Source organism: Nocardioides dilutus (genome assembly GCF_054779555.1).
In genome coordinates, this window is sequence record NZ_BAAGYA010000002.1 from 97,575 (window position 1) to 152,608 (window position 55,034).

The 55,034-nt window shown below is 71.4% G+C and carries 61 protein-coding genes and 2 tRNA genes (1 of these 63 only partly in view); 40 read left to right on the top strand and 23 right to left on the bottom strand.

Features of this window, described 5'->3' with window-relative positions; all coding sequences use genetic code 11:
• Positions 1-223: 223 nt before the first annotated feature.
• A tRNA-Arg gene (locus ACYVC6_RS09945) sits at positions 224-299 on the bottom strand.
• A gap of 227 nt (positions 300-526) precedes the next feature.
• Here ACYVC6_RS09945 and ACYVC6_RS09950 point away from each other — a divergent pair.
• Positions 527-1,852, top strand: coding sequence for an LCP family protein (locus tag ACYVC6_RS09950; protein WP_460713523.1), 1,326 nt, complete (start codon positions 527-529; stop codon positions 1,850-1,852).
• Positions 1,845-2,051: a hypothetical protein gene (locus ACYVC6_RS09955; RefSeq protein WP_460713525.1), complete on the top strand. Its 207-nt coding sequence runs from the start codon at positions 1,845-1,847 to the stop codon at positions 2,049-2,051. Before ACYVC6_RS09950 ends, ACYVC6_RS09955 begins: the two co-directional genes overlap by 8 nt.
• A gap of 6 nt (positions 2,052-2,057) precedes the next feature.
• On the opposite strand, the gene ACYVC6_RS09960 is transcribed toward ACYVC6_RS09955, so the two are convergent.
• The 3 genes from ACYVC6_RS09960 to ACYVC6_RS09970 are packed head-to-tail and all read right to left on the bottom strand — an operon-like array spanning position 2,058 to position 3,483.
• Entirely contained in the window at positions 2,058-2,423 is a 366-nt protein-coding gene (locus ACYVC6_RS09960; protein WP_460713527.1) for an MscL family protein, read from the bottom strand.
• Between the two features lie 40 nt (positions 2,424-2,463).
• Positions 2,464-3,111: an SAF domain-containing protein gene (locus tag ACYVC6_RS09965; protein WP_460713529.1), complete on the bottom strand. Its 648-nt coding sequence runs from the start codon at positions 3,109-3,111 to the stop codon at positions 2,464-2,466.
• Positions 3,112-3,162: 51 nt separating this feature from the next.
• Entirely contained in the window at positions 3,163-3,483 is a 321-nt protein-coding gene (locus ACYVC6_RS09970; protein WP_460713531.1) for an FmdB family zinc ribbon protein, read from the bottom strand.
• An 87-nt stretch (positions 3,484-3,570) separates the two neighbouring features.
• On the opposite strand from ACYVC6_RS09970, the gene ACYVC6_RS09975 reads away from it, so the two are divergent.
• Complete coding sequence (locus tag ACYVC6_RS09975; RefSeq protein ID WP_460713533.1) at positions 3,571-6,213, top strand: penicillin acylase family protein; 2,643 nt, start codon at positions 3,571-3,573, stop codon at positions 6,211-6,213.
• Here the strand turns inward: ACYVC6_RS09975 and ACYVC6_RS09980 are convergent.
• Positions 6,210-6,800, bottom strand: a complete 591-nt coding sequence (locus ACYVC6_RS09980; protein ID WP_460713535.1) for a 5-formyltetrahydrofolate cyclo-ligase — start codon at positions 6,798-6,800, stop codon at positions 6,210-6,212. The two genes, ACYVC6_RS09975 and ACYVC6_RS09980, sit on opposite strands and share 4 nt — an antisense overlap.
• A 23-nt stretch (positions 6,801-6,823) precedes the next feature.
• Between ACYVC6_RS09980 and ACYVC6_RS09985 the strand changes: the two genes are divergently transcribed.
• From ACYVC6_RS09985 to ACYVC6_RS10035, 11 genes are all read left to right on the top strand, one after another.
• Complete coding sequence (locus ACYVC6_RS09985; RefSeq protein WP_460713537.1) at positions 6,824-8,212, top strand: UTP--glucose-1-phosphate uridylyltransferase; 1,389 nt, start codon at positions 6,824-6,826, stop codon at positions 8,210-8,212.
• A gap of 7 nt (positions 8,213-8,219) precedes the next feature.
• On the top strand, positions 8,220-9,443 hold the full coding sequence (glp, locus tag ACYVC6_RS09990) for a molybdotransferase-like divisome protein Glp (RefSeq protein WP_460713539.1): 1,224 nt from the start codon (positions 8,220-8,222) through the stop codon (positions 9,441-9,443).
• A complete protein-coding gene (gene moaC / locus ACYVC6_RS09995) occupies positions 9,440-9,925 on the top strand; it encodes a cyclic pyranopterin monophosphate synthase MoaC (RefSeq protein WP_460713541.1) in 486 nt (161 codons plus the stop codon). Before glp ends, moaC begins: the two co-directional genes overlap by 4 nt.
• Complete coding sequence (locus tag ACYVC6_RS10000) at positions 9,922-10,401, top strand: MogA/MoaB family molybdenum cofactor biosynthesis protein (RefSeq protein WP_460713543.1); 480 nt, start codon at positions 9,922-9,924, stop codon at positions 10,399-10,401. Before moaC ends, ACYVC6_RS10000 begins: the two co-directional genes overlap by 4 nt.
• Before the next feature lie 10 nt (positions 10,402-10,411).
• The gene (locus ACYVC6_RS10005) at positions 10,412-11,023 is read left to right on the top strand and encodes a GNAT family N-acetyltransferase (RefSeq protein ID WP_460713545.1); all 612 of its coding nucleotides are present in this window, start codon (positions 10,412-10,414) and stop codon (positions 11,021-11,023) included.
• Between the two features lie 173 nt (positions 11,024-11,196).
• On the top strand, positions 11,197-12,045 hold the full coding sequence (sepX, locus tag ACYVC6_RS10010) for a divisome protein SepX/GlpR (protein ID WP_460713547.1): 849 nt from the start codon (positions 11,197-11,199) through the stop codon (positions 12,043-12,045).
• 72 nt (positions 12,046-12,117) lie between these two features.
• Positions 12,118-12,193: transfer RNA gene (locus ACYVC6_RS10015), tRNA-Ala, on the top strand.
• A gap of 114 nt (positions 12,194-12,307) precedes the next feature.
• On the top strand, positions 12,308-13,306 hold the full coding sequence (locus tag ACYVC6_RS10020) for an FKBP-type peptidyl-prolyl cis-trans isomerase (RefSeq protein WP_460713549.1): 999 nt from the start codon (positions 12,308-12,310) through the stop codon (positions 13,304-13,306).
• 100 nt (positions 13,307-13,406) lie between these two features.
• Entirely contained in the window at positions 13,407-14,948 is a 1,542-nt protein-coding gene (locus ACYVC6_RS10025; protein ID WP_460713551.1) for a WS/DGAT domain-containing protein, read from the top strand.
• A gap of 271 nt (positions 14,949-15,219) precedes the next feature.
• The gene (locus ACYVC6_RS10030) at positions 15,220-17,304 is read left to right on the top strand and encodes a DEAD/DEAH box helicase (protein ID WP_460713553.1); all 2,085 of its coding nucleotides are present in this window, start codon (positions 15,220-15,222) and stop codon (positions 17,302-17,304) included.
• 96 nt (positions 17,305-17,400) lie between these two features.
• A complete protein-coding gene (locus ACYVC6_RS10035) occupies positions 17,401-18,243 on the top strand; it encodes an alpha/beta fold hydrolase (RefSeq protein ID WP_460713555.1) in 843 nt (280 codons plus the stop codon).
• A 6-nt stretch (positions 18,244-18,249) separates the two neighbouring features.
• On the opposite strand, the gene ACYVC6_RS10040 is transcribed toward ACYVC6_RS10035, so the two are convergent.
• Both ACYVC6_RS10040 and ACYVC6_RS10045 read right to left on the bottom strand, forming a co-directional pair.
• Positions 18,250-19,905, bottom strand: coding sequence for a dolichyl-phosphate-mannose--protein mannosyltransferase (locus tag ACYVC6_RS10040; protein ID WP_460713557.1), 1,656 nt, complete (start codon positions 19,903-19,905; stop codon positions 18,250-18,252).
• Between the two features lie 102 nt (positions 19,906-20,007).
• Complete coding sequence (locus ACYVC6_RS10045) at positions 20,008-20,202, bottom strand: GIY-YIG nuclease family protein (RefSeq protein ID WP_460713559.1); 195 nt, start codon at positions 20,200-20,202, stop codon at positions 20,008-20,010.
• Positions 20,203-20,413: 211 nt separating this feature from the next.
• On the opposite strand from ACYVC6_RS10045, the gene rsmI reads away from it, so the two are divergent.
• From rsmI to ACYVC6_RS10080, 7 genes are all read left to right on the top strand, one after another.
• On the top strand, positions 20,414-21,259 hold the full coding sequence (rsmI, locus tag ACYVC6_RS10050) for a 16S rRNA (cytidine(1402)-2'-O)-methyltransferase (RefSeq protein WP_460713561.1): 846 nt from the start codon (positions 20,414-20,416) through the stop codon (positions 21,257-21,259).
• Complete coding sequence (locus ACYVC6_RS10055) at positions 21,256-22,086, top strand: alpha/beta fold hydrolase (protein ID WP_460713563.1); 831 nt, start codon at positions 21,256-21,258, stop codon at positions 22,084-22,086. Before rsmI ends, ACYVC6_RS10055 begins: the two co-directional genes overlap by 4 nt.
• A gap of 8 nt (positions 22,087-22,094) precedes the next feature.
• Positions 22,095-22,937: a TatD family hydrolase gene (locus ACYVC6_RS10060; RefSeq protein ID WP_460713565.1), complete on the top strand. Its 843-nt coding sequence runs from the start codon at positions 22,095-22,097 to the stop codon at positions 22,935-22,937.
• A 90-nt stretch (positions 22,938-23,027) separates the two neighbouring features.
• Positions 23,028-24,161, top strand: a complete 1,134-nt coding sequence (locus ACYVC6_RS10065; RefSeq protein ID WP_460713566.1) for a ubiquitin-like domain-containing protein — start codon at positions 23,028-23,030, stop codon at positions 24,159-24,161.
• 29 nt (positions 24,162-24,190) lie between these two features.
• Positions 24,191-25,039, top strand: coding sequence for a 16S rRNA (adenine(1518)-N(6)/adenine(1519)-N(6))-dimethyltransferase RsmA (gene rsmA, locus ACYVC6_RS10070; protein WP_460713568.1), 849 nt, complete (start codon positions 24,191-24,193; stop codon positions 25,037-25,039).
• Positions 25,040-25,046: 7 nt separating this feature from the next.
• Complete coding sequence (locus tag ACYVC6_RS10075) at positions 25,047-25,952, top strand: 4-(cytidine 5'-diphospho)-2-C-methyl-D-erythritol kinase (RefSeq protein WP_460713570.1); 906 nt, start codon at positions 25,047-25,049, stop codon at positions 25,950-25,952.
• 12 nt (positions 25,953-25,964) lie between these two features.
• Positions 25,965-27,812 (top strand): ABC-F family ATP-binding cassette domain-containing protein, encoded by a 1,848-nt coding sequence (locus ACYVC6_RS10080; RefSeq protein WP_460713572.1) that lies wholly within the window; start codon positions 25,965-25,967, stop codon positions 27,810-27,812.
• 29 nt (positions 27,813-27,841) lie between these two features.
• Here ACYVC6_RS10080 and ACYVC6_RS10085 read toward each other — a convergent pair whose 3' ends face one another.
• Positions 27,842-28,333: a MarR family winged helix-turn-helix transcriptional regulator gene (locus ACYVC6_RS10085; protein ID WP_460713574.1), complete on the bottom strand. Its 492-nt coding sequence runs from the start codon at positions 28,331-28,333 to the stop codon at positions 27,842-27,844.
• Between the two features lie 65 nt (positions 28,334-28,398).
• Between ACYVC6_RS10085 and ACYVC6_RS10090 the strand changes: the two genes are divergently transcribed.
• The 3 genes from ACYVC6_RS10090 to ACYVC6_RS10100 all read left to right on the top strand — a co-directional run bounded on the left by ACYVC6_RS10090 (position 28,399) and on the right by ACYVC6_RS10100 (position 30,138).
• Complete coding sequence (locus ACYVC6_RS10090; RefSeq protein WP_460713576.1) at positions 28,399-29,181, top strand: trans-aconitate 2-methyltransferase; 783 nt, start codon at positions 28,399-28,401, stop codon at positions 29,179-29,181.
• Between the two features lie 89 nt (positions 29,182-29,270).
• The gene (locus ACYVC6_RS10095; RefSeq protein ID WP_460713578.1) at positions 29,271-29,528 is read left to right on the top strand and encodes a metal-sensitive transcriptional regulator; all 258 of its coding nucleotides are present in this window, start codon (positions 29,271-29,273) and stop codon (positions 29,526-29,528) included.
• A gap of 130 nt (positions 29,529-29,658) precedes the next feature.
• The gene (locus ACYVC6_RS10100) at positions 29,659-30,138 is read left to right on the top strand and encodes a hotdog fold domain-containing protein (RefSeq protein WP_460713580.1); all 480 of its coding nucleotides are present in this window, start codon (positions 29,659-29,661) and stop codon (positions 30,136-30,138) included.
• Here ACYVC6_RS10100 and ACYVC6_RS10105 read toward each other — a convergent pair.
• The 4 genes from ACYVC6_RS10105 to ACYVC6_RS10120 all read right to left on the bottom strand — a co-directional run bounded on the left by ACYVC6_RS10105 (position 30,135) and on the right by ACYVC6_RS10120 (position 33,459).
• Complete coding sequence (locus ACYVC6_RS10105; RefSeq protein ID WP_460713582.1) at positions 30,135-31,046, bottom strand: amino acid ABC transporter permease; 912 nt, start codon at positions 31,044-31,046, stop codon at positions 30,135-30,137. The genes ACYVC6_RS10100 and ACYVC6_RS10105 overlap by 4 nt on opposite strands.
• On the bottom strand, positions 31,043-31,693 hold the full coding sequence (locus ACYVC6_RS10110) for an amino acid ABC transporter permease (protein WP_460713584.1): 651 nt from the start codon (positions 31,691-31,693) through the stop codon (positions 31,043-31,045). The genes ACYVC6_RS10105 and ACYVC6_RS10110 overlap by 4 nt, the downstream gene beginning before the upstream one ends.
• A 66-nt stretch (positions 31,694-31,759) precedes the next feature.
• On the bottom strand, positions 31,760-32,638 hold the full coding sequence (locus tag ACYVC6_RS10115; RefSeq protein WP_460713586.1) for a glutamate ABC transporter substrate-binding protein: 879 nt from the start codon (positions 32,636-32,638) through the stop codon (positions 31,760-31,762).
• Between the two features lie 44 nt (positions 32,639-32,682).
• Complete coding sequence (locus tag ACYVC6_RS10120) at positions 32,683-33,459, bottom strand: amino acid ABC transporter ATP-binding protein (protein WP_460713588.1); 777 nt, start codon at positions 33,457-33,459, stop codon at positions 32,683-32,685.
• Positions 33,460-33,631: 172 nt separating this feature from the next.
• Here ACYVC6_RS10120 and ACYVC6_RS10125 point away from each other — a divergent pair, with 172 nt between their 5' ends.
• Genes ACYVC6_RS10125 through miaB form a run of 3 tightly spaced genes read left to right on the top strand, consistent with a single transcriptional unit; the run spans position 33,632 to position 36,782 of the window.
• Positions 33,632-34,132 carry a SigE family RNA polymerase sigma factor gene (locus ACYVC6_RS10125; RefSeq protein ID WP_460713590.1) on the top strand — a complete coding sequence of 167 codons (501 nt, stop codon included), beginning with the start codon at positions 33,632-33,634 and terminating at the stop codon, positions 34,130-34,132.
• Positions 34,129-35,232, top strand: a complete 1,104-nt coding sequence (locus ACYVC6_RS10130) for a hypothetical protein (RefSeq protein ID WP_460713592.1) — start codon at positions 34,129-34,131, stop codon at positions 35,230-35,232. Before ACYVC6_RS10125 ends, ACYVC6_RS10130 begins: the two co-directional genes overlap by 4 nt.
• A 59-nt stretch (positions 35,233-35,291) precedes the next feature.
• A complete protein-coding gene (gene miaB / locus ACYVC6_RS10135) occupies positions 35,292-36,782 on the top strand; it encodes a tRNA (N6-isopentenyl adenosine(37)-C2)-methylthiotransferase MiaB (protein WP_460713594.1) in 1,491 nt (496 codons plus the stop codon).
• Positions 36,783-36,795: 13 nt separating this feature from the next.
• On the opposite strand, the gene ACYVC6_RS10140 is transcribed toward miaB, so the two are convergent.
• Positions 36,796-36,981 (bottom strand): hypothetical protein, encoded by a 186-nt coding sequence (locus tag ACYVC6_RS10140; RefSeq protein WP_460713596.1) that lies wholly within the window; start codon positions 36,979-36,981, stop codon positions 36,796-36,798.
• A 57-nt stretch (positions 36,982-37,038) separates the two neighbouring features.
• Entirely contained in the window at positions 37,039-37,620 is a 582-nt protein-coding gene (locus ACYVC6_RS10145) for an RNA polymerase sigma factor (protein ID WP_460713598.1), read from the bottom strand.
• A gap of 333 nt (positions 37,621-37,953) precedes the next feature.
• Between ACYVC6_RS10145 and ACYVC6_RS10150 the strand changes: the two genes are divergently transcribed.
• A complete protein-coding gene (locus ACYVC6_RS10150) occupies positions 37,954-39,138 on the top strand; it encodes an ATP-binding protein (RefSeq protein ID WP_460713600.1) in 1,185 nt (394 codons plus the stop codon).
• A gap of 1 nt (position 39,139) precedes the next feature.
• On the opposite strand, the gene ACYVC6_RS10155 is transcribed toward ACYVC6_RS10150, so the two are convergent.
• The 4 genes from ACYVC6_RS10155 to ACYVC6_RS10170 are packed head-to-tail and all read right to left on the bottom strand — an operon-like array spanning position 39,140 to position 40,348.
• On the bottom strand, positions 39,140-39,382 hold the full coding sequence (locus tag ACYVC6_RS10155; RefSeq protein WP_460713602.1) for a hypothetical protein: 243 nt from the start codon (positions 39,380-39,382) through the stop codon (positions 39,140-39,142).
• A 19-nt stretch (positions 39,383-39,401) separates the two neighbouring features.
• Positions 39,402-39,665 (bottom strand): hypothetical protein, encoded by a 264-nt coding sequence (locus tag ACYVC6_RS10160; protein ID WP_460713604.1) that lies wholly within the window; start codon positions 39,663-39,665, stop codon positions 39,402-39,404.
• Positions 39,658-40,128, bottom strand: a complete 471-nt coding sequence (locus ACYVC6_RS10165; RefSeq protein ID WP_460713606.1) for an NUDIX hydrolase — start codon at positions 40,126-40,128, stop codon at positions 39,658-39,660. Before ACYVC6_RS10165 ends, ACYVC6_RS10160 begins: the two co-directional genes overlap by 8 nt.
• Before the next feature lie 16 nt (positions 40,129-40,144).
• Positions 40,145-40,348 (bottom strand): antitoxin, encoded by a 204-nt coding sequence (locus tag ACYVC6_RS10170; RefSeq protein ID WP_460713608.1) that lies wholly within the window; start codon positions 40,346-40,348, stop codon positions 40,145-40,147.
• A gap of 102 nt (positions 40,349-40,450) precedes the next feature.
• Here ACYVC6_RS10170 and miaA point away from each other — a divergent pair, with 102 nt between their 5' ends.
• From miaA to ACYVC6_RS10205, 7 genes are read left to right on the top strand one after another with little or no spacing between them, the layout of a single operon-like run.
• Positions 40,451-41,365, top strand: coding sequence for a tRNA (adenosine(37)-N6)-dimethylallyltransferase MiaA (miaA, locus tag ACYVC6_RS10175; RefSeq protein WP_460713610.1), 915 nt, complete (start codon positions 40,451-40,453; stop codon positions 41,363-41,365).
• A 48-nt stretch (positions 41,366-41,413) separates the two neighbouring features.
• On the top strand, positions 41,414-42,346 hold the full coding sequence (locus tag ACYVC6_RS10180) for a helix-turn-helix domain-containing protein (protein WP_460713612.1): 933 nt from the start codon (positions 41,414-41,416) through the stop codon (positions 42,344-42,346).
• On the top strand, positions 42,343-42,882 hold the full coding sequence (locus ACYVC6_RS10185; RefSeq protein WP_460713614.1) for a dihydrofolate reductase family protein: 540 nt from the start codon (positions 42,343-42,345) through the stop codon (positions 42,880-42,882). Before ACYVC6_RS10180 ends, ACYVC6_RS10185 begins: the two co-directional genes overlap by 4 nt.
• A gap of 19 nt (positions 42,883-42,901) precedes the next feature.
• The gene (locus tag ACYVC6_RS10190; RefSeq protein ID WP_460713616.1) at positions 42,902-43,711 is read left to right on the top strand and encodes an SDR family NAD(P)-dependent oxidoreductase; all 810 of its coding nucleotides are present in this window, start codon (positions 42,902-42,904) and stop codon (positions 43,709-43,711) included.
• 16 nt (positions 43,712-43,727) lie between these two features.
• Entirely contained in the window at positions 43,728-44,372 is a 645-nt protein-coding gene (locus ACYVC6_RS10195) for a pyridoxamine 5'-phosphate oxidase family protein (RefSeq protein WP_460713618.1), read from the top strand.
• A complete protein-coding gene (gene dapF / locus ACYVC6_RS10200; protein ID WP_460713620.1) occupies positions 44,369-45,214 on the top strand; it encodes a diaminopimelate epimerase in 846 nt (281 codons plus the stop codon). Before ACYVC6_RS10195 ends, dapF begins: the two co-directional genes overlap by 4 nt.
• A gap of 33 nt (positions 45,215-45,247) precedes the next feature.
• Positions 45,248-46,024: an SDR family NAD(P)-dependent oxidoreductase gene (locus ACYVC6_RS10205; protein WP_460713622.1), complete on the top strand. Its 777-nt coding sequence runs from the start codon at positions 45,248-45,250 to the stop codon at positions 46,022-46,024.
• Between the two features lie 31 nt (positions 46,025-46,055).
• On the opposite strand, the gene ACYVC6_RS10210 is transcribed toward ACYVC6_RS10205, so the two are convergent.
• The 5 genes from ACYVC6_RS10210 to ACYVC6_RS10230 all read right to left on the bottom strand — a co-directional run bounded on the left by ACYVC6_RS10210 (position 46,056) and on the right by ACYVC6_RS10230 (position 49,978).
• Positions 46,056-47,036 carry a hypothetical protein gene (locus tag ACYVC6_RS10210; RefSeq protein ID WP_460713624.1) on the bottom strand — a complete coding sequence of 327 codons (981 nt, stop codon included), beginning with the start codon at positions 47,034-47,036 and terminating at the stop codon, positions 46,056-46,058.
• A 139-nt stretch (positions 47,037-47,175) separates the two neighbouring features.
• The gene (locus ACYVC6_RS10215; protein WP_460713626.1) at positions 47,176-47,817 is read right to left on the bottom strand and encodes a VWA domain-containing protein; all 642 of its coding nucleotides are present in this window, start codon (positions 47,815-47,817) and stop codon (positions 47,176-47,178) included.
• A gap of 40 nt (positions 47,818-47,857) precedes the next feature.
• The gene (locus ACYVC6_RS10220) at positions 47,858-48,238 is read right to left on the bottom strand and encodes a hypothetical protein (RefSeq protein WP_460713628.1); all 381 of its coding nucleotides are present in this window, start codon (positions 48,236-48,238) and stop codon (positions 47,858-47,860) included.
• A gap of 69 nt (positions 48,239-48,307) precedes the next feature.
• Entirely contained in the window at positions 48,308-48,928 is a 621-nt protein-coding gene (locus ACYVC6_RS10225) for a nucleoside/nucleotide kinase family protein (protein WP_460713630.1), read from the bottom strand.
• 24 nt (positions 48,929-48,952) lie between these two features.
• Positions 48,953-49,978, bottom strand: a complete 1,026-nt coding sequence (locus tag ACYVC6_RS10230; protein WP_460713632.1) for a hypothetical protein — start codon at positions 49,976-49,978, stop codon at positions 48,953-48,955.
• A 155-nt stretch (positions 49,979-50,133) separates the two neighbouring features.
• On the opposite strand from ACYVC6_RS10230, the gene hflX reads away from it, so the two are divergent.
• The 5 genes from hflX to ACYVC6_RS10255 all read left to right on the top strand — a co-directional run.
• Positions 50,134-51,636 carry a GTPase HflX gene (gene hflX / locus ACYVC6_RS10235; RefSeq protein WP_460713634.1) on the top strand — a complete coding sequence of 501 codons (1,503 nt, stop codon included), beginning with the start codon at positions 50,134-50,136 and terminating at the stop codon, positions 51,634-51,636.
• A gap of 70 nt (positions 51,637-51,706) precedes the next feature.
• Positions 51,707-52,384: an SGNH/GDSL hydrolase family protein gene (locus ACYVC6_RS10240; protein WP_460713636.1), complete on the top strand. Its 678-nt coding sequence runs from the start codon at positions 51,707-51,709 to the stop codon at positions 52,382-52,384.
• Positions 52,385-52,404: 20 nt separating this feature from the next.
• Positions 52,405-53,010, top strand: coding sequence for a class I SAM-dependent methyltransferase (locus tag ACYVC6_RS10245; protein WP_460713638.1), 606 nt, complete (start codon positions 52,405-52,407; stop codon positions 53,008-53,010).
• A 36-nt stretch (positions 53,011-53,046) separates the two neighbouring features.
• Positions 53,047-54,255 (top strand): ROK family transcriptional regulator, encoded by a 1,209-nt coding sequence (locus ACYVC6_RS10250; RefSeq protein ID WP_460713640.1) that lies wholly within the window; start codon positions 53,047-53,049, stop codon positions 54,253-54,255.
• Between the two features lie 192 nt (positions 54,256-54,447).
• Positions 54,448-55,034, top strand: partial view of an ROK family protein gene (locus tag ACYVC6_RS10255; RefSeq protein WP_460713642.1) — the 5' portion only. 670 nt of this gene lie beyond the right edge of the window; the window shows 587 of its 1,257 coding nt (coding positions 1-587); the start codon lies at positions 54,448-54,450; its stop codon lies off the right edge, out of view.

The following is a 55,034-nucleotide window of genomic DNA, read 5'->3' on the forward strand; positions in this document are numbered from 1 at the left end:
GCGGGCCTTTCGCCTGCGGGGGAGTCGGCTGCGGCGGCCGCCGAGGGGTGACGGGCGTGGTGCCCCAGGCAGGAGTCGAACCTGCGGGCCTTTCGCCTGCGGGGGAGTCGGCTGCGGCGGCCGCCGAGGGGTGACGGGCGTGGTGCCCCAGGCAGGAGTCGAACCTGCGGGCCTTTCGCCTGCGGGGGAGTCGGCTGCGGCGGCCGCCGAAGGGTGACGGGCGTGGTGCCCCAGGCAGGAGTCGAACCTGCGACCTTTCGCTTAGGAGGCGGCTGCTCTATCCGCTGAGCTACTGGGGCTTGTCACGTGGATGACCGGCGAACATCCTGTCACCCAGGACCTCCCACGTGGGCGCGGGCGCCTCCCACGTGGGCGCGGGCGCGTCCCACGTGGGCGCGGGCGGCTCCGGCGTTTGGGGTTACTGCGCGGTCGGCCGCATGATTTGACCTCCAGCCGTAACCTGGCGCGGGCGAGCGTGCATGCCCGCCGCCCCCTGAGTGCCGGTCCCCGGAAGATGTAGGTGACGATGAGCGACGCCGAACAGCGGGCTGCCCAGCTGTCGGCGTCCCCGTATCACGCCAAGGGGAGCGGCAACGGCCACCATGGCGGGCGCCGCAAGGGCAAGCGCCGCGGACGGACCCGGCGCACGCACACGGTCGCCAAGGTGCTGCTGTCCTCGGTGCTGGTGCTCGGCCTGGTCACCGGCCTCGGCGTCACCTTCCTCTACCGTCACCTCAACGGCAACCTCAACGTCCAGGACCTCGACGCCCAGCTCGGCGACGACCGGCCCGAGGAGGTCGAGGTCGAGGGCCCCAAGGACCCGATCAACATCCTGGTGATGGGCTCCGATACCCGCGATGGGGCCGGCAACAACATCGACGGCCTGACCGGAGGCGGCGAGCGGTCGGACACCACGATCCTGATTCACCTCTCGGCGGACCGGCAGAGCGCCTACGGCATCTCCATCCCACGCGACTCGCTGGTCGAACGGCCGGAGTGCTACGACGAGGACGGCGACACCATTCCCGGCGGCAGTGGTGCCCAGTGGAACGAGGCTTTTGCCTACGGCGGGCCGGCGTGCACGATCCGCCAGTTCGAGCAGCTGACCGACATCAAGGTCAACAACTACGTCGTCGTCGACTTCCGGGGCTTCGTCAACATGGTCGACGCCCTCGGCGGCGTCGAGGTCTGTGTGCCGCAGGACATCGACGACCGTGAGCACGGCATCGTCATCGACGCCGGCACCCGCGAGATCTCCGGCAAGGAGGCCCTCGCCTACGTCCGGGTCCGGCACGTCGAGGGCACCGACGGCAGCGACCTGGGCCGGATCAAGAGGCAGCAGGCGTTCATCGCCGCGATGGCCAACAAGGTGATCTCCGGCAGCATCCTGGCGCGTCCCGACCAGCTGATCGGATTCCTCGACGCGGCGACCGAGTCGCTGACCACCGACATCGAGAACATCGGGCGGATGGCGCGGATCGGCTACGAGTTCAAGGACACCGGTCTCAAGCGGATCCAGTTCATCACCGTGCCGTGGCAGTACGCGCCGTCCGACCCCAACCGGGTGGAGTGGCTGCCCGAGGCCGAGGAGCTGTGGGAGAAGGTGCGCAACGACGCCCCGCTCGGCAAGTTCCGCGAGGGCGCGATCAGTGCCAGTGACGACCCGACCGGCTCAGGTGGGCCGACCGGCAGCCCGAGCGAGACCGCGAGCGAGTCGCCTTCCGAGTCCGAGACGTCCGAGAGCCCGACCGGTGGCGAGGGCTCGCCGTCGGAGTCCGCCAGCGAGCAGTCCGAGGCGGAGGCGGCGGAGGCGGCCCGCGAGGAGCGCGAGGCGGCGGGCCTCTGTGTCTGAGTCCGGGCCTGAGTCAGGCTCTGCGTCAGGCTCTGAAGACCGCGAGCCGGACTGGAAGCGCAAGCGCCGGCTGGAGCAGGTCTTCGGCGACGTCCTGCCCGAGACCACGAGCGACGAGCGCGAGCCCACACCCCCGCCGGACGGCGAGGACCCGGGTGAACGGTGGCTGCGGGAGCAGGTGCCCCCGCACCACGGCTAGGTAGTCCTAGGCATCGGGCGGCGTGCGACCTTGCTGCGCCGCGAGCAGGTCGCGGATCTCCTTGAGCAGGACGATCTCATCCGGCGTACCGGGGGGCGGGCTCGGGAAGAACCTCTCCCGGGCCCGGGTGTAGGGAACGACCACGAAGAAGTAGACGACCGCCGCCAGCAGCACGAACGAGATGACGGCGTTCAGAAAGAACGCGAGCTCGCCGAGCTCGGCACCCTTGAACGTCTCCTTGAGTCCGGGCAACACCCCGGTCAGCCAGGCGGTGAACGCCGCGACGACGGCGGCGAACGCAGTGCCGATGATGACGGCGACGGCCAGGTCGACCAGGTTGCCGCGAAGCAGGAAGTTCTTGAAGCCACTCATGGGGTCCCTCTCGAGAACGGGTCTGCTGTCCTCTCGGACGCTAGTCGGCGTAGGCCACGGTCAGGTAGTGGGTGACCGCTGCTCCGGCCACGCCGGAAACCTCGGAGTCATCCAGTCCCAGCACGACCAGACGCCCAGGCAACGAGTCCGCCGCGTCCTCGGCGAGCGCCGGCAGGGCGAGCACGAGCGCCGAGGCCGCCAGCGCCCGGGTGGGACCGCCCTGGGGATCCGCAGCCAGCACGTCGACGCGGTCGCCCACCCGGAGGAGGCTCGCCAGCGCCGCGTCCGGAATGCGCACCGGCGTCGCCACCATCCCGGGGAGGCCGTCGGTCAGCGACGGCCCGAGCAGCCGGGCGTCGGTCAGCGGCTCGCCGCGACGAACGGAGGTCGCCAGGGTGCGGCCGGCCGGCTCCTCGACGAGCCCGTCCGGCTCGCTGCCGGGGCGGAACTCGACCGTGGTCAGGTCCGTCGCGGAGACCCGCGACCCCGCCGGGAGGTCGTGGCTCGCCACCTGCACCGACACCGTCGGCTCCGGGGGTGGGGTGGTGGCGCGGAGGGCGGCCACCGCCGCCGCGCCCGTCAGCAGGGCCGCCAGGAGACGGCGCCGCCGGAGCACCGCCCGGCGTACGCGTCGACGCACGCCCGCCAGCCGGTCACGCGGACCGGGGAAGGGAGGTGGGGACGGCACACACTCGACCGTAGGCCGGTTGCCGGACGCGCGGGCGCGTCCTCCACAGGCTCAGGCAGACGTGCCGGCGGCGGCCGCAGCGGGCGCCTTGGAGGTCGAGTCGCTGCTCTTGGTCTCGGCCTTGGTCTCTGTCTTGGTGTCGGTCTTGGTGTCGGTCTTGGTCCCGGTGTCCGAGGAGCCCGAGGAGGAGCCGTTGGCCCGGCTGTCGGTGCGGTAGAACCCGGAGCCCTTGAAGACCACGCCCACGGCGTTGAAGACCTTGCGCAGCCGCCCGGTGCACTCCGGGCAGGTGGTCAGCGCGTCGTCGCTGAAGGACTGGACCTGCTCGAAGGCATGGCCGCACTCGGTGCAGGCGTACTGGTACGTGGGCACGGCGCTCCTCGGTCGTCAGAGGGGAACAGGTTGGCACTCGGCGCTTCCGACTGCCAATTCTACGGCGAGGGGACAATGCTCGGCATCATGACGAGCGCCACGCCCCCTGTGCGGTCACAGGAGGAACGCCGAGGGTGGCGCCGGGCATTCCTCGCCTGGCCGCGGGCGTTCCGCTGGGCGACGTACCTGGCCGTGGGGATGGTCCTGCTCCTGATCGCCGGGCTGGTGACGGGCATCGTGCTGGTCCGGCGGCCGTTCCCCCAGGTGGAGGGTGAGGCCCGGCTGCCCGGCCTGGACGCGGAGGTGGCGGTGGTCCGTGACGCGCAAGGCATCCCTCAGCTCTACGCGGACACGACCGCCGACCTGATGCGCGCCCAGGGCTACGTGCACGCCCAGGAGCGGTTCTACGAGATGGACGTCCGGCGGCACGCGACCGCCGGGCGGCTGGCGGAGATGTTCGGTGAGCCGGCCCTGGAGAGCGACCGGATCGTCCGCACCATGGGCTGGCGCGAGGTGGCCGAGCAGGAGCTCGCGTTGATCAAGCCCGAGACCCGGACCGCCCTGGAGCAGTACGCCGAGGGCGTCAACGCCTATCTCGAGGACCGCGACCCCTCCGACATCTCGGTGCACTACGCCCTCCTCAACGCCGGGGGACTCGGCTACCGGCCCGAGCCGTGGACCGCGGTGGACTCGCTGGCCTGGCTCAAGGCGATGGCCTGGGACCTGCGCGGCAACATGGACGACGAGATCGGGCGGGCCCTCGCCCTGGCATCCGTCGGGCCGGACCGCACCGCCGATCTCTACCCCGGCTACGACTACGCCGCGCACCAGCCGATCGTGGCCGGCGGCTCGGTGGTCGACGGGTCGTTCGAGACCGAGGCGGCGGGCGACCGCGAGCCCCAGCGGCCAGCCTGGGGGGAGGACTCACAGGCGGTGGCCGCGGCCCTCGGCCGGCTGGGCTCGGCGATCGAGGCGATGCCGGCGTTGCTCGGAAGGGGCGACGGGCTGGGCAGCAACTCCTGGGTGGTCGACGGCGACCACTCGGACACGGGCGCCCCGATCCTGGCCAACGACCCGCACCTCGGCGTCGGCATGCCCGGCATCTGGGTGCAGATGGGGCTCCACTGCCGGACCGTGTCGGAGGCCTGTCCGCTGGACGTCTCGGGTTTCACGTTCAGCGGGGTACCCGGGGTGATCATCGGCCACAACGCTGACATCGCCTGGGGGTTCACCAACCTCGGCCCGGACGTGACCGACCTCTACGTCGAGCGGGTGCGCGGCGACGAGTGGTTCCGCGACGGCGCCTGGAAGCCGCTGCACACCCGGCGGGAGACCATCGAGGTCCGAGGGCAGGACGACGAGACGTTGACCGTCCGGTCGACCTCGCACGGGCCGCTGCTCTCCGACGTCTCCGAGGACCTGACCGACGTCGCCGACAAGGCCCCGGTCGCCCGTGGGGACTCCGGCGGGGAGACGGACCTGGACTACGCCCTGGCCCTGGAGTGGACCGCGCTGCAGCCGGGGCGCACCGCGGACGCGATCTTCGACCTCAACCAGGCGACGAGCTGGGATGAGTTCCGGGCGGCGGTGTCCTCGTTCGAGGCGCCGTCGCAGAACCTCGTATACGCCGACCGCGAGGGGCACATCGGCTACCAGGCACCTGGCCGGATCCCGATCCGCCAGTCCGGACACGACGGCCTGGTCCCCGTCGCGGGCTGGCTGCCGGAGAACGACTGGACCGGAGAGGTCATCCCCTTCGACGCGCTGCCGCGCGTGCTCGACCCCGAGGAGGGGTTCATCGTCACGGCCAACCAGGCCGTCGTCGGACCGGACTACCCCTACTTCCTCACCGACGACTGGGACAAGGGCTACCGCGCCGAGCGGATCCGTGACCTGCTGGGCGCCCAGGAGACCTGGTCGGTCGACGCGATGGCCGACCTGCAGCTGGACGCGCGCCACCCGCTCGCCCCCGTGCTGACGCCCTACCTCCTCGACCTCGAGGTCAAGCGCGACTACTACCGCGCCGGCCAGGACCTGCTGCGGGAGTGGGACTTCGACCAGGGCGCGGGCAGCGGTGCCGCCGCCTACTTCAACGTCGTCTGGCGCAACCTGCTCGCGGCCACGTTCCGAGACGAACTGCCCGAGGAGCTCTGGCCGGACGGGGGCTCCCGGTGGGTGGCCGCGGTGACCGAGCTGCTGAGAGACCCCCGCAACGGCTGGTGGGACGACCTCGAGACCGATGACGTCGTCGAGGACCGTGACGACATCCTCCGCCGCGCGCTGCTGGCCGCCCGTGACGAGATGACCGCTCGGCAGGCCCTGGACGCCGACGACTGGAGCTGGGGCTATCTCCACCGGCTCGAGCTGGTGGAGCCGACCCTCGGCGACTCCGGCATCGGTCCCGTGGAGTGGCTGGTCAACCGTGGCGGCTGGGAGGTCGGTGGGGGTGCGGCCGCGGTGGACGCCACGAGCTGGGACGCGTCGGTCGAGGACCGGCCCTACGTCGTCACGGCGTCGCCCTCGATGCGGATGGTCGTCTCCATGGCTGACCTCGACGAGTCGCGGTGGGTCAACCTCACCGGCGTCTCCGGCCACCCGTTCCACGAGCACTACACCGACCAGACCGACCTCTGGGCCCGCGGCGAGCTGCTGCCCTGGCCGTTCACCGCCGACGCCGTCGTCGACGCCGGCCAGCACACGCTCACGCTGGTGCCGAGCAGCGAGGACTAGAAGCGGACGATCCGCGTCGGCGTGGCCGCCGCGGTGACCCGGCGGTCGTGCGGCTCGACCGGCACGTCGATGCCGACCTCCTCGTCGTGCAGGAGCACGCAGGTGAACGTGCCGACGGGCACCCGGCCGAGGGCTCGGTCGTAGCACCCTTCGCCCCGGCCCAGCCGGTCGCCGGTGGGCGAGACCGCGAGGCCCGGCACCAGGACGGCGTCCGGGGTGGCGATCGCGTCGACGCCCAGCCGCGGGCCGGTCGGCTCGAGCAGCCCGAACCGCGCCGGCGCCAGCGACTCGTCCCCGGCGTACGCCGCCCAGTCCAGGTCCTTGTCGGGCAGCAGGACGGGGAGGATGATCCGTTTCCCGGCCGCGGTGAGCTCGCGCAGCAGCAGGCCGGTCCCGGGCTCCGAGCCCACCGAGACGTACGCCGCCAGGGTGGCCGCCCGGCGTACCTCTGGGGCGGCCAGGAGCCGGTCGGCGATGGCCCGGGCGACCTCGGCGCGTTCGGCCAGCGACCGGCGGTTGCGGGCGGTCAGCAGCTGGTCACGGATCGCCAGCTTGGCCGCTTGGCCACCGGTTTGCCCGACTCCCACGCCACAAGCCTACGATCGACCATATGGGTAGCCCTGGGCTGATCAAGGCCCGCGACAAGATGCTCGACGCCGGCGTGGACCCGCTGGCCGTGGAGACCTTCGCTCACTACTACCGACTGCTCGAGCACGGCGAGACCGGGATGATCCCGGAGTCGGCCATCGAGCCCGTCGAGATGCCGGCGCTGAGCGGGGTCGACGTCGCCGCCGACGACGCGGCGCAGGCCGTGCGCACGACCGCGGTGATCAAGCTCAACGGCGGTCTGGGGACCTCGATGGGCATGGATCGCGCCAAGTCGCTGCTCTGCGTGCGCCGGGGGCTGTCGTTCCTCGACATCATCGCGCGCCAGATCCTGCACCTGCGGGACGAGTACGACGCCACTCTGCCGCTGATCTTCATGAACAGCTTCCGCACCTCCGAAGACACGATGGCCGCCCTGGCCCGCTATGACGCCCTGCCGGTCGAGGGCCTGCCCCTGGAGTTCCTGCAGAACAAGGAACCCAAGCTGCTCGCCAAGGACCTCTCGCCGGTCAGCTGGGAGAAGGACCCCGACCTGGAGTGGTGTCCCCCCGGCCACGGTGACCTCTACACCGCGCTGCTCGGCACCGGCCTGCTCGACCGGCTCATCGACGCGGGCTACCAGCGGGTCTTTGTCTCCAACTCCGACAACCTCGGGGCCGTGCCGGACGCCCGGGTCGCCGGCTGGTTCGCCACCTCGGGCGCGCCGTTCGCGATCGAGGCGGTGCGGCGTACGCCGTCGGACCGCAAGGGCGGTCACTTCGCCCGCCGCAAGTCCGACGGTCGGATCGTGCTCCGTGAGACTGCGCAGACGCTGAAGCAGGACCTGGACTCGCTGGCCGACCTCGACCGGCATCGGTTCTGCTCCACCAACAACCTGTGGTTCGACCTGGCAGCGATGAAGCACGCGATGGAGGTGCGCGGCGGCATCCTCGGCCTGCCGCTGATCCGCAACCTCAAGACCGTCGACCCGGCGGACAAGAGCACGCCCGAGGTCATCCAGGTCGAGACCGCGATGGGCGCGGCGATCGAGGTCTTCGAGGACAGCGCCCTGATCGAGGTCGGTCGCGACCGGTTCGTCCCGGTCAAGACGACCAACGACCTCATCCTGCTGCGCTCGGACGTCTACGACATCGGGCCCGACTTCGTGCTCGACCAGGCCGCCGCCGAGATCCCGTTCGTCGACCTCGACGGCGAGGTCTACCGGTTGGTCTCCGAGTTCGACAAGCGGTTCCCCGACGGTGCCCCGTCGATGAAGAAGGCCAGCTCGCTCAAGGTCGCCGGTGACTGGACGTTCGGTCACGGCGTCCAGGTCGTCGGCGACGTCGAGCTCTCCGCGAAGTCGGCCCAGCGGGTGGCCGACGACACCGTGCTCTCGGGCGACGCCGCCCAGTGACCGCACCGTGACCCTCCGGTCGGTCGACGAGCACCTCCAGGCGGTCCTCGACGACCTCACGCCGATGCCGGCGGTCCCGCAGCCCCTGCTCGACGCGCTCGACCTCGCCTGCGCCGAGGACGTCGTGGCCCCGATCTCGCTGCCCAGCTTCGACAACTCCGCGATGGACGGCTACGCCGTCCGGGTCGAGGACGTCCGGGGTGCCTCGCCCGACTCACCAGTGACGCTGCCGGTGGTCGGTGAGATCGGCGCCGGCCAGGCCAGCCTGCTGGCGCTCGGCCCGGGCGGCGCCGCGAAGATCATGACGGGCGCGCCGGTGCCCAGCGGCGCGGACGCGGTGGTGCCCTACGAATGGACCGACCGCGGCGCCGACATCGTGACCATCGAGCAGGCGCCGACGCTCCGCCAGCACATCCGCCCCGCGGGCGACGACGTCACCGAGGGCGACCTGCTCCTCCACCAGGGCGACATCCTCGGGCCGCGCCGGCTGGGTCTCCTCGCCTCGGTGGGCCGGGCGACCGTGCTGGCGGCACCCCGTCCGCGGGTGGTGATCATGTCGACCGGGTCCGAGCTCCGCGACCCCGGTGGGCGGCTCGGCCACGACTCGATCTACGACGGCAACTCCTTCCTGCTCGCCGCCGCCGCCCGCCGGGCCGGGGCGATCGCCTACCGCGTCGGCATCGTCTCGGACGAGCCCGCGGCGTTCCTCGAGGCGCTGGACGACCAGCTGGTCCGGGCGGACCTCGTGGTCACCTCCGGTGGGGTGTCCCAGGGCGACTACGACGTGGTCAAGGCCGCGCTGAGGCCGCAGGGCGTCTGGTTCGGGCCGGTGGCGATGCAGCCCGGCAAGCCCCAGGGCTACGGCCGGGTCGGCGAGGACCGGGTCCCGATCTTCACGCTGCCGGGCAACCCGGTGTCGGCGTACATCTCGTTCCAGGTGTTCGTGCTGCCCGCGCTGCGCAAGCTGATGGGCAAGAGGCCCTACGCCGTCCCGACCGTCACCGCCCGGCTCACGAAGTCGCTCTCGTCGCCGGCCGGCCGGCGGCAGTACCGTCGCGGTGAGGTCGGGACCGACGACCGGGGCACCTACGTCGACCTGGTCGGCGGCGCCGGGTCGCACCTGGTCGGCGACCTGGCCTCGGCCAACTGCCTGATCGTCGTGCCCGAGGACGTCACCTCGGTCGAGGCGGGCGAGTCCGTCGAGGTGCTGATGCTGGAGGAGTCGCGGTGACCGACCGACCGACGCACGCGCTCACCCATGTCGACGACGCCGGCGCGGCCCGGATGGTCGACGTGTCCGGCAAGGACGTGACCAGCCGCTCGGCCACGGCGTCGGGGCGCGTGCTCGTGTCCACCGAGGTCGTCGCCCTGCTCCGTGGCGCCGGCGTGCCCAAGGGCGACACCCTGGCGGTGGCGCGGCTGGCCGGGATCATGGGGGCCAAGCAGACCCCCTCGCTCATCCCGCTCTGCCACCCGCTCGCCATCTCCGGCGTCACCGTCGACCTCACGGTCGCCGACGACGCCGTCGAGATCAGCGCCACGGTGCGCACGACCGACCGCACCGGGGTGGAGATGGAGGCGCTCACCGCGGTCGCCGTCGCCGGGCTCACGGTGGTCGACATGGTCAAGGCGGTGGACAAGGCCGCGGTCATCACCGATGTCCGGGTCGAAGCGAAGTCAGGCGGCAAGTCCGGCGACTGGACCCGTCCGTGACGGTCCGCGCCGGCGTCGTCGTCGCCTCCAACCGGGCGGCCGCTGGCGTCTACGAGGACGCGACCGGACCGCTCATCGCCGAGTTCCTGACCGGCCTGGGCTTCGAGACGCCCGCGCCCGTCGTCGTACCCGACGGAGACGCGGTCGGCGAGGCGATCCGCGCCGCCGTCGCCGGCGGCGCCCGGGTCGTGCTGACCACCGGCGGCACCGGCCTCACGCCCACCGACCGCACCCCCGAGGCCACCCGGCCGCTCCTGGACCGCGAGGTGCCCGGCCTCGCCGAGGCGATCCGGTCGGCGGGCGTCGCGAAGGGCGTGCCCACCGCGGTCCTGTCCCGCGGGCTGGCCGGGGTGTCCGGGACCTGCCTGGTGGTCAACCTGCCCGGGTCGCGCGGCGGCGTGAAGGACGCCCTCGCCGTCCTCGAGCCGGTGCTCGTGCACGCGGTCGAGCAGATCGTCGGGAGCGACCACTCGTGAGCGGTCACCCGTGAGCGGCCTCTGGCCGGCCAGGCTGGTCGACGGCGAGGTCGTGGTCCGCCCGCTGTCGCGCGCGGACGCGGACGCCTGGCGCCAGACGCGGCACCGCAACGCCGCGTGGCTGGTGCCGTGGGACGCGACCGTGCCACCCGGAGGAGACGCCCGCCCGACCAGCTTCCGCCAGCTGGTGAGGCGCCTGGAGAAGCAGGCGAAGGCCGGCACGACGCTGCCGTTCGCGATCGAGGTCGAGGGCCGCTTCGCGGGCCAGGTCACGGTCAACAACATCGTCCGGGGCTCGGCGCTGTTCGCCTCCGTCGGCTACTGGCTGGACCAGGACTTCGCCGGCCGGGGCATTGTCCCTCGTGCCGTCGCACTGGTGATCGACCACTGCTTCGCCCACGGCCTGCACCGCATCGAGGTGGCCATCCGTCCCGAGAACTCCAACTCACTGCGGGTCGTGGAGAAGCTCGGCATCCGAGAGATCGGCTACGCACCCAGGTTCCTGCACATCGACGGTGCCTGGCGCGACCACAGGCTCTACGCCATCACCCGCGAGGAGTGCCCCGAGGGTCTGCTGGCTCGCCTGCGTGGCTCCGCGGACGCTGGCGGAATCACCGGTTAGCAGGGGACCCCTGATGTTCGCGGCCGATGCTTCGGCCGCGAACATCAGGAGTCCCCTGCCCTGCGGGGAATCCTCCGCCGCCCACGCCGAACCCCACCAGTCACACCAGTAATCCTGCGACACACGGGTCCGGGTGCGGCCGGGTGCGCGTCGGCGTCCCTACGCTCGATCGCGTGGACCCCAGCGCTCTGATCTTCGTCGCCCTCGCGGTGGCCTGGGCGGTCTACCTCATCCCCAAGGCTCTCGAGCACCACGAGGAGAGCGCGCGCAGCCGCACGGTCGACGCGTTCTCCCACTCGGTGCGGGTGCTCGCCCGCCGCGAGCCCGTCAGCCGACGCGAAGCCACGCTCGTGGCCGGCGACGACCCGGCACCGCCGTCGCAGCGCCAGCTGCGTCGCGAGGCCGGGCTCATGGCCAAGGACAAGAAGCGCGTCGCCAAGCTGCAGCGCCGCAACGCGCGCCGACTGGCCGCCGCCGCCCGTATCCCGACCGACCCGCGCCTACGTCGCCAGGCCGCCGCCCGAGCGGCCCGACGCCGTCTGCGGGTGGTCACCCTCATCCTGGCCGAGAACGCGGTCGTCGCGGTCCTGGCTGCGGTCGGCATCTTCGGCTGGGTCTGGATGGCGGTCCCGGGCGGCATCCTCGTGGCCTGGCTGGTCGCCTGCCGGCTCATGGTGCGCCGCGAGCGCGCAGAGCTTCCCATCGTCCGGCGGACCCGCACCTCCGACCCGGTCGCCGAGCCCGTCGTCCACGACGGCGACGACGCCACGCAGGGCATCCCGGTCGTCGCCGAGGCCACCCCGCCGCGCGACCCGGACGCCTGGGACCCCGTCCCGGTCACGCTGCCGACGTACGTCTCCAAGCCGGTCGCCACCCGCAGTGTCCGCACCATCGACCTGGACTCCACCGGGGTCTGGACCTCCGGCCGCAGCGAGGCCGACAGCGCCCTGGTGCGCGAGTCCGGGGAGGCCGCCCAGACCCGCGAAGCGGACGAGGGCGAGCAGCGCGCGCTCGGCTCCTAGTCGATTCGGCCGGCCCCGGCGCCGGTGCTACCGTTTCTCCTCGCGTCTCCCGCTCGTCCGGGGAGCCGCAATGGGGCTGTGGCGCAGTTGGTAGCGCGTCTCGTTCGCAATGAGAAGGTCAGGGGTTCGAATCCCCTCAGCTCCACCAAAATCGCAGGTCGGTCGCCGGCGCGGCGGCTCCTCACCCCCCTCGCCCAGGCTCCGCTCAGGTTCGTTGGCTAGCGTGGCGCGGTCCGTGTCTCCCGACCAGAGGGTCCCTTCTGTGCTTCGACGTCTCCGTCGCCCGACCGCCGCCCTGTGCGCCGTCCTCCTCGTCCCCGCTCTGGCCGCCTGTGGGGGGTCGGACGAAGCCGACGACCCGGACGCGGCGTCCAGCTCGTCGTCCGAAGCCTCCGGAGCGGCCGAGGGTCAGCTGGACGAGGTGTCGTTCAGCGGTGAGGTGGGCGAGAGCATCACCGCGAAGTGGAACTCTGCGGTCGAGACCCCGGAGGAGACGGCCGTGACGACGCTGGTCAAGGGTGACGGCGACGCGGTCGCGGCCGGTGACACCGTGAGCACCTACCTGTGGGTCGGCAACGGGACCGCCCAGGAGCAGGTCTTCAGCGACTACGACAACGGTGCGCCGGAGTCGATCCCCAACGACCCCGACCAGCTCGACGCCGTCTTCAGCGCGTTGTTCGACGGGCAGACCTACGGCTCCCGGGTCGTCGCGGTCGCCATCGCGAGCGAGGTGCTGGGCGACGGGGAGAACCAGCTGGGCGTGGCCCCGACCGACAGCCTGGTCATCGTGGCCGACCTGGTGGAGAAGGAGGCGGCCGCGCCGACGCCGACCGATGACAAGGCGGAGGACGCCAGTCCCGACGAGCAGCCGACCGTGGTGGAGAAGGACGGCAAGCCGACGGGCCTCGACTTCGCGGACATCGACGAGCCCGCGCTGGACACCCCGGTCCAGCGCCTCGTCTTGAAGGAGGGGGACGGTGCGGCCGTGAAGGCCACCGACACCGTCACCGTGCAGTACCTCGGCTCGACGTACGACGCCGAGGCGCCGTTCGACGAGAGCTACTCCGACGGCCAGCCCCTCACGTCCCCGCTCAGCGGACTGATCCAGGGCTGGACCATCGGCCTCACCGGGGTCAAGGTCGGCAGTCGGGTCCTGCTCCAGATCCCGCCGGCGTTCGGCTACGGCGCGCAGGGGAGCGGGGAGTCGATCCCCGGCAACGCGACCCTGTGGTTCGTGATCGACGTGGTCAAGGCGGAGTAGCCGGCTGCTGACCTGCGTCACGGCAGCGGGTGACGATAGCCCCTGGCGAGGGGGTTCGCGCCGAACCACGCTGGCTGTGTCGGGGAGTCAGGAGCACATCATGAGCCGACGACAACGGCTGGGCGTGCAGGACGCCCTGTGGCTGGAGATGGACAAGCCGGGCAACCTGATGGTTGTCGACAGCCTCTTCTGGACCGCCGAGCCGATCGACTGGGACCGTTACCGCGAGGCCACGAAGGAACGGCTCTGGGACCGCTTCCCCGTCTTCCGGAGCGTGGTGGTCCACGGTGAGGACGGCAGCTGGTGGTGGGAGGAACAGCCCAACGCCGACTACCAGGACCGCTACGAGTACGTGGTGCTCCCGCAGCCCGGCGGCGACGCCGAGCTGCAGGCGCTGATCGCCTCGCAGCGCACCGTGCCGCTCGACCGGAGCGAGCCGTTGTGGCGTGCCGTCCTCGTCGACGGGTTCCACGGCGGCAGCGCCGTGTTGTTCCGGGCACACCACGCCATCGCCGACGGCATCCGCATGGTCCAGCTGTCCTTGAGCGTCTTCGACACGAGTCCGGACGGGATGGCCGCCCGCCGCCGGAGGCCCCGCCGGGCCGAACGGGCCGCGCCGGCGTCGGTGCCGGCGTCGGTGCCGGCCGGAGCCCCGCGGGCACGGAGGGGCGCCTCGCTGAGCAGCCAGCTGCTGTCGCAGGCCACGGACGTGGCGACTACGTCGCTGCAGCTCGCCCGCAGCACCGTGACGAACCCGGTGGGTGCTGCGCACAGTGCCTTGACCATCTCGGAGTCCCTGGTCGGTTCGGTGGGGTCGAGGGCGCGGTCGGCGCTGGGGACACGCGGCCAGCCCGGGCTCCCGCCCGTCCTGTCGGGCGTGCCGGGGGACGTGGACACGTTCCGGAAGCTCGTCCTGGGCACGCGCAACGACAACACCCGCTGGACCGGCACGGTCGGCCAGCACAAGGTCATCGCCTGGTCACCGTCGATCCCCTTGGTCGACGTGAAGGCCACCGCTCACGCCAACGGCGCCACGGTCAACGACGTGCTGGTCACCTGCGTGGCCGAGTCGTTGCGGGCCTATCTTGAGCAGCACCAGGCCGTGTGCCACAGCGTGACCTGGGACGTGCCCGTCAACCTGAAGCCGTTCGACCCCACCCTGCCGGTCGTGCTGGGCAACAGCTTCGCTCTGGTGCAGCTCGAGCTCCCGACGAACATCGACGACCCTCTGCGCACACTCGAGGTGGTGCGCCGTCGCATGGGCCGGATCAAGCGCGGCCACGAGGCCGTCGTGGACTTCGCGGTCCAGGCAGTCATCTCCCGGATGAGCAAGCGGCTCTACCGGGCCTCGATTGACCTCCTGGCCAACCGCGCCATCGGCGTCCTGACCAACGTGCCCGGCCCACAAGTGCCTCTCTACGCCGCCGGGCTGAAGGTCGAGGGGATGATGGGCTGGGCGCCGCTCACCGCCGACCAGATCATGAGCTTCACGATCTACAGCTATGACGGCAAGGTGTTCGTCGGTATCGCTGCCGACGCCGGACTGGTCCCCGACCACGAGCAGATCGTCGACGGCTTCGCCGACGCGTTCCGTCGTCTGCAGTTCCTCACCGCGGGCCGAGGGGGAGGGACGACTGCGTAGCGGGCGCCCGCACAGGTATGCTTGCCGCAGTTCCTCCCACACCCGCTCGCAGCGAGGTGCCTCGGGGTCGCCGTCTCGGCCCCGCCGCCCTCCGGTCGGGGTGGTGCCGGCCGGTCGGTCACGAACCGCGCGATCCGTCCCCGGTCCCGATGACACACGGCCTCGGTCGACTGTCGCTGGTGGTGAGGGAGAAGCTCCAGAGGAGGAGTCAGTGGGCCGACGTGGCCAACGCAGGTCTGGGGGCACCCGGACCGCCCAGCGCAGCAGGCGCGTGCGCGACCTCGACAACGAGGGCATCATCCCCGTGCTCGCCCGCGCCGTGCGCGAGGTGGAGAACGGGGTCGCACGCGGCGACGTACGCCGTTCGCTGCGCACCAAGTTCCAGGTCGTCGCGCTGCTGGTTCGTGAGGAGCGCGCCCGGGTCCGGGCCGACGCGGACAGCTCGGAGTCCCACAAGGCCGAGCAGCTGAAGCGGCTCGACGGTGTCGCCACGATCCTCGCCAAGACTGCCGCCCGGGACCCGTCCCTGCTGTCCCTCCTCGCCGAGGACGCCGACGTGTCCGACGCGGCCAAGGACCTCAAGCGCGAGATGCTCGTCGCCGCCGGCCTCGAGGTGCCCGAGGAGGAGGAGCCCGAGGCCGAGGACGAGGCGCTGGCCAGGGTGGCCACGAAGCGCGTCGTCCCCCAGTCGGTCATCCAGCGCCAGCTCGCCAACCCGTTCCTCACCCCTGACTTCTCCGGCGCCCAGCACCGTCATGCGCAGCCGCGCCGGCTGGCCACCTGGGAGCTGATCGGACCGCTGCTCAGCTCGTTCGAGCGGGCGTCGTCCGGCGCGGTCAGCTGCATGACCCTGCCGCCCCCCGGGTCGCTCGACGCCCCAGGTGACCTCGAGCTGATGCCCCACCAGGCCCAGGTCGTCGCGGCCGCCGCCGCGGGTCACCGGACCTTCCTGCTCGCCGACGAGCCCGGGCTCGGCAAGACCGCCCAGGCCCTGCTCGCCGCCGAGGCCGCGAAGGCGTTCCCGCTGCTCGTCGTCGTGCCCAACGTGGTCAAGGCCAACTGGGCCCGCGAGGTCGGGCTCTGGATCCCGCACCGCCCGGTCACGGTCATCCACGGCGACGGAGAGGACACCGACGCCTTCGCCGACATCATCGTGGTCAACTACGAGATCCTCGACCGGCACGTCGGCTGGCTCGGCGACCTCGGGCTGCGCGGGATGGTCGTGGACGAGGCCCACTTCATCAAGAACAAGTCCTCGCAGCGGTCCCAGAACGTGCTCGCCCTCGCCGAGCGGATGCGGGTGCGGATGGCCCGGCCGCTGATGATGGCGCTCACCGGCACCCCGTTGATCAACGACATCGACGACTTCCGGGCCATCTGGCAGTTCCTCGGCTGGATCGACGACAAGAAGCCGCTCGGCGACCTCATGCATCACCTGGAGGAGACCGGGATGACCCCGGCCGAGCCGGCGTTCTACGCCGCGGCCCGGACGGCGGTCATCGAGATGGGCATCGTCAGGCGCCGCAAGATCGACGTCGCCGCCGACATCCCGGCCCGTCGGGTCGCCGACCTCCCGGTCGAGCTCGACGACGCCGCGGGTCGCTCGATCCGCGAGGCGGAGCGCGAGCTGGCACGCCGGCTCGTGTCGCGCTATCTCAAGGCCCTCGAGACCAGGACGTCGGGCCCGACAGTCACCGGGCCGGACGGCATCGACCACGAGCTGGTCCGCCGGGTGGCGACCTGGGAGCGCGACGACACCACCACGGAGAAGTCCGAGGACAACGTCTTCACCCTGATGCGCAAGCTCGGACAGGCCAAGGCCGGGCTCGCGGCCGACTACGCCGCCCAGCTGGCCCGCAACGTCGGCAAGGTCGTGTTCTTCGCCAAGCACATCGACGTGATGGACATCGCCGAGAAGACCTTCGCCGAGCGCGGGATCCTCTACTCGACGATCCGCGGCAACCAGAGCGGGAAGGCGCGCGAGGAGAGCATCGCGGCGTTCCAGAAGGACCCCGACGTCCAGGTCATCGTCTGCTCGCTCACCGCGGCCGGTGTGGGGGTCAACCTCCAGGTCGCCTCCAACGTGGTGCTCGCCGAGCTCTCGTGGACCGACGCCGAGCAGACCCAGGCCATCGACCGGGTGCACCGGATCGGGCAGGCGGAGCCGGTCACCGCGTGGCGGATCATCGCCTCGCAGACGCTCGACACGAAGATCGCCGAGCTCATCGACAGCAAGGCCGGCCTGGCCGCCCGCGCTCTCGACGGCTCCGACGAGGAGGTCTCCTCCTCGGTCGACGTCCAGCTCGAGGCGCTGGTCGCGTTGCTCACGGAGGCACTCACCGAGCGCACCGCCTGAGGCCGTCTGGTCTGGACCCTCTGCGACAGCCAAGAACTGTCGCGCCGGTCACCCGTGACCCGGAGAAGGCACCTGCGTTGATCCGGGCGGAGGAGTGTGACCGCAACACCGGGAGGGACGAGCGTGATGGAGATGTGGCGCCGGGTGCGCACCCACAGGGTGGGCCGTCATCTGCTGCGCTTCCGCCCGCTGTCCATCGTCTTCGCCGTGGCGATGGTGCTGGGCACCGCCTCGGCCACCGCCGAGGCGCCGACCGGTGAGGTCATCCGCGACACGCTCAAGGCCCAGGACGTCAGGCTCTCGATCCCACCCACGGCCGACCCCAAGGGTGTGGCGATCTTCTTCCACGGACAGACCGGTGGCGTGGACAACCGGATGGACGAGCCCTGGCTCCAGGGGCTCGTGCGTAGTGGCTGGATCGTCGCCTCGTCCGACTTCCACACCGCGTCGTGGGGCAACGAGGTGTCCACCGAGGACACGCTGCTGCTCGCCGAGTGGGCGACCGAGCAGACCGGGGAGCCGGTGCGGCTGTTCGTGTCCGGGTCGATGGGCGCCACCGTCTCGCTGAACGCGATGACGCACGGGGTGGAGGCCCCGGCCTGCTGGTACGGCGTCAAGCCGGCCGTCGACCCGACCAGGATGGACGCCGTGCCCGGCGCCAGGCGGATCATCAAGGAGGCCTTCGACGGCCAGCCCATCCCCGCCGACCGCAACCCGGCCCTCAACATCGACAAGTTCTCCACCAAGACCCGCTACCGGATCGTGGCCTCCGTCAACGACCAGTGGGTGCGCTACGACGAGAACGCCGGCCTGCTCGCCGAAGGCCTCGAGGCGCGCGGCGCCCAGGTCAGCATCCTCCCGGTCACCGGCACCCACGACGACCCGCTGCACTTCAACGTCGGCGACCTCATCGACTTCGCCTCTACCTGCGGCGTCTAGCGAGCACTAGATCCACCGTGAGAACCAGATCCGGTCGAGCCACTCAGCGTGGGTCAGCAGGTCGTAGGTCAGGACCGGCCAGAACCACGCGAAGTTGAGCATCGTCACGACCAGGAACGACCCGGAGACCACGACGCCGAGGGTGCGCCGGGCTGTGGGGGCGCGGCTGGGTCCGATGAGCTTGCCCATCGCCAGGGTCAGCGCCAGGACCAGGAACGGTAGCGTCGCGATGGCGTAGAAGAAGAAGATCGGCCGGTCGTCGTAGCGTAGCCACGGCAGCCAGGTCGAGGCCACGCCGACGACCACCACGCCGAACCGCCAGTCCCGGGCGGCGACCCACATCGCCACCGCGAACAGCACCGCGACGACGCCGCCCCACCAGATCGCCGGCGTGCCGATCAGGACGACCTGGCGCAGGCAGTCGCTGCCGGCGGCGGCATCACAGCCCTGCTCGCCGGGCTGGATGTTCGTCTCGACCGCCACGCTCACCGGCTTGTTGATCAGCAGCCAGCCGGAGGGCTTGGAGGCGTAGGAGTGGTCGCTGCAGGATAGGAAGTGGGCGTGGAACGTGTAGACGTCCTGGTGGTAGTTGGCCAGGGAGCGCAGTGACTGGACAACCTCGCCGAGTCCGCTCGCGTCCGGCTGCCGGGCGGTCGGCCAGCGGTCGTCGGTGGGGTCGGGGTCCACGAACTTCTTGTCCTCGCACGAGCCCGCACCGCTGAAGCGGGTGTACTGCGTCGAGGAGAAGGCGTCCTCGTAGTCCGAGGCGTGCAGCAGCCAGCCCGTCCACGTGGCCGTGTAGACCAGGCCGCCGAGGACGACGACGGACACGAACGCCGGCAGCCCGTCGGCGACCGCCGAGCGCACGAGCGGGAAGCGGACCCCGAACGAGCGCCGGGCGCCGGCGCTCCAGATCCAGACCATGATCCCGAACGCCGCCATCGGGAACAGCGCCGTCCACTTCGTCCCCACGGCCAGCCCCCAGAACACCCCGCTCGCCAGGAGCCACGGGCGCACCAGCAGACCGCGGACCGGGCCCCACGAGGCCGTGTCGACCACCGGGTCGGGCTGCAGCCGGGCGAGCCGGGCGCGGTGCCAGTCCCGGTCGGCGACCATGCAGGTCACGCCGAGGAGCATGAACAGCGCCAGGAAGATGTCGAGCAGCGCGAGCCGGGACAGGACGAAATGGAGCCCGTCGAGGCTCAGGAGCAGCCCGGCCGTGCAGCCGAGCAGCGTCGAGCCGGTGAGCCGCCGAGCGAGCCGGCACATCACCAGCACCATCAGCGTGCCCGCGACGACGGCAGCGATGCGCCAGCCGAACGGGTCCATGCCGAACGCCTTCTCGCCGAGCGCGATCAGCCACTTGCCCGCCTCGGGGTGGACGATCAGGGACGGGTCGTCCTTCCAGATCCCGGTCGTGGTCCCGTCCAGGATCTTCTCGTTCGCCTCGTCGACGTACTGCCGGACGTAGCCGTGGTTGGCGAGCGACCACGCGTCCTTGGCGTAGTAGGTCTCGTCGAACTCGAACTTCTTCGGCGAGCCCAGGTCCCACAGCCGCAGGAACAGCGCCAGACCCGCGATGCCGAGGCTCGCGGCCCAGCTGACCACCGGGTCCTCGCTGTCGGCGCGCCGGGCCCGCTCCCACGCCGTCGGCCGCTCCACGCGGGCGACTGTAGTTGTCGGTGGTCGAGCAGCCGGTCTCTGGTTGGTCGAGCAGCGAGCGCCAGCGAGCGTCGTCGAGACCTGGTGGGCCGGGGCTGGGACTCAAGAACCGCAATTCGTCGAGGCGGGTGGCTTCGGCGGACCGGCCCAGGCGAGCTTCACGGGGCGGCGACGCGCAGGACGGGTGAACGCCGAGCCGACACCGAGGTTGTGCATGAAGAGCCGTTTCTCGAGGTTGACAGTGCTGCCGACGTAGAACGAGCCGTCTGCGCACTCGAGGATGTAGGTGTGGGGCATGCACCCGGTATGCCCGCTACCTGCTGCACCGAGCGGGACCGAGCCTGTGGATAGCGGGTGGGGTCGAGCGGGTGCCTTCCTGTCGGTGGTCTCGACGACGCTCGCTCCTTCGTCGCATCGCTGCTCGACCACCTCGGGTCGCTCGGCCACCTCGGCTGCCCGACCACCTCGGCTCCCCGACCACCTCGGGTGACCACCTAGCCTGAGCGGCATGACCGGCGTCCTCGTTCTCGCGGCGACGCCGATCGGGCGGGTGGGGGACGCACCGCCGAGGCTGGCCGAGGAGCTCGCGGGGGCGGACGTGGTGGCTGCCGAGGACACCCGGCGGCTCAAGCGGCTCACCGACGACCTCGGCATCACGCTGCGCGGACGGGTCGTCTCCTACTTCGACGGCAACGAGACCGCCCGCACGCCGCTGCTCGTCGAGGCGCTCACCGCGGGCCAGCGGGTCGTGCTGGTGACCGACGCGGGGATGCCGAGCGTCTCCGACCCCGGCTACCGGCTGGTGCTCGCCGCGTTGGCGGCCGGCGTCGTCGTCACCGCGGTGCCCGGGCCGTCGGCGGTGCTGACCGCGCTGGCCGTGAGCGGGCTGCCGGTCGACCGCTTCTGCTTCGAGGGCTTCCTGCCGCGGAAGGCCGGGGAGCGCGGCCGGCGGCTGGCCGGACTGGCGGCCGAGGACCGGACGATGGTGTTCTTCGAGGCGCCGCACCGCACCGAGGCCACGCTGGCCGCGATGGCGGAGGCCTTCGGGCCGGACCGGGCCGCCGCGGTCTGCCGGGAGCTGACCAAGACCCACGAGGAGGTACGCCGGGGGCCGCTGGCCGACCTGGTGGCGTGGGCCGGCGACGGCGTACGCGGCGAGGTGACCCTGGTCGTGGCGGGCGCCGACCCGGTGGCGGCGGTCGGGGACGACCCCGGAACACTGCGGGCAGCCGTGGCCCAACGGGAGGCCGACGGCATGACCCGCAAGGAGGCGATCGTGGAGGTCGCGAAGCTGGCCGGCGTGCCTCGGCGCGAGGTCTACAACCTCGTCCACGCGAAGGCGGACCAGGGGTGACCCGGCTGCTCCGCTACCGCCACGACGGGCTCACCTTCGACGTGACCGACCAGGGCCCGCTCGAGGGTGACCCGGTGGTCCTGCTGCACGGCTGGCCCCAGCGGGCGTCGTCGTGGCGTGGGGTGACGCCGCTGCTGCACGCCCGCGGGCTGCGGACCTACGCCCCCGACCAGCGCGGCTACTCCACGGGTGCCCGGCCGACCCGCAGGCGCGACTACGCCATGCAGCGGCTCGTCGGCGACGTCGTCGCGCTGATCGAGACCATCGGCCGGCCGGTGCACCTGGTGGGCCACGACTGGGGCTCGGCCGTCGGCTGGCTGGTCGCCGCGCAGCGACCGGACCTGGTGCGCACCTGGACCGCCGTGTCCGTGCCCCATCCCAAGGCCTTCGCCAAGGCGATGCTGACCTCCCGGCAGGGCCTGAGGTCCTGGTACATGGGCGCCTTCCAGCTGCCCGGCGTCGCCGAGCGGATGGCCGAGAAGGGGCGGTTCGACGTGCCGATGCGCAAGGGCGGCATGACCGCCGACGACGTCCGCCGCTTCCACGAGGAGGTGGTCGACGACGGCGCGTTCCACGGTGGCCTCATGTACTACCGGGCGATGCCGTTCGCGTTCGGAGCCCTGAAAGACCCGGTCGTCCGGGTGCCCACGACGTTCGTCTGGAGCGACGGCGACGTGGCGGTCACCGAGGCCGGTGGCCGGCTCACCCCGCAGTTCGTGGAGGCGCCCTACGAGGCCGTCACCCTGTCCGGCGTCAGCCACTGGATCCCGACTGAGGCGCCGGAGCTCCTGGCCCAGCACATCCTCGAGCGGATCGACAGCGTATGAGTCGACAGATGAGTCGACAGGGTCTCGACCTCCCACCCGCCCCGGAGCCGCTGCCGCGGCCGGTCGCAGACAACCACTGCCACCTCGACATCGCCCGGGACGGGGATGCCTTTGCGGTGGACGAGGCGCTCGCGGCCGCCGCGGAGGCCGGGGTGACCCGGATCGTGCAGATCGGCTGCGACCTGGAGCGGGCGCCGTGGGCGGTCGAGGCGGCCGCGGCGTACGACGCCGTCGTGGCCGGCGTGGCCCTGCACCCCAACGAGGCGCCCCGGGTCGCCGACCTGGACGCGGCGATGGCCCAGATCGAGGACCTGGCGCGCACCCACGACAAGGTGCGGGCCGTGGGTGAGACCGGCCTCGACCACTTCCGGACCGGCGAGGACGGCCGGGCGGCCCAGGTCGAGTCGTTCCGGCGGCACATCGACCTGGCCAAGCGGCTCGACAAGACCCTGGTGATCCACGACCGCGACTCCCACGCCGAGGTCCTGCGGGTGCTGGACGAGGAGGGCGCGCCGCAGCGGTGGGTGATGCACTGCTTCTCCGGCGACGCGCTGTTCGCGAGGGCCTGCCTCGACCGGGGGGCCTACCTCAGCTTCGCCGGGACCGTCACCTTCAAGAACGCCGAGCCGCTGCGTGGGGCGCTGCGGATGACCCCCCTCGACCGGGTGCTGGTGGAGACCGACGCACCCTTCCTGACGCCCGCACCCCACCGGGGCCGGACCAACGCGTCCTACCTGGTGCCGCTCACGATGAGAGCCATGGCGCAGGAGCGTGGTGAGGACCTCGAGTCCCTCTGCGAGGCGGTCGACACCAACACCAGCACCGCCTTCGGGGGCCCCTGGGGCGACTGATCGGCCACTGAGAGGCTGCTCACACTCCCCGTGGGGCCGATCGTTGCCATTTTGCAATCTGGACCGGGTCGCTGGTCTTCTGGTTGATCGATGCGTCCGAGATTCCTGCACTTCCTCAATGTCTCGAGCACCCGCCCGCGGCTGCTCGTCGCGCTCGCGACGGTCGTCGCACTGGCCGTCGGCGGCACCGTCGCCGGCTACGCCGCGCTGACGTCGTCCTACCAGCTGACCCTCGACGGCGAGACCCGCGAGGTGTCCTCGACCGGTGACACCGTCGCCGAGGTGCTGGCCGCCGAGGGGATCGAGGTCACCGAGCACGACCTGGTCGCCCCCGAGCTGGACGAGCCGGTCACCGAGGGCAGCCGGATCGTCGTCCGGTTCGGCCGCCCGGTCGAGCTGACCGTCGACGGCGAGACCTCGACGCACTGGGTCACCTCCACCGACGTCGCCGGCGCGCTGAGCGAGCTCGGCACGCCGTACGGCCGCGCCGAGCTCTCCACCAGCCGCAGTGCCGCCATCGGCCGCGACGGTCTCGCCCTCGAGGTCGTCACCCCCAAGAACCTCGTCCTGCGCCTGGCCGGCGCCAAGCCGGTCACCCGCACCGTCACCGCGCTGACCGTCGAGGACGCCCTGGCCGAGCTGGGTGTCGAGGTCGGCAAGATCGACCGCACCAAGCCGGCGCTGGACACGCGGCTGACGGACGGTGACCGCATCGTCTTCACCGACTTCCGGATCGCCAAGCGCACGGTCAAGGCCGAGCCGGTGCCCTTCGAGACCGTCGAGGAGCCGGACGACTCGATGTATGAGGGCCTGAGCGTCACCGAGCGCGAGGGCCAGACCGGCACCCGCAACGTGACCTACAAGGTCGTGTTCAAGAACGGCAAGCTCCTCCGCAGGACCGTGCTGAAGCAGAAGGTGCTCACCAAGCCCGTCTCCGCCCTGGTCCGGGTCGGCACCGCCTCGGTCGCCAGCTATGGCGGCAGCGGGGTCTGGGACCGGCTCGCCGAGTGCGAGTCCGGCGGCAACTGGGCCGCCAACACCGGCAACGGCTACTACGGCGGCCTGCAGTTCAGCCTGAGCACCTGGCGCGCCTACGGCGGCACCGGCCTGCCGAGCCAGCACAGCCGCGAGACCCAGATCGCCATCGCCACCAAGCTCCGCGACGCGTCCGGTGGCTACGGCGCCTGGCCGCACTGTTCCGCTGCGCTCGGTCTGCCGCGCTGACGCTGGGACCCGACCCTAGGCTGGAGGTCATGTCCGCACCGGTGGCTCTCCTCGGCGCGGCTGAGATCAGGCGGCTGGCCGACGAGCTCGACCTGCGGCCGAGCAAGCAGCGCGGACAGAACTTCGTCATCGACGGCAACACCGTGCGCCGGATCGTCCGGGACGCCGGCGTCGGCCCCGACGACGTGGTCCTCGAGGTCGGTCCCGGGCTGGGGTCCCTGACGCTGGCGCTGCTCGAGGTGGCCGAGCATGTGGTGGCCGTCGAGGTCGACGCCCGGCTCGCCCAGCGGCTGGCTCGCACCGTCGGCGAGCACGCGCCCGACCTGGCCGAGCGCCTCACCGTGGTCGAGGGGGACGCGCTGCGGCTGACCGCGGTCGACCCGGCGCCGACGGCCGTGGTCGCCAACCTGCCCTACAACGTGTCCGTCCCGGTCCTGCTGCACCTGCTCGCGCTGCTCCCCGACCTCCAGAAGGGCCTGGTGATGGTGCAGGCCGAGGTCGCCGACCGGCTGGCCGCGCCGCCCGGCTCGCGCACCTACGGCGTGCCGTCGGTCAAGGCCGCGTGGTACGCCGACGTACGCCGGGTCGGGACGGTGTCGCGCAGCGTGTTCTGGCCGGTGCCCAACGTCGACTCGGGGCTGGTCGGCTGGACCCGCCGCGACCCACCCCGGACGACCGCGAGCCGGGAGCAGGTGTTCGCCGTCGTCGACGCCGCCTTCGCCCAGCGGCGCAAGACCCTGCGCGCCGCCCTGCGCCCGATGGCCGGCGACACCGCCACCGTCGAGGCCGCGCTGGCCGCCGCCGGCGTCGACCCGACCGCGCGCGGCGAGGTGCTCGACGTGGCGGCGTTCGCCCGGATCGCCGAGGCACTGGGGTGAGGCGCCGATGACCTACACGGTGAGAGCCCCCGCGAAGATCAACCTCCACCTCGGCGTCGGGGCGCCGCGCGCCGACGGGTTCCACCCGCTGCTGACCGTCTACCAGGCTGTCGGGATCTGCGACGACGTCACGGTGTCGCGCTCGGCCGGCTGGAGCCTCGGGGTGACCGTGCCGGACTGGGTCGACCCCGACCTGGTCCCGGTCGCCGGCGACAACATCGTCGACCGGGCGGCCCGGCTGCTGGCCGAGCACCACGGCATCGAGGCGATCGCCGAGGTCAGCATCGCGAAGGCGATCCCCATCGCCGGGGGGATGGCCGGGGGCTCCGCCGACGCCGCGGCCGCGCTGGTCGCGCTCGACCGGCTGTGGGGGGTCGACACCAGCGACGAGGACCTGCTGCGGATCGCGGCCGAGCTGGGCAGCGACGTGCCGTTCGCACTGATCGGCGGCACCGCGCTCGGCACCGGCCGGGGCGAGCTCGTCGAGCCGGTCCGCGACGACGGGACCTGGTGGTGGGTCGCGGTGATCGACACCGACGGCATGTCGACCCCGGAGGTCTACCGGCACTTCGACGAGCTCAACCCGGACGCCGACCCGGTACCGCCGGACGCGGACGACCTGCTGGAGGCCATCGACACCGGCGACCTCCACCTGCTGGCGGCCTCCCTCTACAACGACCTCCAGGAGGCGGCGTTCGACCTCCGGCCGAGCCTGTCCGACGTCATCGACCGCGGCACGCGCGCCGGTGCGCTGCGCGGCCTCGTCTCCGGCTCAGGGCCGACCTGCGTCTTCCTGACGGAGTCCGCCGACGCCGCCCGCGAGGTCGCCGGTGCGTTCACGCAGGACGGTCACGAGGTCGTCCTGGTCACCCACGGACCGGTCGCCGGCGCACACGTCGTCACCTACGACTGACGTGGCCCACCCATGACCAACATCGTCAACCTCGAGCGGGTCTCCAAGGCCTACGGCGTCCGCCCGCTGCTCACCGACGTCTCGCTGGGCGTCGCGGTGGGCGAGCGGATCGGGGTGGTCGGCCGCAACGGCGACGGCAAGACCACGCTGCTGCGCCTCCTCACCGGCGACGAGACACCGGACTCCGGGCGGGTGTCGCAGCAGCGGGGCCTGTTGGTCGGCTACCTCCGGCAGGGCGACGAGCTCGACGACACGCATACCGTGCGGGAGGCGGTGCTCGGCGGGCTCGCCGACCACGAGTGGGCGGCCGACCAGCGCACGCGTGAGGTCGTGGAGGTGCTGCTCGCCGGGGTCACCCTCGACCGGGCGGTGGCCGGACTCTCCGGCGGCGAGCGCCGGCGCTGCTCGCTGGCGGCGCTCCTGCTCGGCTCCCACGACCTGGTCGTCCTCGACGAGCCGACCAACCACCTCGACGTCGAGGCCGTCGCCTGGCTGGCCCAGCACATGGCGACCCTGCCCTCCGCGCTCGTGGTGGTCACCCACGACCGCTGGTTCCTCGACGCCGTCTGCGAGCGCACCTGGGAGGTCCACGACGGCGTCGTCGACAGCTATGAGGGCGGGTACGCCGCGTTCGTGCTGGCCAAGGCCGAGCGGTCGCGCCAGGCGGCCGCGTCGGAGGGGCGCCGCCAACAGCTGGTCCGCAAGGAGCTCGCCTGGCTCCGACGCGGACCGCCGGCGCGGACCTCCAAGCCGAAGTTCCGGATCGACGCCGCCAACGCGCTCATCGACGACGTACCGCCGCCCCGGGACCGGTTGGAGCTGCAGCGGTTCGCGAGCCAACGCCTGGGCAAGGACGTGCTCGACGTCGAGGACGTCGACCTGCGCCGCGGGGAGCGGACGCTGCTCTCCCACGCCACGTGGCGGCTGGGCCCGGGCGATCGCGTCGGCATCGTGGGGGTCAACGGGGCGGGCAAGTCGTCGGTGCTCGGCCTGCTGTCGGGCGAGCTGGCGCCGACCGTCGGCCGGGTCAAGCACGGCCGCACCGTGGCGCTCCAGCACCTGACCCAGCACCTCGACGACCTCGATCCCGAGGCGCGGGTGCTCGCGACCGTCGAGTCGATGCGCCGGGTGACGAAGACGGCCGACGGCGAGATCACGGCGAGCGCGATGCTCGAGCGGTTCGGCTTCACCGGCGACCGGCTGACCGCCCGGCTGGGCGACCTCTCGGGCGGCGAGCGGCGGCGCTTCCAGCTGCTCCGGCTGCTGCTCACCGAGCCCAACGTGCTGCTGCTCGACGAGCCGACCAACGACCTGGACATCGAAACCCTCAACGTCCTCGAGGACTACCTCGACGGCTGGCCCGGCACGCTGGTCGTGGTCTCCCACGACCGCTACTTCCTGGAGCGGGTCGTCGACTCGGTCTGGGCGCTGCTCGGCAACGGCCAGATCTCGATGCTGCCGAGGGGTGTCGACGAGTACCTGGAGCGGCGTGCTGCCGACCTCCACCTCGCCGAGTCGGCGTTACTGAACGTCAGTAACGCCGACTCGGGGGCCGGACGGCCCGCCAGCGAGCGCGAGTCGGCGCTACTGAACGTCAGTAACGCCGACTCGGCGCCGTCGAGGGCGGTGAAGGCCAAGCCCGGCAGTGCCGAGGAGCGGGCGGCCCGCAAGACCATGGCTCGCCTGGACAGGCAGCTCGAGCGGCTCGCCGCGCGGGAGGCCGAGCTGCACGCGGCGCTGGCCGAGGCCGCCTCGGACTACGAGCGGCTGGCGGGCCTGGGCGCCGAGCTGGACGGTGTCCTGGCCGAGAAGGAGGCCGCCGAGCTGGAGTGGCTGGAGGCGGCCGAGCTGCTGGAGTGAGCTGCTGGATCGAGCTGCTGGAGTGAGACTCAGCGGTCGCCGAACGGCGCCAGCAGCCGCCGCAGCAGCCCGGCGAGGTCCTTCTGGGCGGACGGCGGCAGGTCGGCGAGCAGCTCACGCTCGGCGTCGAGCAGGGTGGTGAACGCGCCGTCGACCGCGGCCTTGCCCTCGGTGGTGAGCCGGACCAGCACCCCGCGCCGGTCCTCGGGGTCCGGATGACGCTCGACGAGCCCGCGCGCGGCCAGCCGGTCCACCCGGTTGGTCATCGTCCCGCTCGTCACCAGCGTCTCGCGCAGCAGTCGTCCCGGGGAGAGCTCGTAGGGCGGCCCGGCCCGGCGCAGCGCGGCCAGCACGTCGAACTCCCACGACTCGATGTCGTACTGGCTGAAGGCCTCGCTGCGGACCTTGTCGAGGCGCCGGGCGAGCCGCGAGATCCGGCTGAAGATCGCGACCGGCGCGAGGTCCAGGTCCGTCCGCTCGCGCGACCACGCCTCGGAGAGCTCGTCGACCTCGTCGCGCATGGCCGCCACGATACCGCCTTGTCAAGAATCTTGACATCAAGATACTTTGGTCGCACGATGGACCGGTGACGCACTCGAAGACGCATACCTGGGATCCCGATCGCTACATGACCTACGCCGACGAGCGGGGCCGCCCCTTCGTGGAGCTGGTGTCGAGGGTCGCCGCCGTCTCGCCCCATCGGGTGGTCGACCTCGGCTGCGGGCCCGGCAACCTCACCGCCCTGCTCGCCGCCCGGTGGCCCGGCGCCACCGTGACCGGTCTCGACTCGAGCCCGGAGATGATCGAGGCGGCGCGTCGGGACGTGCCCGGGCTCGAGTTCGAGGTGGCCGACCTGCGCGGCTGGCGTCCGGACGAGCAGGTCGACGTCCTGGTCTCCAACGCGACCCTGCAGTGGGTGCCCGGCCATCTCGACCTGCTGCCCGCCCTCGTGGCGACGGTGGCTCCCGGCGGCTGGTTGGCGTTCCAGGTGCCGGGCAACTTCGACGAGCCCAGCCATACCATCCGGCGCGACCTCGCCGCCGAGCCGGCGTACGCCGCCCACACCGCCGGTGTCGCGGTGCCCGACTCGCACCGGCCGGCCGACTACTACGACGCCCTCGCGGGGATCGGCTGCACGGTCGACGCCTGGGAGACGACCTACCTGCACGTCCTGAGCGGGCCGGACCCGGTCTTCACCTGGGTCTCCGGCACCGGCGCCCGGCCGACGCTGCAGGCGCTGCCGGCCGAGCTGCGGCCCGGGTTCGAGGCGGAGTTCAAGGCGCGGCTGGCGGCGGCGTACCCGACTCGTGCCGACGGCACCGTGCTCCTGCCGTTCCGCCGGGTCTTCGTGGTCGCGCAGGTGCCCTAGACGGCAGTAGCCTCAGGGTCCGTAACCGAACGACGTATCGGGACGTTCACTCGGCGTATACCTGCACGGACCACCGAGGGAGCCAAGCGATGGCAGATGCGCCGGATCGGACCCTGGTCGTCAACCGGGTCAAGCGGGCCCAGGGGCAGCTGGCCGGCATCCTCCGGATGATCGAGGAGGGCCGCGACGTCCAGGAGGTCATCAACCAGCTCAAGGCGGTGACCCGGGCGTTGGACCGGGCCGGCTTCGCGATCATCGCCATGGAGCTTCGCCAGGCGATCGCGCAGGACCGGGTCGACGACGACGAGCTCGCGCGGCTCGAGGCGCTCTACCTGTCGCTCGCCTGACCGTTCTGGCCTGGCCGACGCCCGCCGGTGGGCGTCGAGACTCACCAATTGGCTGTGGTCGGGTTCCCGAGACAGCCAATCGGTGAGTCTCGACGACGCCGCCATGGTTACCCGTGAGTAATATGTTCGCATGAGTCAGGTCCTCGACCTCTGGCACAAGACCAGCAGGATCCCGGTCGTCGGCCCGTGGGCGTTCTCCTTCGCCTTCGGCCAGAAGGCGCCCTACTTCGCCACCATCCGGCCGCGCTTCACCGTGCTCGAGCCCAACCACGCCGAGCTCGTGATCCCCAAACGCCGCCGGGTGCACAACCACCTCGGCACGGTCCACGCGATCGCACTGTGCAACGGGCTCGAGGCGGCGATGGGCGCGCTGGCCGAGGTCACGATCCCCAGTGACAAGCGGTGGATCCCCAAGGGCATGGAGGTCGCCTACACCGCCAAGGCGACCAGTGACATCACGTGCCACGCCCAGACCCAGCCGGAGCAGTGGACCTCCGACGACCCGGACCTCCCGGTGAAGGTCTGGGGGACGACTGACGACGGGACAGTGGTCATCGAGGGCGTGATCCGCCTCTGGGTGACCCCGCGCCCGCCACGATCCGGCGACTAGGTGGTGGCGCCCGCGGGCGCCATCAGTGCCGCGCCGCCCCCATCTGCTCCGTCGGCGGGGCGGCCGCTCGAGCTCCCCAGTCGGCGCTCGACGTAGACCGCGAGCCGGCTGAGTGCGTAGTTGATGGCGATGAACATGATCGCGATGATGAACAGGCTCTGGATGGGGTTGTCGAGCACCTGGGAGATCTGGTTGCCGCGGCGCAGGAGCTCGAGGTAGCCGAGCCCGATCACGGCGGCCAGCGACGTGTCCTTGAGGATGACGACCAGCTGGCTGATGAGCGCGGGCAGCATGATCCGGAAGGCCTGGGGGAGCAGGACGGAGCGCATCACCTGCCCCTCGGTGAGCCCGATGGCCCGGGCCGCTTCACCCTGTCCCCGAGGCAGCGCGGCCACCCCGGCGCGCAGGATCTCCGCGATGATCACCGAGTTGTAGAGCGTGAGGCCGATCACCAGGTACCACAGCGCCCGCTCTCCGGGCAGCACACTGATGTCCACACCTAGCTCGACGATGGCACGCCAGACGAAGACGATCGTGACCACGACCGGCAGCCCCCGGAACAGCTCGATGAACCCGATGATCGGGACCCGGCCCCACCGGCCGAGCATCATCCGGCCGACCCCGAGCAGCACACCCAGGACGAGCGACAGCAGGATCGCGAGCGCGGCCGCCACCAGCGTCGCCACCGCACCCTTGCCCACCAGCGACCAGACGTCGCCGAACTCATCGGACGAGGGGTTGATCCATGGGCCCCACAGCTCGCTGTCGAACTGGCCGCGGTCCGCGAGGCGCCGGAATACGACGAACGCGAGCAGGGCGAAGCCGAGGAGCACGACTACGGTGCCGACGAGCTCGCGGCGCCGGGCGCGTGGTCCCGGCGCGTCGTAGAGAACGGTCTCGTGGCTCATCGGGTGATCGCCACTTTCCGCTCGATGACGGCGAGGATGGCGCCGCCCGTCAGCGTGATCACGAGGTAGCCGATGGCTACCCCAGTGAGCACCGGGATGTAGGGGTAGCCCTGAGCGCTGGTGAGGTCTTTCCCGACGCTCCAGAGGTCCCGGCCGACCCCGAACGCGCCGACGACCGCGGAGTTCTTGAACATGGCGATCTGGACGCTCCCGAGCGGAGGAACGGCGGAGCGCAATGCCTGCGGGAGCACGACCTGGGTCATCGTCTGGCCGAACCTCAGCCCGACGGAGCGAGCCGCCTCGGCCTGCCCGGCGTCGACGGAGTTGATCCCCGACCGGATCGCCTCGCAGACGAACGCCGAGGTGTAGAGGACCAGGCCCACGACGCCGAAGGTGTAGAAGGAGTAGTTGACCTCCACCTCGGGCAGCCCGAAAGCCATGAAGAACAGCACGATGGTGAGCGGGCAGTTGCGGAAGATCGTTACCCAGCCCGCGCCGAACGCGCGCAGCGAGGCGATCGGGGAGACCCGGAAGGCAGCGATGACGGTCCCGAGCACCAGGGATCCCACCATGCTCCAGCCGATGATGCCGAGGGAGCGCAGGAACCCGGACCAGTAGAGGTCCAGGTTCTCGGTGACCGCCTCCACCGGCGCCTCCTCTCGGCTGTGCGGTGGGGGCGCCGGGCGGCGCCCCCACCTCTCGAGCTCAGTGCGTCAGACGCAGGGTGCGGGTTCGGGCAGCTCGGGCGTCTCGGTGCCCTCGTTCTGTCCCGCGGTGGCCTCCCAAGCAGCGACGTACTCTTCCTCGTTCTCCTGGAGCGTCTCGTTGATGAACTCGCAGAAGTCGACGTCGCCCTTCGAGATGCCGATGCCGTAGGGCTCCTCGGTGAACTGCTCGCCGACGAGCTTGAACTCGCCGTCACTCTGGGCGACGAAGCCGAGCAGGATCACGTTGTCGGTCGTGACCACGTCGACCTGGCCGTTGCTGAGAGCGTCGGCGCACTTGTCGTAGATGTCGAACAGCACCAGCTGGTCGGGACTGGCGAGGTACTCCTTGATCTGCTCCGACGGCGTCGACCCGGTCACCGAGCAGACCTTCGAGTCCGGGTTGTCGGCGAGGTCCTCGGGTCCGGAGATCGTGTCGTTGTCCGCGGCGACCATGAGCTGCTGGCCGGCCACGTAGTACGGCCCGGCGAAGGTGATCCGCTGCGCCCGCTCCTCGTTGATCGTGTACGTCGCGACGACCATGTCGACGTCGCCGTCCTCGATCACCTGCTCGCGGATGTCCGAGGTCGACTCCACCCACTCGATGTCCTCGGGCGCGATCCCCATGGCGCCGGCGATGATCTTGGCAACCTCGACGTCGAATCCCTCGGGCACGTCGTCGAGGCCGAGCAGGCCGAATCCGGGCTGGTCGAACTTGGTCCCCACCTTCATCGTCCCCGCGCTCGAGAGTTCGGCCATCGTCGTACCGGCCGGGAACTCGGCGTCCTCGACGACTTCGGGCTCCGCGTCATCGTCGTCGCCGCAGGCCGCCAGAGCCAGGCTCAGGACGGCTGCCGCAAGGACCGCGGTGATCTTCTGCAATCGCATGTTCTCTCCTTCATGCGCCCGAGACGGGCTGGTTGGGTGGAGCGTCAGTGCTTGAGGATCTTGCCGAGGAAGTCCTTGGCCCGGTCGGTCTGCGGGTTGGTGAAGAACTCCTCGGGGGTGTTCTCCTCCACGATCGCCCCCTCGGACATGAAGACCACGCGGTCCGCAGCCGTGCGGGCGAACCCCATTTCGTGGGTCACCACGACCATCGTCATGCCGCGCTTGGCCAGGTCGACCATCACCTCGAGGACCTCGGAGATCATCTCGGGGTCCAGCGCCGAGGTGGGCTCGTCGAACAGCATCACCTTGGGGTCCATCGCCAGCGCCCGGGCGATCGCCACTCGCTGCTGCTGACCCCCGGAGAGCTGAGCGGGATGCTTCGCCGACTGGTGCGCGACACCAACCCGGTCGAGGAGCTCGTTGGCTCTCGCCTTGGCCTCAGCGGGTTTCTTGCCGCGAACCTTGATCGGACCCAGGGTGACGTTCTCGAGGATCGTCTTGTGGGCGAAGAGGTTGAAGCTCTGGAAGACCATGCCCACCTCGGCGCGCAGGGCGGCGAGCTCCTTGCCTTCTTCAGGCAGCGGCTGCCCGTCGAGGGTGATCGTGCCCTCGTCGATGGGCTCGAGGCGGTTGATCGCCCGGCACAGCGTGGACTTGCCCGAGCCGGACGGACCGATGACCACGACGACCTCGCCGCGGCGGACGGAGAGGTTGATGTCCTTGAGCACGTGCAGCTCGCCGAACCACTTGTTGACGCCCTTGAGCACGACAAGCGCGTCCCCGGAAGTGGGATTGTCTTCCCCGCCCGGATGCCCAGTCATCGGTTCAACCTAACCCGGTTCGTCCGGGCTGGCGACGCCCGGTGCGAGGCGGTGTCCGATCGTTACCTCGGCAAGACCGGTTCGCCAGTCCGTCAGTGCACAGATCCGCCACGAAGATCCACGGAACCTTCGACCCCTACCTTGCGTCTAGACACGACGGCAGAGGAGGCGGGTGGGCAAGGACGAGGAGTACGCCGAGTTCGTCAGTGCACGCTGGCTGACGCTGGTCCGCGCTGCCCTGGCGCTGGGCTGCACGCTCCCCGAGGCCGAGGACCTGGCCCAGACGACGATGATCAAGGTCTACGTCGCGTGGTCGAAGGTCACCAGGGCCGACCACCGCGACGCCTACGTCTCGAAGATGCTGGTCAACGCCCACCGGGACACCTTCCGGCGGCGGCGGGAGACACCGGTCGCCAGCCTTCCTGAGACGGCCGGGCCGGACGACACCGCGGCCCTGGACAGCGGGGACGCCATCAACCGCGCCGTACGGCGGCTCAGCCAGGGGCAGCGCGAGGTGATCGCCCTGCGCTACTTCGTCCGACTCACGGAGCCCGAGATCGCCGCCGCGCTCGGGGTCGCGGCCGGCACGGTCAAGAGCCGCCTCTCCCGCGCACTCGCGGCGCTGTCGGTCGACTCGGACCTGACGGACCTGCGTGACGGAGGAAGCACATGAACCACGACGAAGCCACGCGCTACTTCGACGCGCTGGGTGCAGTGACCCAGAGTCGGCCGCCGGTCTCTGACCTCGTCATCGCCGGCCAGACTGCCGAACGCCGCAAGCGACGCTGGACCGTCATGGCTTCCGTGGCCGCGGTGGCGCTGGTCCTCGGGGGCGGAACCGCGGTCCAGCAGGTGGTGGCAGGGGACGATGAGCAGCCGAAGCCGCCCCCGGAGCAGGCCGCTGACGTGCCGGTTGCGCCCGACGGCATGCGCTTCGCCGGGATGGGACGAGTCGTCGTCGCCGTCCCCGAGTCGTGGGGCAAGGAGCACGAGTGCGCACCCGACGTCATCGGACCGGCAACAGCCTGCCAACGGGGCGAGGACTCCACGGCGACCCTGAGCTTCTTCACGCTGGCGGATCTGTACAACACCGAGATCGACGGTCCGCACGACAGCACCTACAACGGGGTCGACGTCATCGAGGGTCCGCTCGCCTGCCCGCCCACCGCCAGCTGCGTAGGGCCGATGCCGTACGCCGTGCAAATACCCAGCCAGGGCGTTGGCTTCATGTTGGGCGGCAGCTACAGCCCGATGCGGGCCGCCATCGTCGAGTCCATCCGTCTGCTGCCCGAGGGTTTCACGACGGTGCCCTACCTCCCACCGGGGCTCACGCGCCGTGAGGCCGAACGCGTGGTCGAGGCGGCGGGGCTGGAGGTCCACCTCAACGGTCCCGATGTGAACACGTCGATCGCGGGTACGGAACCGGCTGCCGGCTTCGTCGTGCGGGTCTCGTCCACCGTGACCCTCCTCCGGGCGGCCGGCGGGTCGAGTTCGTCAGTACCGCAAGCCTTGACGTGCCCGACGGAGATGCGCGCCGCAGCCGATGCTCCGTTCTTCGACGAGTCCGCCCCCGGGGCGACGACGCCGGAAGCCGCGGTCGAGGCTTGGCTGGAGGGCGCGTTCGGACGGTCCTTCGGCCCCGAGTACGTCATGGACGAGGACAAGAAGCACGCGTGGATCCTCAGAGCGGACGGGACCGCCGAGGCTCGCGTGACGGTGAAGCTGACCGCGGGCGGCGGCTACTTCTACTACGGGCACGAGGCCTGCGGGTAGGCGCTGACGCAGCGTGATTCCGGTCCGGCCAACCAGCCGCCGTACCCTTGACGACTGACATGCGCACCTACGAGGTCCGCACCTACGGGTGCCAGATGAACGTCCACGACTCCGAGCGGCTCAGCGGGCTGCTGGAGGACGCGGGCTACCTTCGTGCGGCCAAGGACCAGCAGGCCGATGTGGTCGTCTTCAACACCTGCGCGGTGCGTGAGAACGCCGACAACAAGCTCTACGGCAACCTCGGGCACCTCGCGCCGGTCAAGGCCAAGCACCCCGGCATGCAGATCGCGGTCGGTGGCTGCCTGGCGCAGAAGGACCGCGCGACGATCACCGAGAAGGCGCCGTGGGTCGACGTCGTCTTCGGGACGCACAACATCGGCAGCCTGCCGGCGCTGCTCGACCGGGCCCGGGCCAACGACGAGGCGCAGGTCGAGATCCTCGAGTCGCTCGACGTCTTCCCCAGCACGCTGCCGACCCGTCGCGAGTCGGCGTACGCCGCCTGGGTGTCGGTGAGCGTCGGGTGCAACAACACCTGCACGTTTTGCATCGTCCCGGCGCTGCGCGGCAAGGAGAAGGACCGCCGGCCGGGCGAGATCCTGGCCGAGGTCGAGGCCCTGGTCGCCGAGGGCGTCAGCGAGATCACCTTGCTGGGCCAGAACGTCAACGCCTACGGCGTCGAGTTCGGCGACCGCCAGGCTTTCTCCAAGCTGCTGCGCGCGTGTGGCGACATCGACGGCCTGGAGCGGGTGAGGTTCACCAGCCCGCACCCGGCCGAGTTCACCGACGACGTCATCGAGGCGATGGCGCAGACGCCCAACGTGATGCCGAGCCTGCACATGCCGCTGCAGTCCGGCTCCGACAAGGTGCTCCGGGACATGCGCCGCTCCTACCGGCAGAGCAAGTACCTCGGGATCATCGAGCGGGTCCGCGAGGCGATCCCGCACGCGGCCATCACGACCGACATCATCGTCGGCTTCCCGGGCGAGACCGAGGACGACTTCCAGGCCACCCTCGACGTGGTGCGCGAGGCGAGGTTCGCCGGCGCGTTCACGTTCCAATACTCCAAGCGGCCCGGCACTCCTGCCGCCACGCTGCCCGGCCAGATCGGCCCCGACGTCGTGAAGGACCGCTACCAGCGGCTGGTCGAGGTCGCCGACGACGTCGCGTGGTCGGAGAACAAGGCACTGGTCGGCACAACCGTCGAGCTGATGGTCGCCGAGGGCGAGGGCCGCAAGGACGCGGCCACCCAGCGGCTCTCCGGGCGAGCCCGCGACAACCGCCTCGTGCACTTCGCGACGATGCGCGACGACGTACGACCCGGCGACGTGGTCACCACGACGGTCACGTACGCCGCGCCCCACCACCTGGTGGCGGACGGTGAGCCCGTCGACGTGCGGCGCACCCGGTCGGGAGACGCCTGGGAGGCGCGGCACGCCGCGCCTCCCAGCCCCCCAGGCGTGACGCTCGGCATGCCGAGCGTCGGAGTGCCGACCGAGGCGTCCGCAGACCTGCCCCCATTGCAGGTCTGCGGAGTCCCCGGTCCGGCCTGACCCGACCTCCCCGTTAGGTCAGCTCTTGTGGGGCCTCGGCCCGGTGCCGCGGTACGTACTCGCAGATGCTCGGAGTGAACGGGCGCACCGGCTCCTGGGCGCGGTCGAGCCAGTCCTTGACGTCGACGACCTGGGTCGGCTGGGCCGGCATCGTGGTCGTGCTCCTGTCGGTCTTCTCGATCTGAGCTGTTGCCAGCATCTCGGTTCCCTCCCTGGTGTTCCCCCCACCGGACACGGGTGCGTCCGGTGCCCTACGTCAGTCGCGCATGGTTCGCGCAAGGTTGCGCAGCCCTCGGTACTGCAGCTGCTTGACGGCTCCCTCCGTCGTGTCCAGCAGGTCCGCGACCTCGCTGGTGGTGAGCTCCCCGAGGAACCGCAGCTCGACTACTCGTCGTTGGCCGGTCGGCAGCTCGGCCAGCGCCGACCGCACCCGCTCGCGGTTGAGCAGCGCGATCAGCTCCGCTTCCGCGTTGTCCGAGACGTCCTCACGGCGGCTCATGTCCTCCGCCTGCTCGAGGCGGTTGCGACTCGCCCTGTGGTGGTCGACGACCAGGTTGCGGGCGATCCGCAGCAGCCAGGCCAGGAACAGCGCGGGTTCCAGCTGGTAGCTCTTGATCGCTCGCAAGGCACGGAAGAACGTGTCGGCGGTCAGGTCCTCGGTCAGCGGCGTCGACCGCGTCCGCCCGTAGATGGCCCGGTAGACGGAGGCGTGGTAGCGGTCGTAGAGCAGGCCGAACGCCTCCGCGTCTCCGAGGCGGGCACGATCGACGATCGAGGCCAGCCCAACGGCGTCGTCGGACGGCTGCCGACGACGTTCGTCCTCCACCGGAGCCGGCATGGCGGAGCCGGACCCAGGCGCGACGGACCCCAAGGACACAACAAGCACGATCTCTCCCGAACTGGGCGTGTCCTCGCTGACTATTGAGGGGTCAGCAGCGAGTGGTGCAAGCCTCCGCCGAGAGCAACGCCCACGACGTGCGAAACACGCGTTCGTCACTGACCTGTGGGGAACGGAACCGCGCGGGTAACAGGACGACGCTCAGCGATGGCCGGTTCCGGTCTAGTCCGCGCCCCGACCGCGGCCACGCCCCGACCCCAGTTGCTCCTTGACGCTCTGCGGCCGGGTGCTCAGACTTCTTGGAGACCTAGGGGGTCGGGGGAGAGGTACGCCGTGAAAGCTGCGGTTGCGGCCGCTGCTGCCGTCAGGCAGGCGAGCCCGCGCACGACCAAGCGGTTCCGGCGCGCCCTCTCGCAGACGGGTGAGACCGACCTGCAGGGGATCGTCGACCTGCTCAGGAGCGTGTGCGAGGTCGAGATCGCCGCGATCGGCGTCCTCGACCAGGGGGCCTTCCACTACCTGGTCCTCGCGGGCACGGATCCGTTGTCCAACCCCGTCGAGCTCTCGCTGTGCCAGCACTCGATGACCACGCCGGGCGTGTTCGTCATCCCGGACACCCACCAGGACGAGCGCACCCGGGACAACCCGTTCGCCAACGGGGTCCGGATGACGCTGCGGTTCTATGCGTCCGCACCGGTCAACGCACCGGACGGCACCACGGTGGGCCGCCTCTGTCTGTTCGACACCCGTCCCCGGGAGCTCGCCCCGGTGCCCGAGCAGGCGTTGCTGACCCTGGCCGACGTCGTCGGCAAGATCCTCCAGCTGCGGCTGGACCGGCTCGACGAGGCCGAGGCGATCCCGCTGGGCCGTGACCTCGAGATGGCCGCGCGGGTCAGCCACGACCTGCGGCTGCCCCTCGCCGCGCTCGAGGCGAACCTGGAGATGCTGGAGGAGAACCTCGACGGTGACGCCGCCCTCGCCGACCGGCTTATCAGCCGTGCCCGCGGGTCGGTGGACCGGATGTCAGGCCTCGTCGACGGTCTGATGCGGCTCCACGAGCTCACCGCGGAGGCGGAGCGTTCGGAGGTGGATCTGGCGGTCGTCGCCGCGAGGGTGTGCGCCGATCTCGGGCCCATGGTCGAGGAGGCTGACGCCGCCGTGCACATCGGCGCGCTCCCGACGGTGCGCGCCGACCCGGACCTCATGTACTCGGCGCTCCTCAACCTGGTGAGCAACGCAGTGAAGTTCGCACGTCCCGGTGTCGCGCCGGTGGTGACGATGCGCAGCAGCCGCGTCGACGGCGGTTGGCGGATCAGCGTCGTGGACAACGGCATCGGCGTCCCCGCGGACCAGCGGGAGACCGTGTTCGGGCTGTTCACCCGCCTCACCGACAAGCCAGGACACGGCATCGGCCTGACGACGGTCGCCCAGATCGTCCGGGCGCACGGCGGGACCACCGGCGTCGATGACGCCGACGGACCGGGCAGCGAGTTCTGGTTCGAGCTGCCCGACTCCTGAGTCAGTGCTCGGCAGCCCGCGGGTCGCGGCTGGGGTAGGCGGCCTTCGGCTCGAGGCCCTCGGGGTTGTGCTCGACCTCACCGGGCCGCTGCTCCGGCGACTTGTCGTCTTCGGTCCTCCTGACCGGCCTCGTGTCGCGTACGCCGTGCGTGCCGACCTGGCCCGGCCCGGTGGGCCCGACCCGTTCGCTGCTGACGCCCATGCCGGTGGGCGGGAGCCCGTGGGAGTGGTCGTAGTCGCTCATGTCGGGGCGGTACCCAGACTCAGGCGGGCGACTCGTCCTCCGGCGCCACGTCCTCGCCGTCCTTCGTGGCCTCGGTGTCGGTGTCCTCGCCCTCCTTGAGGACCGCGGGTGCTGCGGGCTCGACGGCGGGGTTCTTGTCCGGGTCGAGGTCCGCCGCGGTCACGTCGTCCTCCTGCGGGAGCGCGTCCGCCCCGCCCGGGTTGGGCTCGCGCGGCTCGGTCTCCGCGTCGGGCATCTCGCCCAGCGCGTCGGCGTCCTGTGTCGGCAGCGTCTCGTCACCCATGCTGGTCTCCCGTTCCCGAGTCGAACCCGAAGGTCATGTACGGCGGCGCGCCGCCGTTCTTCACAGCCTGCAACACCTGGAGCTCGTGCGGCACCACCGGGTCGGGGAGGTCGTCGAGCCGGCACCACCTCAGGCCGGCGCACTTGGCCGGCTCGACGATGCGTGGTTCGCCGGTCCAGCGGCGAGCGGTGAAGAAGAAGTCGATCCGCTCGTCGATCGGCTCGGCGCTCCTGGTCCGCTGCATGGACGTCACGAAAGTGAGGTCGAGGTCCTCGACGCCGATCTCCTCGCGGGCCTCGCGGTGCGCGGCGGCGTAGGCCGTCTCGCCCTTCTCGACGTGCCCGGCCGCGGCCGCGGCCCAGTGGTCGTCCATGTAGCCGGTGTTCTGCCGCAGCTGCAGGAGCACCTCGGGACCGGCGTCGCGGTCGCGCAGGAGGAAGACGTAGGCCGCTGGCACGACCACGAAGCGGCCGTGGTGGTCAGGCGAGGTCGTCGTCCTTGCCGTCGAGCGAGTCGAGAGCGTCGGCGGCCTTGTCCTGGGCGACGTCGACCTTGTCCTCGTACTTGCCACCGGTCTTGTCGTCGACCACGTCACCGGCCTTGTCGATCCCGTCCTCGACCTTGTCGCTGTGGCCGTCGATCAGGTCGGAGATCTTCTCCTTGGCGTCATCCAGAAAACCCATGCGGAGCTCCTACGGAAGGGCGGTCCCGGGAGGAGCCGCGTGGTTGCGACACTAGCCACGTGGCAGCCCCCGTCAAAGCGGCCCCGTGACCACGGCCTCCAGGTGAACGCTCGACCCCCGATCGTCGCGGTCGTCGGCGCCACGGCGTCCGGCAAGACCGAACTGTCCCTCGACCTGGCCGAGCGGCTCGGCGGCGAGGTCGTCAACACCGACGCGATGCAGCTCTACCGCGGCATGGACGTCGGGACCGCGAAGCTCCCGGTCACCGAGCGGCGCGGGATCCGGCACCATCTGCTGGACGTGCTCGCGGTCACCGAGCCCGCGAGCGTCGCGGTCTTCCAGCAGCAGGCCCGGGAGGTGATCGCCGACCTGCGCCACCGCGGGGTCACCCCGGTGCTGGTGGGCGGCTCGGCGCTCTACACCCGGGCGGTGCTGGACCAGTTCGACTTCCCGGGCACCGACCAGGAGGTCAGGGGCCGCTGGGAGGCCGAGCTGCTCCGCGTGGGAGCCCCGGCTCTCCACGCTGTCCTCGCCGGTCGTGACCCGGAGGCAGCGGCGGGCATCCTGCCCGACAACGGCCGGCGCATCGTGCGCGCGCTCGAGGTGGGTGAGCTGACCGGCCGGTCCTTCACGGCATCGCTCCCGCAGCCGGCGTACGTCGACGCACGCTCGGTCCAGATCGGGGTCGACATCGACCGCGGTGAGCTGGACCGGCGGATCGAGGCGCGCGTCGACGCGATGTTCGACACCGGTCTCGTCGAGGAGGTGCGGCGCCTACTGGACGCGGGGCTCGCGGAGGGCCGGACGGCGCCCCGCGCGATCGGCTACCGGGAGGTGGCGGCATACCTCCGCGGGGAGGCGACCGAGGACGAGGCGCGGGAGGCCACCAAGGCGGCGACCCGACGGTTCGCCAGGCGCCAGGATTCGTGGTTCCGCAAGGACCCGCGCGTGGTGTGGGTGAGGTGGGACGACCCCGGCCGTACCGACCGGGCGTTGGCCGCGGTCCGGGCGACCTGAGCAAGATCGGTCGGGCCCGGCGACCGCTGCCGGGGTCAGACTGGGCGCATGAGTGAGTCGTACGCCGGCCGGGACCGGTTGCGCGAGCTGCTCGACGCGGTGCTCGACGAGGACAACGCCACGTTGGGGCAGATGGCCGGTGGCGCCCACTCCTCGCCGTTCCACTTCAGCCGCCAGCTGAGCAGGGCCGCCTACGAGCCGCCGGTGGCGATGCGCCGCCGGGTGATGCTGGAACGCGCGGCCTACCAGCTGCGCCGGGGGACGTCGGTGACCGACACCGCGTTCGCCGCCGGCTACGAGTCGGTCGAGGGCTTCAGCCGGGCCTTCCAGCGGGCCTACGGCCACCTGCCCAGCCAGCTGCCCGAGACCGGCGGCCACTGGCTGCCCGCGCCCAACGGGATCCACTTCCACCCACCCACGTCGCTGTGGGTGCACGCCAAGGAGCAGACGATGAGCGCCCTCACCGAACAGCTGGTCGCCCACGACCTCGACGACACCCGCGCGCTGCTCGACGTCGCCAAGGGCCTCCCCGACGAGGACTACCGCCGCGCGCAGCTGCCCGGCAACACCACCCTCAGCTGGGACGGTCCGGAGGAGTCGCTGGCCGACGTGCTCACCAAGGTCGTGTTCACCAAGGAGGTCTGGCTGGCCGCCATCGAGGGCACGGACTTCCCGCCGGAGCGGGGCAACGACCCCGCCACGCTGGTCGAGCGGCACGAGGACGCCGCCCCGCGCTGGCTCGCCGCGGTCCGTGACTTCGACCGCCGTGGGGCGTGGGACGACCGGCTGATCGACGCACTGTGTGACCCGCCCGAGAGCTTCGTGATCAGCAGCGTGGTCGCGCACGTGCTGACCTACTCCGCCCACCGCCGCCAGCTGGCCCACCAGCTGGTCCGCGGGCTGGGCCACGAGATCGACACCGGCGACCCGATCAACTGGTTGCGGGTGCGGATGGGCGAGGAACCCGGGGTGGGCGCGTGACCAGGACCGTCTACTACACCGCCACCACGCTCGACGGCTTCATCGCCGACGACCAGGACTCGCTGGCCTGGCTGTTCGTCCAGGACCAGGAGCCGACGGGCCCGCTCAACTACGACGAGTTCTTCGCCGGCGTCGGTGCCGGCTGCATGGGGTCGACGACGTACGAGTGGATCCTCGAGCACGAGAAGGGGAGCTGGACCTACACCGTGCCGATGTGGGTCTTCACCCACCGCGAGCTGCCGCCCAACCCGGGTGTCACCTTCGTCCGCGACGACGTGCGCCCGGTCCACGAGCAGATGGCGGCCGCGACCGGCGGCAAGGACGTCTGGGTCGTGGGAGGTGGGGGGCTCGCGGGCCAGTTCGCCGACGCTGGGCTGCTCGACGAGGTCATCACCTATGTCGCGCCGGTGACGCTCGGCTCCGGCCGGCCGTTGCTGCCGCGGCGGCTGGAGCTGCGGCTGGAGGAGACCCAGCCCAACAAGGCGTTCATCACCGCGCGCTTCTCGGTCGTCGGACCCGGCACCTGGGGGACCTGATCGCGGCTACCGTCCGGTCATGAGCCTTCCCCTGCCCGGTGCGGACCGCACCTGCGTCGTCACCGGTGCATCCCAGGGCATCGGTGCGGAGATCGCCCGCCAGCTCGTCGGCCGCGGCCACCACGTCACGCTGGTCGCCCGCTCGGCCGACAAGCTCGAGGCGCTCGCCGCCGAGATCAAGAGCAGGGGCGGTCGGGCCGCCGTCCTGACCGCGGACCTCGCGGACCGCCCGGCGCGGGCCGGCCTGCTCGACCGGGTCACCGAGCTCGGCCTGACCGCCGACGTACTGGTCAACAACGCCGGCTTCTCCACCTTGGGCCCGGTCGCGAAGTCCGACCCCGAGGCCGAGATGCAGATGGTCGAGGTCGACGTCGTGGCCGTGGTCGACCTCTGCAGCCGCCTCCTGCCCGGCATGGTGCGGCGTGGTCGCGGCGCGATCCTCAACGTGGCGAGCACGGCGGCCTTCCAGCCGCTGCCCGGCCAGGCGGGCTACGGCGCCGGCAAGGCGTTCGTGCTGTCCTACACCCAGAGCCTCGCCGGCGAGCTCCGCGGCTCGGGCGTCAGCGCGACCACGCTGTGCCCGGGGCCGGTGCACACCGGCTTCGGGGAGCGGGCCGGCTTCTCCAAGGAGGACGCCGAGTCGGCGCTGCCCAAGGTCATGTGGGTCGACGCGGCCGAGGTCGCGCGGGTCGCCGTCGACGCCATGGACAAGGGCCGGCTGGTGGCGATCCCCGGCGCGGCCAACCGGATCACCGCCGCCCTCGCCCAGGTGACGCCGCGGTCGCTGCTGCTGCCGGCGCTCGCCAAGGGACACCCCGGCCTGCGCTGACCCCTACCCTTGTCAGGTGGACGACCCCGGCACCTTCACCTCGATCGACACCGTCGACGAGCTCGTCGACCTGCTCGGCACGCCGGGCGAGCGCGCCGCCAACAAGGGCCGCCCGGCGCTACTGGACGTCGACCGCGACTGGCTGGCCGCCTCGCCGTTCTGCGTGATGGCGACCTCCGACGCCGAGGGCGGCTGCGACGCCTCGCCCAAGGGCGACCCGCCCGGTCAGCTGGTGCACGTCATCGACGACCGCACCATCGCGATCGCGGAGCGCCCGGGCAACAAGCGGGCCGACGGCTACCGCAACATCCTCGCCAACCCGCACGTCGGCCTGACCTTCTTCATCCCGGGCCGCGGGGACACCCTGCGGATCAACGGCCGCGCCCGCCTGGTCAGCGACGCGCCGTTCTTCGACGACATGGTCGTCAAGGGACACCGGCCGCTCCTGGCCGTGGTCGTCGAGATCGACGACATCTTCTTCCACTGCGCCAAGGCGTTCCTGCGCTCGGGCCTCTGGAAGCCGGAGACCTGGGACCCCGAGGCCACCGTCCCCCGGCGCGCGGTCATCGCGAGCCAGGTCGAGCCGGCCGGCATGTCGATCGCCCAGCTCGACGACTACTACGACGAGAGCACCTACTCGCGGGGGCTCTACACACAATGACCTCCTACCCCTTCCTCAAGGGGCACGGCACCGAGAACGACTTCGTCCTGCTCCCCGACCATGACGGCACGCTCCACGGCGACCTGCCCACCGAGCGGGTGCGCGCGCTGTGCGACCGGCGGGCCGGCATCGGGGGCGACGGCGTGCTGCGGGTGATCCGCACCGCGGCGTACGACGCGCTGGGCTGCTCCGAGGGCTCGCGCGGGCAGCAGGCGGAGTGGTTCATGGACTACCGCAACTCCGACGGGTCGCTTTCGGAGATGTGCGGCAACGGCATTCGGCTATTCGCCCGGCACCTGGTCGACTCCGGGCTCGCCGACCCGTCGGCGCCGATCCCGGTCGGCACCCGCGACGGGGTCAAGATCCTCACCGTCGACGGCGACCTGATCACCGCCGACATGGGTGCCCCGAAGGTGCTCGGCGAGACCCTGGTCTCGGTCGGCCACCTCGAGCTCGGCGCCCGGCACGTCGACATGGGCAACCCGCACGCCGTGGCCTTCGTGACCTCCCTCGACGACGCCGGTCCTCTGCTCCTCGCGCCCGGACACGACCCGGCCGTCTACCCCGAGGGCGTCAACGTCGAGTTCGTCGTCCGCCGGGGTGCGCGCCACGTCGCGATGCGCGTGCACGAGCGCGGCTCCGGCGAGACCCGGTCCTGCGGCACCGGTGCCTGCGCCGTGATGGTCGCCGCGGCGGTGGCCGACGGGGTGCCCCGCGACTCCGACGTGACCTACCGGGTCGACGTACCCGGCGGCACGCTGTCGGTGACCTGGACCGCCGACGACCGGGTGCTGCTCACCGGCCCGGCGGTCGTCGTGGCGTCGGGCCAGACCGACCTGTAGGGCTGGCACGGCGCCCCACTACGCTCCCGATCCATGGACATCAACGGAGCCAGTGCGATCGTCACCGGGGGTGCGTCGGGCATCGGAGCGGCATGTGCCCGTCAGCTCGCCGCCAAGGGCGCGGTCGTGGTCGTCGCCGACCTGCAGGCCGACAAGGGCGAGGAGCTCGCCAAGGAGATCGGCGGCGTGTTCGCCCAGGTCGACGTCACCCAGACCGACCAGATCACCGCGGCCGTCAACGCCGCCGCCGACATCGCGCCGCTGCGCGCAGTCGTCAACTCGGCCGGCATCGGCTGGGCCCAGCGCACCATCGGCCGCGACGGCCAGATCGAGTCCGCCCACGACCTCGGCGCCTTCACCAAGGTGATCGCGATCAACCTGATCGGCACCTTCGACATGGTCCGTCAGGCCGCGACGGTGATGAGCCGCAACGAGCCGGACGCCGACGGCCAGCGCGGCGCGATCGTCAACCTGGCCAGCGTGGCGGCGTTCGACGGGCAGATCGGCCAGGCGTCCTACTCCGCGTCCAAGGGCGGCGTCGTCGGCATGACCCTGCCGGTGGCGCGCGACCTGTCCGCTTCGGGCATCCGGCTCAACACCGTCGCGCCCGGCCTGATCGACACCCCGATCTACGGCGAGGGCCCGGAGTCGGAGGCGTTCAAGGCCAAGCTCGGGGAGAGCGTGCTGTTCCCCAAGCGTCTCGGGGTGCCGGACGAGCTCGCCAGCATGGTGATCGAGTGCCTCACCAACTCCTACATGAACGCCGAGGTCATCCGGGTCGACGGCGGCATCCGGATGCCACCCAAGTAGACAGCCACAGGTGCGGCGACCGCCCCACAATTCACGCAGCTGGTGCGTGGTTCGTGGGGCGGTCTGTTGCCTGACAGCCGGGACCGCAGGGCCGTAGCTCACCTGTCCAGCCGCGCGACGTCAGTACCTCGCCGACGATGCCCGCCAGTCGACACGGCTCGAGAACCTGACCCCATCCCGCGCGGAGCGTGAGCTGGCCCGTTGTCGCGGCGTCCAGGTCCCGCGCGAGGTCTCCCCAACGGTCGAGTGTCTCCTCATGTCCGACCCGGCCGTCGAGCTCGACGCCGGTCCCGAGCTCGATGTAGTCGACGTCTCGGTAGGCCACCGCTTTGCCGGGCTTCACCCGGCGTTGACGGTTCCCGACCGGGAGACCATGAGGCCGCTCGACGTCGACGAGGTAGTGGTGCTCGAGCACCGAGTACGTGCCGGCGGCGACGTCTCGCAGGATCTCCGTGAGCAGGCGTCGGTGCCCGAGCGTCGGATGCATCTCCAACGTCGAGGCCAGCCGTGCTGGTGTGGTCACTCCTTGCTGCACAGCGTCGGCCAGCACTGCGAGAGCCGAATCCGGTCGGTCCCGGGAGGCAGCCTCGTAGACCAGGGCGTGGTCCACCCGTAGCCGCGGCGGTGATCTGTCCAGCCGGCACCGCTCCTCGAAGTTGCTGACGAACGTGACGTGGATGCCGCTGCGACGGCGGATGCTGCGTCGCCGGTCGACGCAGATGACGATGGGCGCAGACGCGGCGGCATCGTGTCCGCGGACCCCCTCGGCCTGCAGGGCGGACCTGCCGGCCAGTGCGGCGGGTGCGTAGGCCAGGACGGCCGCCCACGCTCGCTGCCGCCAGGTGGGCTCGCCCGTGTGCTCGACGTACACGCCGGCGAGGACCCTGCTCAACTCGCGTCGGCGCACCATCCGGTCGAGGTCGTTCTGCTTCGCGCCGAGTCCGAGCAGTTGAGCGCGCGTGATCACGCCATCCTGGCTCCGCAGCAGGCGGTGCATCTCCTTGAGGTCCATGCCGTGACTGTCGCGTCTCGGTTGCCATGCGGGACGTTGTCGTACGTGCGATGTGGATGGCAGCTCGTCGGCCGGGGCTGTGGATGGACGTGCCCCACGAATCACGCACCAGGTGCGTCATTCGTGGGGCAGGTGCCGGTCACTCGGCCAGGGACCGCCGCTCCTCCTCGGTGAACGCCGGCATCGCGGCGGCCGGGTTGGCCATCCGCTCCGCGCGCAGGCCGCCGATCTTGCCGGCGGCCATCGCCATCGCCTCCTTGGCCTTGCCGCGCGAGTAGGTGACCGAGTTGGCGGCCGCGATGCCGAGCCCGGCGCCGACCTCGACCGCGTCCTGGTCGGCGCCCATGTAGAGGAACTCCCAGCCGTAGTGGCCGGTCTGCTGCTCGACGAGCGCCTTGACCTGCGGCGCGTGCCACTCCTTGCTCGCGTTCTCCAGGCCGTCGGTCATGATCGCGACGATGACGGTTCCGGGACGCTGGTCCTCGGGCAGAGCGGCGAGCTTGTCGCCCGCGTCGGTGATGAGCCGGCCCATCGCGTCGTGAAGCGCGGTCATGTTGCGTGGCCTGAGGTCGAGGGGCGGTACGTCGGCCACCGGCCTGTCGACGTAGACGACTTCGTAGACGTCGTCGAACTGGGACAGGCTCGCCAGGCACTCGCCCGGGCCCTTGCGCTGCTCGTCGACGAAGGCGGCGAAGCCACCCTCGATGTCGGACTTGATGGACTGCATGGACCCGCTCCGGTCGAGGAGGAAGTAGAGGTGGGTCAGGTCGGAACGGGTCATCGCGATCTCCTTGCCTGGTGGCGGGTCCCGGTCCAGCAGGTCAGCTGGATCGGCGCGGTCTGAACCGCATGGGTGCTGCTGCGGGAGCCGGGGCCGGACGCGGCGTACCGGACTCGTGGTCGTACTTCGCCCGCTCCACTCCGGCGGCCGTCACCCGGCCCTCCTCGTTGGCGTAGGCGCCGAGGGTCTGGGTGCGGGCCAACCGGGGTGGCACGGCGTTCTCGGTGAGACCCGCCGCCGCTCCGGCCGAGCGCAGCGACGCCTTGCCCTGCAGCACCGCCTCGGCCATCGACTCGTCGATCAGCTGAGTGAGCCGGTCGGCGGCCTCCCGCAGGTGCGGGAGGGCCTCGTCGGGGTCGAGCCCGGCGGCGGCGTCGAGGGCCTGGTGGACCGCGTCCAGGTGCTTCGGGTCTGGCGTCATGAGCAGACGTTACCGCATAAACTGCGGCTACGCAAATAATGCGGGTACGCAGTTGATGCGCCCGCCGTGTCAGCCGGTCCAGTCGGTGAGGTCGATGACCAGGTCGGCCCGCTCGGCGGCCGCCTCGACGAGTACGGCGTTGGGCTGGTCGACCCGGGCGACCCACGCCCGGGCCTCGTCCGGGGACTTGCCGAAGCGAACGTGCCGGGCGACCAGCCGCTCGAGCCGCACGGTCTCCTCGAGACAGACGTGCCAGACGGCGTCCAACTGGGCGCGCACCGCGTGCCACCGCGGCTCGTCCAGCAGCAGGTAGTTGCCCTCGGTCACCACCAACACAGCCTCGGCCGGGATCGGGATGGCGCCGGCGACCGGCTGCTCGATCTCCCGGTCGAACGTGGGGGCCATGACGAGCTCCCCGCGGGCCCGGACCCTGGCAAGCATCGCGGCGTACCCCTCCGCGTCGAAGGTCTCCGGCGCGCCCTTGCGGTCGAGCAGCCCGCGCCGCCGGAGCTCCACGTCCGCGAGGTGGAAGCCGTCCATCGGGACGTTCACCGCGGCGTGCCCGCGGACCAGCGCCGCCGCCACGGTCGACTTGCCCGCGCCGGGGGCCCCGGTGATGCCGAGCATTCGTACTCCGGGTCGCAGAAGGGCGTCCAGCTCTCCGCCATCAGCGGAGAGCCGGACGCCCATGATCTGGCGATGTGCTGCCAGAGGTCAGCCCACGGTGGAGAAGGAGAAGCCCTGCTTCGCCGCGCCGGTGACGCCGGGTGTGGCGGGCGACGGTCGGGCGGCCGCCGGCAGCGCCGGCTGCGCGCACTCGACGGCGGCCGACTGCGTGGCCGCAGCGAGCGCTGCCTTCGCGGCCGCGAGCGCCTTCTTGGCCGCCCTCAGCTTCTTCTTCGCCTTCTTGACCTTCTTCTTCGCCTTGGCGATCGCCGTGTCGTCGCCGCTCTTGATGGCCTTCCTGAGCTGCTTCTTGGCCTTCTTGAGCTTCTTCTTCGCCTTCGCCACGACAGCTGTCGCCTGGGTGACCGCCGCGGTCGCGGACGTGACGGCGGTCTCGGCGTTGAGGCACTCGACCGCCTTGCCGTTGGCGAACAGGACCAGATGCATGTTCGGGAACCCGAGCGTGCTCACCGCGGTCGGCTGGGTGGCGCCGCAGTCGTCGGCACGGAGGTAGGTCGGAGCGGTCTCGCCGAGGTTGTTCGAGCCCGGGAACCAGAAGCCCGGCGTGCCACCGTCGACCTGGACCTCGAGGACCATCTGCTTGCCGGCAGGCACGGTCGCGTTGACGGGCACGGGGAGGATCGTTCCGTCGGCGACCGAGGCGAGGTTGACCGCGGTGTTCGAGATCGGCTCGAGGTTGGCCAGCGTGAACGCGTCGGCCGCGTCGATCGCCGAGATCTTGACGCTGCCCGGCTTGGTCCCGCCCTCCGACGCCTCGACGGCCAGGGTGACCTGCGAGACCACGAAACCCTGGGACGCGCCGTGGGCCCCGGCCAGGTCGAAGCGTCGGTAGAAGTGGTTCTCGGTCGGTATGCCGCCTCCGTTGCAGGTGACCGAGTTGCCGAACGGGGCCGTGTCCGACACGGTCTGGGTCACCTTGATGGGAGGTGCCGGCGCCATCGCGCTCGCGGCTGCGCCCGCGGCGGACGTCAGCCCGAGGGCGAGCGCCGGCCCCAGTGCGACAGCGCCGGCGATGGTCCCGGCCAGGCCCTTGAGGCCGATCCGACGAATCACGAGTGCTCCCTAATCGAATCCCAGGTCTTCTCGTCTTCTCGCCCAGGCGTGGCTCGCGACGCTAGCCCCCACCCGGCTGGGGAGTACATAGCCCAGATGGGCTGCTCAGGAATGGCGGTGCGCGTCTGGGGACGCGACCGTACGCTGGAGCCTGTATGACGAACGCACATGAGATCGGCCACGAGACCGACAGCACCATCGAGATCGACCCCGACTTCAACCTCGAGGCCGATCTCGAGGCGACCCAGGACTGGGACTCCGGACTCGACGAGGGGGGCGACCCCGAGGACGAGCCCACCGTCGGTGCGATGGAGCTCGCCGAGCGGCACGCCCTGCGCCGGGTCGCGGGGCTGTCCACCGAGCTCGAGGACATCAGCGAGGTCGAATACCGCCAGCTGCGGCTGGAGCGGGTCGTCCTGGTCGGCGTCTGGACCGAGGGCACGGTCGAGGACGCCGACAACTCGATGGCCGAGCTCGCCCTGCTCGCCGAGACCGCCGGCTCCCAGGTTCTCGAGGCGATCTACCAGCGGCGCCAGTCGCCGGACCCGGCGACCTACGTCGGCCGCGGCAAGGTCGAGGCGATCCGCGAGATCGTCGAGGCGACCGGCGCCGACACGGTCATCTGCGACGGCGAGCTGGCGCCGAGCCAGCTGAGGAACCTCGAGGACCGGCTCAAGGTCAAGGTCGTCGACCGCACCGCCCTGATCCTGGACATCTTCGCCCAGCACGCGAAGTCCAAGGAGGGGCAGGCGCAGGTCGAGCTCGCCCAGCTCAACTACATGAAGCAGCGGCTGCGCGGCTGGGGCGGCAACCTGTCCCGTCAGGTGGGTGGCCGGGTCGCCGGTGGCGCCGGGATCGGTGGCCGTGGCCCCGGTGAGACCAAGATCGAGACCGATCGCCGCCGCATCAACACCAAGATCGCCAAGCTCAACCGCGAGCTCAAGGAGATGAAGAAGACCCGCGTCTCCAAACGCTCCACGCGCAAGGCCCGCCAGATCCCCGCGGTCGCCATCGCGGGCTACACCAACGCCGGCAAGTCCTCGCTCCTCAACCGCCTCACCGACGCAGGCGTGCTCGTCGAGGACTCGCTGTTCGCGACCCTCGACCCCACGACGCGGCGTACGACGACCTCCGACGGCCGGGTCTTCACGCTGAGCGACACCGTCGGGTTCGTCCGGCACCTCCCCCACCAGATCGTCGAGGCGTTCCGCTCGACGCTGGAGGAGGTCGCCGACGCCGACCTGATCCTGCACGTCGTCGACGGCTCCCACCCCGACCCGGAGGGCCAGATCTCGGCGGTGCGCGAGGTGTTCGCCGAGGTCGACGCGAGCAAGGTCCCCGAGATCATCGTGATCAACAAGGCGGACGCCGCCGACCCGCACGTGCTCTCCCGGTTGCAGCGCGCCGAGCCGCACTCGATCGTGGTCAGCGCCCGCACCGGGCAAGGCATCGACGCGCTGCGCGAGCTGGTCGAGGGCGAGCTGCCGCGGCCCGACGTCGCCTTCACCGCGCTGCTGCCCTACGAGCGTGGCGACCTCATCAACAAGATCCACCAGCAGGGCGAGATCGACTCGATGGAGCACACCGCCGAGGGCACGGTCGTCGCCGGCCGCGCCAACGCCGACCTGGCCGGCGAGCTCGCGTCCTACTCGGTCTAGTCCCGGCGTAGTCCCGGAACCACCCGAACGTGCCATGGGGTCGGGCTGATCCGGTCCGCACACTTGCGCCGTGCGGATCCGGGTCGCGTTGCTGACCGGCGCCCTCGTGGTCGGCCTCTCCTACGTCGCCGCCACCCAGGCGCTCGGCTCCGGCCTGCCCAGGTGTGACCGGCACGCCGCTGACGCGACCGCCCGGGCGGGGCAGGTTAGCGGCACCGGCGAGCGGGTGGTCGTCATCGGCGACTCGTGGTCGGTCGGGCTCGGCCTGGCGAAACCGGCCGGGTCCTGGCCCTCGAGGCTCGACGGCCGGGTGCACGTCGCGGGCTTCTCAGGCTCCGGCTTCAGTGCCCTGGCATCGCCGTGTGGCCGGGTCTCCTTCGCCGACCGGGCAGGTGCGGTCGTGACGGGTGCCGACCTGGTCGTGGTCGAGGGTGGGCTCAACGACTGGGACCACTCCGACTGGGAGATCCGCGCCGGTTACGCCCGGCTGATGCGGGTGCTCCGCGCGGCCGACGTGCCCCGGGTGGTGGTCGTGGGCCCCGCGAGCGCACCCTCGCGGGCGGCCCGGGTCCCGCACGTCGACGCGCTGCTGGCGGACCTGTCGGAGGGCTACGGCGTGGACTACGTGTCCACCGTCGGCCTCGACCTGGACTACCTCGACGACCGGCTGCACCTCACCGCCTCCGGCCACGCCGCCTTCGGCGACTACGTCGAGAGGCGGCTCGCCGGGCTGCGCCACCCCTCGTAGGGCGGTCGTAGGCTGGCTGGGTGGCCAAGCCGACACGATGGGTGACCGACACCAAGCCGGGGCACTCGGAGTGGTACGTCGAGCGGTTCCGCCGGATGGCCGCCGCGGGCGACGACCTGGCCGGCGAGGCCCGGATGGTCGACGCGATGCTGCCGCCGGCGGCGCGCGTCCTCGACGCGGGGTGCGGCACCGGCAGGGTCGGCTCCGCGCTGCACGCGCGTGGCCACACGGTCGTCGGGGTCGACGCGGACCCGGTGCTGATCGAGGCCGCGCAGGCAGACCACCCCGGTCCGCGCTGGCTGGTCGCCGACATCACCGAGCTCGACCTGGCCGCGGCCGGGGAGGCCGACCCCTTCGACGGGGCCGTGCTCGCCGGCAACGTGATGGTGTTCCTGGCGCCCGGCACCGAGGCCGACGCGCTGCGCCGGGTGGCCGCACACGTCCGCGCCGACGGCTTCGTCGTGACCGGCTTCCACATCCACCGCGAGCTGTCGCTCGACACCTTCGACCGCGCGGTCGCCGGGGCCGGGCTGCGTCTCGAGCACCGCTTCGCCACCTGGGACCTGCGGGCGTGGCACGGTGAGGCGGACTTCGCGGTCAGCGTGCTGCGCACTCCCTCGGCCTGAGCCGCCCCTCGGTCACCGGGATGCAAGGATGCGCGCGTGCCTCCTTCGTTGGCGGGTCGGGCCGAGAGCCCGATGCAGGCGCGGCTGCTCGCGCACCTGCGCGACCAGGGCCCGCTCTCCAAGGCCCAGCTGGCGGACCTGCTCCAGGTGTCCCGCACGACGCTGGGCGCGGAGATCGACCGGCTCGGTGAGCTCGGCCTGGCGGTCGAGGCCGGCCCGGCGGCCTCCCGCGGCGGTCGGCGCTCCACACTGATCGACCTCTCCCCGGACATCCGCTTCGCCGGGATCTCGATCGGCGCCACCGGTCTCTCCGTCGGCGTTACCGACGGCCGGCTGACCACGCTCGCCGTGCAGCACCGCGACTGCGACATCCGGCAGGGACCAGAGGTGGTGCTCGCCCTCGCCCTCGAGGTCGTCCGCGAGGTGATGGCGCAGGCGGGGGTGGACCGGCTCAGCGGGGCCGGTGTCGGGGTGCCGGGGCCGGTGGACTTCCATCGGGGCGTCTCGGTGTCCCCGCCGATCATGCCCGGCTGGGACGGCTACCCGGTGCGTGACGCCGTCTCGCGCGACCTGGGCTGCCCGGTCGTCCTGGACAACGACGTCAACGTCCTGGCGGTCGGCGAGCAGCACGCGGGTGTCGCGCGGGCCGCACTCGACTTCCTGTTCGTCAAGATCGGCACCGGCATCGGCTGCGGGATCGTCGTGGACGGCGAGCTCTACCGCGGCGTGGACGGGTGCGCGGGGGACATCGGGCACATCCGGGTCGACGACTTCGGACCCACCTGCGCGTGCGGCAACACCGGGTGCCTGGAGGCCTTCGCCGGGGGCGCCGCGCTGGCCCGCGACGCCACTGCCGCAGCCCGCTCCGGTCGGTCCCAGGTCCTCGCCGCCCTGCTCGCCGACAAGGAGGAGCTCACCGGCGAGGACGTCGGGGTAGCCGTGCGGCAGGGCGACCCGGTGGCGGTCCAGCTGATGCGAGACAGCGGGCGGCGGGTCGGTCAGGTGCTGGCCAGCCTGGTGTCGTTCTTCAACCCCGGGATGATCGTCATCGGCGGCGGCGTCACCGCCCTCGGCCACGCGCTGCTCGCCGAGATCCGGGGCGTCACCTACCGGCGCTCCCTGCCGCTCGCCACCGGCAACCTGCCGATCGTCCTGAGCGAGCTCGGCGACGAGGGGGGCGTGATCGGTGCCGCCCGAATGGTCAGCAGCGCCATCTACTCCTCCGACCCCAACCGCTCGGCCTGACCGAAGGCCGCTGGTGGGGCGTCAGTCGTGTGCCCGAAATATCCGACAACTTCGGTCAGATTCGACGAAAGTTGCCGATGCCGGGATCGAATGTTGGCCCGAAAGTCTTGCGTCGGCACCAATTCCCGGCCTAGTTTGTGCAGCGCCCTGACAAATGGGTGACGGCGCTCACATCGCAAAGGGGATGCCCGGGTGCGCAGGATCGACGCGGGAGTGCAGCCGCCGACCGCCGACCAGCTGATGGTGCGCCGCACCAACCTGGGCCGGGTGCTTCGCCGGCTGCGCGACCACGGTCCGCGCAGTCGCGCCACCCTCGCCGCCGAGCTGGGGCTCACCCGCACGGCGGTCTCCACCCTGGTCGCCGACCTGGCCGACCGCGGCCTGGTCCGCACCGGCAACCGCGAGCGGGGCGCGGTGGGCCGTCCGGGCACGACGGTCGAGCTCGACGGCCATGGGGTCGGCGGCATCGGCGCCGAGGTCAACGTCAACCACGTCTCGACCCTGGCCCTCGACCTGGGGGGCGGGGTCGTCAGCGAGCACAAGCTGGGCCTCGACGCCCACGCGCTCTCCGCCGAGCAGGTTGTTGACCGTCTCGCCGAGCTGGTCCGGCAGACGCTGGCCGACCTCACCCGCCGCGGCATCGCCCCCGCCGGTCTGACGGTCGGAGTGGCGGGCCTCGTCGACCGCGACCGTGACGTGCTCACCCACGGCCCTAACCTGGGCTGGCGCGACGTACCGGTGGGCGACCTGCTGCGCGAACGGCTCGGGATGGACTACCC

Excerpts from the sequence above, each read along its gene's own strand:
- ACYVC6_RS10115 (WP_460713586.1), bottom strand. The coding sequence starts at position 32,638 with ATGCGATTGCAGAAGATCACCGCGGTCCTTGCGGCAGCCGTCCTGAGC.
- rsmI (WP_460713561.1), top strand. The coding sequence starts at position 20,414 with ATGACCGGCGTCCTCGTTCTCGCGGCGACGCCGATCGGGCGGGTGGGG.
- ACYVC6_RS10170 (WP_460713608.1), bottom strand. The coding sequence starts at position 40,348 with ATGGGTTTTCTGGATGACGCCAAGGAGAAGATCTCCGACCTGATCGAC.
- ACYVC6_RS09975 (WP_460713533.1), top strand. The coding sequence starts at position 3,571 with ATGACGAGCGCCACGCCCCCTGTGCGGTCACAGGAGGAACGCCGAGGG.
- ACYVC6_RS10130 (WP_460713592.1), top strand. The coding sequence starts at position 34,129 with ATGAACCACGACGAAGCCACGCGCTACTTCGACGCGCTGGGTGCAGTG.
- ACYVC6_RS10100 (WP_460713580.1), top strand. The coding sequence starts at position 29,659 with ATGAGTCAGGTCCTCGACCTCTGGCACAAGACCAGCAGGATCCCGGTC.
- ACYVC6_RS10215 (WP_460713626.1), bottom strand. The coding sequence starts at position 47,817 with ATGACCCGTTCCGACCTGACCCACCTCTACTTCCTCCTCGACCGGAGC.
- ACYVC6_RS10190 (WP_460713616.1), top strand. The coding sequence starts at position 42,902 with ATGAGCCTTCCCCTGCCCGGTGCGGACCGCACCTGCGTCGTCACCGGT.
- ACYVC6_RS09985 (WP_460713537.1), top strand. The coding sequence starts at position 6,824 with ATGGGTAGCCCTGGGCTGATCAAGGCCCGCGACAAGATGCTCGACGCC.
- ACYVC6_RS10085 (WP_460713574.1), bottom strand. The coding sequence starts at position 28,333 with ATGCGCGACGAGGTCGACGAGCTCTCCGAGGCGTGGTCGCGCGAGCGG.
- ACYVC6_RS10205 (WP_460713622.1), top strand. The coding sequence starts at position 45,248 with ATGGACATCAACGGAGCCAGTGCGATCGTCACCGGGGGTGCGTCGGGC.
- ACYVC6_RS10060 (WP_460713565.1), top strand. The coding sequence starts at position 22,095 with ATGAGTCGACAGGGTCTCGACCTCCCACCCGCCCCGGAGCCGCTGCCG.
- ACYVC6_RS10225 (WP_460713630.1), bottom strand. The coding sequence starts at position 48,928 with ATGGGCGTCCGGCTCTCCGCTGATGGCGGAGAGCTGGACGCCCTTCTG.
- ACYVC6_RS09960 (WP_460713527.1), bottom strand. The coding sequence starts at position 2,423 with ATGAGTGGCTTCAAGAACTTCCTGCTTCGCGGCAACCTGGTCGACCTG.
- ACYVC6_RS10095 (WP_460713578.1), top strand. The coding sequence starts at position 29,271 with ATGGCAGATGCGCCGGATCGGACCCTGGTCGTCAACCGGGTCAAGCGG.
- ACYVC6_RS10210 (WP_460713624.1), bottom strand. The coding sequence starts at position 47,036 with ATGGACCTCAAGGAGATGCACCGCCTGCTGCGGAGCCAGGATGGCGTG.
- miaB (WP_460713594.1), top strand. The coding sequence starts at position 35,292 with ATGCGCACCTACGAGGTCCGCACCTACGGGTGCCAGATGAACGTCCAC.
- ACYVC6_RS10080 (WP_460713572.1), top strand. The coding sequence starts at position 25,965 with ATGACCAACATCGTCAACCTCGAGCGGGTCTCCAAGGCCTACGGCGTC.
- ACYVC6_RS10155 (WP_460713602.1), bottom strand. The coding sequence starts at position 39,382 with ATGAGCGACTACGACCACTCCCACGGGCTCCCGCCCACCGGCATGGGC.
- dapF (WP_460713620.1), top strand. The coding sequence starts at position 44,369 with ATGACCTCCTACCCCTTCCTCAAGGGGCACGGCACCGAGAACGACTTC.
- ACYVC6_RS10075 (WP_460713570.1), top strand. The coding sequence starts at position 25,047 with ATGACCTACACGGTGAGAGCCCCCGCGAAGATCAACCTCCACCTCGGC.
- ACYVC6_RS10220 (WP_460713628.1), bottom strand. The coding sequence starts at position 48,238 with ATGACGCCAGACCCGAAGCACCTGGACGCGGTCCACCAGGCCCTCGAC.
- ACYVC6_RS10160 (WP_460713604.1), bottom strand. The coding sequence starts at position 39,665 with ATGGGTGACGAGACGCTGCCGACACAGGACGCCGACGCGCTGGGCGAG.
- ACYVC6_RS10025 (WP_460713551.1), top strand. The coding sequence starts at position 13,407 with ATGAGCCGACGACAACGGCTGGGCGTGCAGGACGCCCTGTGGCTGGAG.
- ACYVC6_RS10140 (WP_460713596.1), bottom strand. The coding sequence starts at position 36,981 with ATGCTGGCAACAGCTCAGATCGAGAAGACCGACAGGAGCACGACCACG.
- ACYVC6_RS10045 (WP_460713559.1), bottom strand. The coding sequence starts at position 20,202 with ATGCCCCACACCTACATCCTCGAGTGCGCAGACGGCTCGTTCTACGTC.
- ACYVC6_RS10065 (WP_460713566.1), top strand. The coding sequence starts at position 23,028 with ATGCGTCCGAGATTCCTGCACTTCCTCAATGTCTCGAGCACCCGCCCG.
- ACYVC6_RS10145 (WP_460713598.1), bottom strand. The coding sequence starts at position 37,620 with ATGCCGGCTCCGGTGGAGGACGAACGTCGTCGGCAGCCGTCCGACGAC.
- rsmA (WP_460713568.1), top strand. The coding sequence starts at position 24,191 with ATGTCCGCACCGGTGGCTCTCCTCGGCGCGGCTGAGATCAGGCGGCTG.
- ACYVC6_RS10105 (WP_460713582.1), bottom strand. The coding sequence starts at position 31,046 with ATGAGCCACGAGACCGTTCTCTACGACGCGCCGGGACCACGCGCCCGG.
- ACYVC6_RS10180 (WP_460713612.1), top strand. The coding sequence starts at position 41,414 with ATGAGTGAGTCGTACGCCGGCCGGGACCGGTTGCGCGAGCTGCTCGAC.
- ACYVC6_RS09950 (WP_460713523.1), top strand. The coding sequence starts at position 527 with ATGAGCGACGCCGAACAGCGGGCTGCCCAGCTGTCGGCGTCCCCGTAT.
- hflX (WP_460713634.1), top strand. The coding sequence starts at position 50,134 with ATGACGAACGCACATGAGATCGGCCACGAGACCGACAGCACCATCGAG.
- ACYVC6_RS10120 (WP_460713588.1), bottom strand. The coding sequence starts at position 33,459 with ATGACTGGGCATCCGGGCGGGGAAGACAATCCCACTTCCGGGGACGCG.